Below are 54,244 nucleotides of genomic sequence, written 5' to 3'. Positions count from 1 at the left end.
CTGGCTGATTTTCCGCCTACTCACCGAATTCAACGTCAAGACGGAAGAACGTAGCGCAGCCGGTCGTTCCGATGCTGTTGTGGAAACTAAAAACTCGGTTTACTTATTCGAGTTTAAACTGGACAAGAACGGCTCTGCCGACGATGCTCTGAAACAGATTGATAACAAGGGCTACCTGATACCCTATACCGCGTCACTCGATGCGAACGGCAATCCGAAAAAGCTCTTCAAGATTGGCGTGAGTTTCGATGCCGAAAGGCGCACCCTCGGCGAATGGAAGGTCACGGAAACGTAGAACCGCCCTTGTCCCCCATTATGACCCTACAACTACTTAAATACGCCATCGCTAACAAGGGAGGCAAAGGCGGCAACACCATTTGCTCCGGCGTCATTAGCCACAAGCTCAACGGCCGGAACATTATCGCGAGGCACCTCGATGTTCACGACAAAATGACTGTCGGCTACGTAACGTGAAAAGGCGTTGCCCTTTCCCGTTATGCAGAGGCGTACATTGCCGCCTTAAAGCGACATTTAAAAACCTAAACTGATTTCTGCCATATAGATGCGGCTTTCGTCTTGGCCCGTGTAATAACCGCGTTCTTCACCCCAGGTGGCAATTTGCACCTCGATAAAGCGCAACGCTTCAAGTGCGATACCAGCCGAAGGATAGCCTCCGTGGAAACCTCCCGAAAGGCGAAGCTTCAAGGCGCGCAGGTTGTCGTTGTCGCCCGGAATCGCAAGAAGTACCTGTTCAATTTCCATACCGAAATTGATATGGCTAAGCGTCTTGTAATTGCGCGTCGTCGAAAAGGCGTTTTCGTAGTCGAAGGCAAAATTTACCTTGCGCGAAAATGCGGAATTCTTGTTCAGGAATCGGGGACTGTAAGCAAGGCCCATTGTAAAGTTCGGAACGATGCGTTCGCCTCCGAGTTCATTGAAGAAAATGTTATTGCAGGCGGCGCCCAAGCGAAGCTCTCGAGTTGCCTGGTAAAGAACGCCGAGGTCGATGCCGACACCGATGTCTTCAAATTCAAAAAAGTCCGATGTAGCGTCTTTCACGCGGTCGTTGAGCGTGTCGCCGATTGAGTTGAAGTTCGAAGCATCAACGCTAAAGGATTGGATGATCTGGCGCTTGGCAAGTTTAATGCCTGCGCCGACGGCGAATTTGTCTGTGATGCCGTAGGCACCGCCCATCTGGGCGACTGCATCGATGTAAAAAGTATCCATGCCGAAGTATGGAATAATTAGACCGCCGTCAAAATACGGAGCCATGTTGCCGTCCACCCAGAGGGCCGCTCCGAAGTTGTGGAACGCGAGTTCCGCATCCGCTTTGGCGATCATGTTAAAGAGCATGTGGTCGTACTTGTTGATCTTTTTGGTGAGCTCGGGATGCTTGGAAAGAGAGTCGGCTAACGCCTGGTCGATGCTTGCGCCTCCATTGCGGTCAACGTCATCCTTAGCGGATTCATAAAGATCTTGAATGTCGTTAAAGATTTCATAGATGTCTTGGGCATCATAAAAAGGCCCTGCACCGCCGATGTTCAAACGCATGTCGATGTCGTTGCTCGGGTAAAATCCGGTTTCTGGACGGATGTCGTAATGGCCGAGTCTTCCCATTTGGTTCAAACCGGCGTAGTTGTAGTAGATGGCTTCTTTACCGTCGACAATCGCGACGTGAGCGTTACCCATGGCGTAAGCGCGCAGAGATTTATGACGCGGACCTTGGGCTGCGAAAGCGGATATGGCACAGGCGAGAATCAGAAGGCGTGTAATTATTTTCATGGGTGAGCCTCCTATCGATTCCTAAACCATTCTTTGAAGATTTCTTGGGTGTAATTGTTCCAACATCTGCCGATGCGCAACTGTCGAGTTTTGAGCGGATATTGAATATGGGTAGAATCCGTGTCCAAGGAAATGGCGTGGCGCAGATTTACCATGGAAGTGTCATCCAAATCCAGCTGTTCAAAATCCTTGGCAAAGTAGAAACGGTTGTTGGAAAGAAGAATCCGTTCGCCCTTGTCTTCCTTGAGACCGTTCATGTCGTGGTCCAGGCTGTCAACGCCTACGCCGACGATTGTTTCTGTATCGGTGACTTCTAGCGGAACGAGTCGTAAATCTTCATCCACGTAGCCGTCGCCGTCATTATCGTAGCCGTCCAAGATTTCTTCGTCTACGCAACCATCTCCATCGTTATCGATGCCGTCTCCAAGCTTGTAGAAGGAAACGGACTTTTCGACGGTTTCAGCGTCCGACTGCAAATCGTCTCCCAAAATTTGGGCTTTCCCGGTAGAATCGTCGATTTCAAAAAGGTCGGAATTGCTCAGACTGGAGGATGCTGCCGGAAGTACTGCGTCAAACAGCTGGGTCAAGTCTCCCTTAAGAGAATCCACGCTTGCGTTGAATTGGGCTAAAACGGCCGGATCCAGCAAGGCTTGGTCGTACAGAGACTGTAGGTCAAAGGAAAGGGATCTATCCTCGTTGATAGAAATCTTGATGAACGAAGAATTCGTGTAGCGGAAGCGCAGGATCGTGTAGGCGAATTCGAGAATCGCATGGCTTGCCGAGAAGTTCGAATAGGTGACGGATCGGTCGGAAAGCTTGAGGGAAGGATCCTGCTCGGTCAGCGTGTCGCGACGGATCAGTTCACGCAGCGGAATAAGGCTGCTGTTCACCGCCTTGAAGTATTTGGCGACTTCCGAGGAATCGAGATTCATCAGAGGAATGTCGGTGTCTGCATACAGCTCGTGGATGAGATTGTACGGGTTTCCAGCATATAAGTAGAGATTTGCCTTGGAAAGCCCAAGCCAGGCTTCGGACAAGGTCGAATCCTTTTGGATTGCCTGCTTAAAAAAGTTTGCTGCATTTGCATATTCGCTGTTGCGGAAACAGTTTTGACCTTCATAGGTCATCATGGATGCGTCGCTCGTGTCCACCGAAACATCGTCCGATGGATCAAAAAGATTACATCCAAACAAAAGTAATGCGGCCCCTAATCCTAAATATGCAAATTTCATCCTGAATCTCCCGAATCCGTCAAAAGCGACTGAATTCACATCAAAAAATAGTTTCATCTTTAAAAAAAACAAAAACAAAAAGGAATTTCAGTTCATATATTTGGCTTTGTGGATGCTAATTTGGAATATTTTCCGACCCTCGCCTATAAACGCTCGGTCCTTTGGATGCGCTCGGTTCTTTCGGGCGAAAAAGAGCGTTTGGACGCCATTGCCCAAAAAATAGGGCGGGAATGTGCTTTGAACGAAGATAATTTTGCCGAAGAATTGCCGAATATCATCCATTTTTGCGAGTCTTACCAGAATGCTTTTATGCGTTACTTGGCCGCGGTCTTGCCGCAGCACAAGTCGGGCATCCAGTGCAAAGCGGGCTGCGGAAACTGCTGCCATCATTTTCCGATGTCGGTAGAACCCTTTGAATTGATTGAATTTTACGCGGCCATTCGCAAAAGCCCGAACCTTCTCTCTTACTTTGAAGAATGCCATTTTCGTACCAAGACGTATTACACTTTGCTCGAAAAAGGAATAGAGCTTGGCGAAGAAGATCCGGAAGACTATGCCCTTGTGAATTATTTTAACAAGAGCCTTGCATGTCCGTTCGTATTTCAATCAGGTAGTTGCGGCTTTTATCCGGCCCGTCCGGTGACGTGCCGCATGTATTTTAGCGAAACTCCGAGCGAATTCTGCGTGCCGGAACATTTGCTGACAGAACGGAACCGCAGCTTCATCGTCTATTTGCCGGATGATGTAGAAGAGCAGATCGCCGATGTTTCGGCGCATTATGCGGAACTTTCCCTGCCGGAAGGCCTTTATGAAGGTATCCTCGCTTTGAACGTGTTTGAACCTTCCTTTGCCAAAATGGAAAGTGTGTTGGAGAATCGGAATGAGTGAAGGCGCTTTCCAAACGGATCTCTTTGGCGGTATTAAACGTTTTTTTTCGGGAGGAGAATCGGAAAAAGTCGAAGAAGCGCCACCGCAGATTTCTGGCGATGGAACCGTTCTTTTTCGCTATGCGGATCGCTTAAAGAAAAGCATTCGCTGCCGCAAAAAGAATTTTGAAAATCTTTACGAGCTCGAACTGCCCGGTTACATGAAAACGGAAGAGTTTTACCCGGTGCGCGAACTCGCTGCGGAATGGGCCCGCGTGACTTTTAAGCGGAAAACCGCTTCCAACAAGCAAAAATCGCGCGACTTGCTCGCTCGCATTTGGAAGGCGACGGATCAAATTCTCACCGACATAGGACAAAAACCGGTTATCGGGAATACCCGTTTTCCGCCGATCCGCCCCGTGGGAAATGTGCATGATTTGAACAAGGTCTTTGCGGCTATCAATGAAACCTATTTCCAAGGGGAATTACAGGCTCGCATTACGTGGAGCAACCGCGTCGGCGGTTTGAGTTTTCATTCGAAGCGCACGGATCCTTTGACCGGGGAAGAGGTAAATCTCATCAGCATCAGCCGCGGTTACGATTTTGAGAATTGTCCGTTGTATGCGGTTTTTGGCGTCGTCTACCATGAATGCTTGCACATTGTGATTCCGCCGGTCATGGAGAATGGACGCCGTATCGTGCACGGCAAAAACTTCCGTCAGCGGGAACGCCGCTACATTTATTATGAACAGTGGATCAAATGGCATAAGGAAGTGCTTCCGAAGAATATCCGGATGATGCGCCGGACCAAAAACTTTTGGTGAGGGGACGGTGAAACTTCGCGTTCCTTCTTTTTACTCGGATTTTCATTGTATTGCAAGCGCTTGCCATGATACCTGCTGTGCTGGTTGGGAAGTCGATGTCGATGTGGATTCGCAAGCGCGTTATGCCAAGGTCTCTGGAACTTTTGGCGAAGAACTCCGCTCTAAAATCGTCGATGGACATTTTGTTTTGACGGCAAACGAACGCTGTCCGTTTTTAAATGCTCAGAATCTGTGCGAAATTTATTGCCATCTGGGCGAAAAGGCGCTCTGCGATATTTGCCGGGAACATCCACGTTTTGTCGATGTCTTTGGAGATGTCGTAGAGCAGGGCGTTGGACTTTGTTGCGAAGAGGCGGTGCGTCTGCTTTTGAATGCAAACGCTCCGCTTTCTTTCATAGAAAAAGAAATCGAAGCGGACGAAGAATTTTTGGACGCGGAATCCTTGGACGCTCGCAATTCCATGTTCGAAATTCGCACAGAAATTTTCACCCGTCTCGCAGACCGAAACCGTTCTCTCTCAAAACGACTCGCTGACATTCTGCAGTTCACGGCAAGCTTTTCCGCCGAAGAAAAGGTTTGCCCTGCCGCAGATTTACGCACCATTTGGAAGCATCAGACTGCCGTTCTCCTGCAGGGCGAAAGCCTTGGTGCGGAATGGGACTTTGCCAAATCCCAAATCGCACAAGCTTTAGAAGAAAGAGGCTTTGGAAAAGGTTCTATTCCGTGGACGGAGTCCGAGAGCGAAAAAATCGTCGCCTATCAGATTTTCCGCTACTTCGCCAAAAGCCTTTACGACGGTGACATGCTTTCAAAAGTCAAGTTCGCCGTTTACTTCTTTCTCGTTCTGCAAAACTTTGGAGGGGAGCTTTCTTCGGTGCAAAAGGAGCCTTCTTTGCAGATTTGCGCGATCAAGCTTCTTTCAAAGCAACTGGAATATTCTGACGAAAACATGGACGCCCTGGCTGATGCGTTCTTTTCGAATTCTTATTTTTCGACAGGAGCCTTTTTACGGCTTTTGGATGAAAACGCATGATTCGATGCTTGGGAATTCTTTTATGGATTGTGGGACTTGCTTTTGCGGAAACGGAGTTCTCGCCTGATTCCGTCATTACGACATTCCCGGATAAAATTTCCATTCAATTCCTTGCACGTTACAATTATGCCGCTTTTAGCGGTGCCAGTACCGATGATGAACAAATGCAGACCAACTGTCCGATCGATCTCGGTTTGGGGGGCGGGTATGGCGATTTTACCTAGAGCACTTTGTTCACGTTTTCATTCGGCACCGATAAAAGCAAACCGCGTACGCAGGCGACGAATTTACAGTTCAATTATTTCGGCGACCGCATTTTTGGGGATCTTTTCTTGAAAATCAATGACGGGTTTTATTACCATAACGATTCCCTGGATGAATACGTTCCGTACAAATTACGCGTTATCGAAATCGGCTTGGACGTGAATTACCTTTGGAACAAGGAACATTCTTTGCGATCCGTGTATTCGCTCGACCGCAGACAGTGGAAGCACAACGGCAGCTTTGTTTGGGGCTTTGGCGTCTTTTACAACGGTATTGTTTCGCGGGATTCCGTCCTTTCCTTTTACGAAGATTACCAAGGTTTTTTGCATGCAGGTCCAGACATTGGCTATTCGCATAACTGGGCCTGGAAAAACGGCTTCTTCATGAATTTGATGATCGTCGGGTCGGTTTCCCTTGGCATGAATATGACACGCAAGGAATGGATGCAGTTCTACCAGGTTTTCCCAAAATTTGCCGCGGGTTACCACAGCGATACGTGGTCGGTAAACTTCCCGTTCTTTGTCTCCGTTTTGCACTTAAATGAAAACGACGGCGAAATCGACGATACCTTTATGGAGGCGTCGGGCGGTTTTATGGTAACAAAACGTTTTTGATTGTTTGCGCCAAGGCTTGGACGTCTGTAAAAGCGTCCACTGGCAAACAGAAAACTTCTTTTGACAGTCGATAGGCGTTTGTGTTTGAACGGGCGTCTTCTTTCGTTTTTTCAAAACGGGCAAAGCACGGCTCTGCCGACAGCGGACTGTTGTAATAAATGCGCGTCGGAACGTTTGCCTTGGAAAGCTTTGGAAGGACAGCCTCCCGATCTTTACAAGTCACCGCGTACTGCGCGTAAATGCTCGTATTGCCTTCCGAAATTTTTGGAATTTCAAAGCCCGGAATCGCGCTGAACAAGGCGCTGTACGTCGCCGCGTTCTTTTGACGTCTTAAAAGCTCTTCTGCAAAGTGCGCATGCTTTACATTTAAAATCGCGGCCTGGAGAGCGTCTAAACGGCTGTTCGTTCCAATCGTCTGGTAATGGTCTTCTGGATTTCGACCGTGAGAAGCATACATGCGGACTTGAGCAGCTAGAGCTTTGTCCGAAGTCAAAATGGCGCCTGCGTCCCCGTACGCACCAAAAGGCTTGGTCGGGTAAAAACTGGTTGCGGCGATTGTCGAAAGGCTTCCGGCGCCTTTCCCATTTTGCGTCGCCCCAATGCTTTGCGCCGCATCTTCCAAAATCCAAAGGCCGTGCTTTTGGGCAATCGTCTGTAATGCCTTGTAATTAGCGCACTGTCCAAAAAGATCAACCGCGATAATTCCGACTGTTTTAGAAGAAATACGCTCTTCAACAGAACTCGGTGAAATCAAAAAGTCGAGGCCGATATCTGCAAAGCGGGGGATTCCTCCAAGGAGCGCTACCGCATCCGCCGTGGCGACGAAAGTGAAATCCGGAACGATCACCTCGTCTCCCGGTTCAAGTCCTAAGGCGGCAAGCGCAAGGGTCAGCGCACTTGTGCCGCTTGCGCAAGAAATCGCTTCGCTTGCTCCGGTGCTTTTGCAAAGAATATTTTCAAAATTTTGGACTTCAGGCCCGCCGATCAAAGTGCCGCTTTCCAATACGGAAAAAATGGCGGCATCGATTTCTTCTTTATAGGCTTTGTATTGGGCTCTCAAGTTCACAAACGGAATCATGCCGTAAAGTTACAAAATCTATTTTACTAGGCATGCAAAATCCAATTCCTTATGGAGATCTCTTCCCTGCGGTACGTGAGGCGAGTGCCGCGGAACTCCGCTATTTTAGCGAAGGCTACGACGTCCAGATCAAAAAGGACCGTACTCCCGTCACCTCGGCCGATCTCGCGGCGAACAAAATCCTCGTGGACGCTTTGCAAAAGCTCTATCCCGAAATCCCGGTCGTCTCGGAAGAATTCGACAAGCCCAGTCCGGAAACCTTGAAAAAGGCTTTTTTCTTGGTGGATCCGCTCGACGGTACAACCGACTTTATCTCGGGACGCAAGGAATTCACCGTGAACGTTGCCCTCGTGGAACAGGGAAAAGTCGTGCTTGGAATTGTCGCCGTTCCCGCTTTGAACGAACTGTATTACGGCTACCGTGGCGAGGCTTTCTTCGCTCCCTTAGATGACGCAGGTTTGCTGAACAAGCGCACTTTGCATGTCCAAGACCGATACCGCCCGTTCATGCCCGGGCGCAAACCTCGGGTGCTCGTCAGCGTGACTCATTCCGATTCTTGCACCTTGGACCACCTTCGAAAGATCGCGGGAGTCGAGCTCCCGGTTGGATCGAGCCTCAAGTTTTTGCGGATTGCAGACGGCTTTGCCAATTACTATCCCCGAAACTTTTCCCTGCATGAATGGGATATTGCAGCAGGGCATGGAGTACTGAAAGCCGCAGGGGGGAATGTTTACTGTTTTGGGACGGAAAATGAGGTCGGATATGGGCAAAAAGACTTCGTTTGTCCCCCTTTTGAAGCGTATTGACCCCCAAAAACGGCTCTTTTGAGCACTTCATCTTGACTAATTGCTCGTTTTTTATTAATATTGTCGCAACATTTTAAGGTTTTCACCCGGAGATATAAAGGTGCCAAATCATCAGTCTTGCAAAAAGCGTATTCGTCAGACCAAGAAGCTGACCGAAATCAACCGTTCTGTCCGTTCCGCTATCCGCACGAGTCTTAAGACCATCCGTACGGCTAGCGATAAGGACGCTGCCCTCAAGGAAATGCCGAACCTCTTCAGCATGCTCGATAAGGCTGCTGCAAAGCATCGTGCAGGTTTCAACGCTAACCGCGCTGCAAACTACAAGGCTAAGGTGGCTCAGGTGATTAACGGCTTGGCCGCTAAAGCCTAATTAAACGCTTGCTTTAATGTGAGACCGCTGACATTTTGTCTGCGGTCTTTGCTTTTTTTGCGGCTTTTCGCTTTTTTGATTATATTTTTGTTAGATTATTTGAAAACTTCAAGGAAGAAGAATGTCATCTATTAACTTCGCTACTCGTGAAATTAGCTGTAAGGTCGTTTACTACGGCCCTGGGTTGAGCGGCAAGACGACAAATCTTCAAGTGATCCATCAAAAGATGCCTCAGGACAAGAGAACCGATATGGTTTCCTTGGAAACTGAAGGTGACCGCACTTTGTTCTTCGATTTTCTCCCGCTGAATTTAGGCGATATCAAGGGCTTCAAGACAAAGTTCCAACTTTATACGGTTCCTGGTCAGGTTTACTACAACTCGACACGTAAGATTGTGTTGCGTGGTGTGGATGGTATTGTTTTCGTCGCGGATTCTCAGCGTTCTCGCGAAGCGGAAAATTTGGAAAGCTTGCAAAATTTGCGTCAGAACTTGGAAGATTACGGGGTAAATCTCGATGAAATTCCGCTGGTTTTGCAGTACAACAAGCGTGACATGGAAAATGTGTTCACTCTTGATGAAATGAACCAGATGCTGAATCCGAAGTCCATTCCGTTCTTTCCGGCTACGGCGCATAATGGTAAGGGTGTTGTGACGACGTTGAAAGCGATTGCGATGCTCGTGATCCAGCGCTTCAACTTGAAGCAGGGATTCCTCCGCAAGGCGGCAGACAGTGCCCATAATACCGGCGTTCATAACGTGACCGTGGGGAAGGAAGGCGTGTCTGTGGCTCCTGCAGTGGCTCCGGCTCCGAAGCCTGTAGAAGCTCCTGCAGCTCCGTTCCCGGCCGGTTCGATGCCGGACCTCGGCTCGTCGTTAGGTTCTTCTGCGGCGTCCCCGTTCCGCATGCCGAACTTTGTTTCTCGTGCGGCGGCGAACGAATCAGCCAATCGCGGAGGCTTGTTCCAAAAGAGCGCATCTCCGTTTGGACGTCCTGTTGCTCCGACCCCGAAGCCCAGTCCTTTCGGAAAGTCTGCACTCGATTCGGGTGACAAGGGCATATCCGATGATGACATTGAACTTCGCCCGTACATCCCTAAGAAGAAGTAATTGAGGAGCTATTGAATGAGCGATTTTACTGTATATACGGATGATGCGGACCGCGTTCGCCGCCTGATGCAGGCCTATTTGACGAATGTCAAGGCGGACTATATCATGCTCGTGCATCGCGACGGTTCCGTGATTTCGGAAGTCGGTTCCATTGGAATGGATACGACTCCTCTTGCTGTTTTGAGTACCGCTTCATTTGGCAGTGCCCGTCAGATCGGAGCTATGCTCGGCGAAGGGGAATTCAAGTCGGTTTCCTATACGGGTGAAAAACGCTCCATTTATATCGCCCCGGTCGAAGACACGCTGTTGCTTGTGCAGATTTTTTCTGGCAACAAGCTTCCGAATCGTATTGAGGATTACAACAAACTGTTGGTAGAGAAATTGGTGGAGGCTGTGCCCGCGTTCACGCAGAATACGAGCAAGATCCGCCGCTAGGAGTTCCTGGTGCAAGGCTTGCCTCCCATTCGCTACATTCGAAAGACGACCTTGTTTTTTTTGGTCGTCTTTTTGTGTTTTATCGCCCATCGCATTTTTGTTTCGGTGAATGATCTCGAAGCGAAAAAGGCGCATCAGACAGATAAAGATTCCAAGGCTGCTTACAGTGTGGTCTGCCGTAATATTGTCGGCGGTCTTCCGTTTGGCGTGGATTCTGTGTTTCAGGTCCATACGCGTTTGCACTATTATTCGGCGGTTCCCAAACTTTTGTGGGATGTTCCGGTGGAACGCAAGATCAAGCATATCTGGTTCAACGGGGCGGATACCGTCCAGCAGGTTTTTTGCGTGATGGCGGATACGACTTGCGAAAGTTCCATCGCCCCTGTTTTGCTTGCTCCTGGCGAATGGAGCGTCGATGCGGTAGAAGGGCGTCGTCTTTTGTCCAGCCGCCAGTTCAAGGTTGAGCCTGCAAGGGAATAATCCTTGCCACTGTTATTTCTTTTCATTTGTGTGTTGTGGATTCCGGGCCTTGTAGGGGCGGCGGATGGGGAGTACGCAAAGCTTTCCCTAGATTCCGTTCCGGTATTTCGAGGCGTTCCTTTTTTGAGGAATGATTCGGCGAAGGCTCTCTCTGTGAACGAAGAGGGCGAACGGGATTCCTTAAAACTTCGAACGACTGGTTCCAAGACAATCCAAGTGATTGTGGGCGATGGCGGTACAGAAGTCAATCAGGAATTGCATCTTTCTGTTCAAGGCGAGGCGACTCCGGGCGTTTTTATCGATGCCCTTCTTTCGGATGTGGGCCGTGAAGCCGGGGAAGAACGCACCGCGACATTACAAGAAGTCGATGAAGTGCATTTTCGTGTAGAAACGGAAAATCTCTTTTTGCATTTGGGCAATATGACCTGGCGTGAAAATACGCTTGGGCTTTCGGGACTCGAACGCACGACTTTAGGCGTGGCGGCGGGCGCAAAGATTGCACACTCCCAGGTGCGTGGTGCCTACGGTTTTGACGAGCTCCAACACGTGAATTCCACGTTCAACGGGGTTGACGGCCAGCAGAGAGGCTATCTGCTTTCGACGGGAACCGTGGAAACCTATGTCGCGGTTGTTCCGAATTCAGAAACGGTTTACTTGAACGGTGTGCTGCTGACACGCAATGAAGATTATGTGGTCAACTATGCGGGTGGCGTTTTGGATTTTAAGGGAACGCTTATTCCGGGTTCGCAAGATGAAATCCGAGTGGAATTCGATGCGTACAATTCTCGCGGATTGCAAATCTTAAAGGCTGCGGACGGGAATTACCGTGGCAAAAATCTGTGGCTTGATGTCGTCGGTTTTGAAGTCTCAAGCGATACGGCTCGTTTGCGCCGCAACACGTGGACTGAGAACGATATAAAACTGTTGAAGCAGGATGACGGTTCGACATTTGACCGTGCCGATTCTTTGGAAGAACTTCAGCGCCCTTGGATGCTGCGCCGTGTTGGAGCGAGGGCGCGTGGGCAGTTGTGGAATCATCTGTATGCGGACGGGGAAATCGGTTACAGCGAAACGGACACGAATACGCTTTCTTCTCATGTGGGCGGACCTTCTGGCCGAGCCTTTCGCTGGTTCATTTCGAGCGATAGCACGTGGAATCAACGTTATACGCCTGTGCGCTTGACCATTGCCGGGGATTATCTGCAAGAAGGTTTTCTTCTGTCGAGCTTCCAAGGAACGGAGCGAAACTGGGATTCTTACACGCTGCGGGAAAACTGGAATTTGGACAGTTCGACGATTTCGGGATCTCTCCGATCCGATGAGATTTCGCTTAGACTCCGCTTGCCGGCATCGTTCTTTTTAGGCTCGGAATGGGGCTACCGTCGAAGCCTTTCACCAGGGGAAAATTGGAATTCATCGCGGGCGAGAGCTTTCTTGCTGCATCATACAAACGATGTAACGGGTGAAATTTCCTTGATTCGGATTGTTTCCGAAAATGAGTATGGCGTGGAGCGTTACCAGGGTAGAATGCAGGCGGAAACGAAAACGGGATTTGTCCGCCCGTTCGGTTATGCTTCTTATGGAATTTGGCTCAAAGATTCCGATTTTGTGGAAAAGGATCGCTCCGAAAAGGCGGATGCAAAAAGCGGTTTGAAATTTGTCGGTGATGGTTGGAGTTCGCAAGGCTCTTTGTTTGGAACGCGTGCTCGCACGGGAACTTCGATGAAAACCCTTGAAGATTCTTTGAAGATGGCAGGCTTTGAGCACTCGGCAGAAATCAACAGCAGATATGTCTCTTTTTCGCATATGCTTCAGTACAAACGAATGGATTTGGATACCGCGGGAGCTTCGAACTCATGGATTTCAGAAGAATCCATGCACTGGGGCACTGGAAATTCTCCCTTTGTCGGTCAGGCTAGTTACCGCTTGGGACTTACGCGTGAAGTGCCTTATGTGCCGATTTACAAAGCGGTTGCGGCGGGAACGGGTGACGTGATGTACGACAGTCTCGCCGGGGTTTTTGTCGAAGGGGTTGATAACGGTAATTACGTTTACGAGGGTATGGGACGTAGTGATTCTGCGGATGCGGTGCGGGCGAGTTCTGCCGAAATGTCGTTGAATTGGACTTTTGTTCCGCGGTATCTTGGAATCTCGCACGGCATTCTGCGGGATTTGGAATTTTCGTTCGACGGCTCCAGTGAAGGACGGGATACAACGGGCAAGACGGTTTTCCTTCCGCCGTTTTGGCGAGGAACTCTTTGCGATTTGACAAGCGGTATTTTGACGGGAGAAGCTTCTGTGCTGTGGAACGAACCGCAGAACCGCGGATCCATTGAATACAAGATCGGGGCGGAAATCGAAAAGCGCAATACGTCGCAAGGTTACTTTGAAAACCGCACCTGGCACAAGCTCGACGGCATTTATGCGGGTCGCGCCAAAGAAACCTGGGAATTGATTCCCGCTTTGGAATTTGTGGAACTTGAAACCGTGCAAGAAATGGATTGGAAAATCTATGAAGTCACCGCATCTTGGAAACGGGAACTGCCACTTCATTTGTATGTAATTTCAAAGGGATGGCTGCGCAAGGGAATTGGCCATGAAGAAAGCGGTAAAATGGAAGCCTTTTTACGCCAAGGTTCTTTGTCTTTAGGCTACGAAGATACACGTTCCGTCCGCGTATCGAATGAATTTAGCGCTACGCATGTTTCGACGGAAAAAGAAACGCTCCCGTATCAGATGGTTTCGGGTTTCGGCAAGGGCGTTACATTCCGCAATGCGCTTACAGCATCGGTCGATGCAAATGAATATCTCTCGCTTGGACTTTCGTACATTATTCGCTTTGGCAGTGCAGAAAATGGAATCTTTCAAAAACTGTCGATGGAGGCCAGAGCCTATTTTTAGGCGCACATGAAACAGTTCTTTTGGACACTCCTCTTTTTTGTCACATGGGCTTCTGCAAGCTGCGTGGTAAAGAGCCTTGCTCTAGAAGGCTTTGTGCCCGAAGTCGAAAAGGATTGGGCGTCGATGGTCGGGGAAAGTTGCGAAGACTTGGAGTACCGGTTGCAGGAAATGGTCGATGAACTTTCGGAAAATGGATTCCCATTTGCTTCCGTTTCGCATCAGGTGGATTCTTTGGGGAATGCGACGGTGAAGCTTTCTCGTGGAAGCGCTTGGGTCTGGGCCGATGCCGAAAATGTGGAAGTTTCCAAAACTCAAAAGCAAACGTTTGCCCGGCTTTCGGGACTTACATCGGGCGCGCCAGTGCGCCTTTCGGATTTGGAACGTGCAGAACGCAAATTGGTGAATTCGGGCTATTTCGAATCGACGGCAAAGCCTAAACTTTATCGGGACCCGGTGCGCAATCGAATTGTTCCGGCTTTTTCCATGCGCGATCTTTCGATCAACAGCTTTGAAGGCTTGCTTTCTTATGCAAGCGGTGAAGACGGCGGCTGGGCTGGAAACCTGAACCTTTCTCTGTACAATATGCGAGGCACGGGCCGCGACCTCCATGTTTCTGGAGAAACGGGCGAATGGGAACGCTCCATTGCGGCGTCTTACAAGGAGCCGTGGCTCTTTGGAACGGGCTGGAACGGCATCGTCCGCGGTTCGTTTGAAGAGGATTCCTCGTATCGGTCGGCGCTTTTAGAAGCGGGCCTTTCTCGGAGTGTGGGCTTTTATTTTGAATTTGCCGTCCTCGGCGGAATCGGTGACGACCGTTGGACGTACACGCTCGAAACGAGCTTCAAGAACGAAGACAGGATCGTCCTTCCGCGTCACGGCATGTCCTTGAACGGAACCTTCCGCGTTATCAAGGACCGCACGGATTCTTCGCACGCCTTTACAACGGACCTCCATGCGAATGGACGTTTTTACACGCCGCTCACGGAAACCTTTGTTCTGCAATTCTCCTTCTTTGTGGGAACGCTTTTACCGACGGACCGCAATTTTGACAGGCAAGATCTTTTTACGCTCGGCGGCATGGAAAACCTGAAAGGCTACCGCCCAGGATTCTTCCGCACTCGCGCTTACGGCATTACAGAGCTCGATCTGCAGTGGCGAGTCATCGAAATGACGGCGTTCCATCTTTTCTTGGAACCGGCACTCTACCGTGCGCAGTCGCCGGAACACGGCTGGGCAGATACCTACAGCTACGGTATCGGCATTTCGCAGAACCGCGGCTATTGGAACTTTTCGCTGTATTACGCCCTGCATTCCGGAACGGATCCGCTGGACGGGCTCTTGCACTTTGGGGTGAAGGCGCTGTTCTAAATGCCCCTGCATGGGACAATGGTAGTGGTACGAAGACTTCTATTACGGATGCACGATTGGCGTCTTGGAACCTTCGCCTGCAATTTCCCGGACAAGTCTTGGAACGAGATATCCCGGAACCGCTTGCCGGACTTCTTCTACGATCTGTAACGCTTGGGCGTCGGAAATCTCAAAATGTGCGACTCCTGTCGCATGGTCCAACTGGTGCAGGTAGTAGGGGAGAACGCCTTGGCTAAAAAGCTTAAAGGAAAGTTCGGTCAGCACAGCGCCGGAATCATTTATGCCTTTTAAGAGCGTCGATTGGTTGAGGAGCGTAGCGTTCAGCTTCTGCAGGTTCTGGAAAACCTTTGCCGAAGCGTCATCCAGTTCATTCGGGTGATCCACGTGCACGACGACTACGAGTTTCTTCTTTTCGGCGACTTTCTGCAGTGTCGGGAAAATGGAGCCTTTGAATTCGGCGTCAAAAATCTGCGGATACGTCACCGGGGTCCGCGTGTGAATGCGAACGGTCTTTACTTGCTCCTTCGAAAGGATCATGTCAAAGAGTTCGTCGAGCTTCGGCTTCGGGAGCATCATCGGGTCGCCGCCCGAAAGGATTACTTCGTGAATGTCGGCTGTCTTAGAAAGCCAAGCGTCTAGGCGGTTCGTAAAATTTTCAAGGCTCCGTTTAGGCTCGGCGCGTCTAAAGCAGAATCGGCAGTGCAGACTGCAGGTGAAGGTCGGCTCTATCAGAACGCGTCCCTTGTACTTTTGAAGGATGCCCGGTTCCTTTTCGCTTTCGCCGTCTCCTACAGGATCGTCGCAAAAACCTTCTACAATTCGATTTTCTTCTTCGGTCGGCAAAATCTCGCGCAGAAGGGGGTCATTGGGGTTGCCTTTTTCCATTTTTGAAGCAAAATGACGCGAAACGAAGAACGAAAAACGGGAGTTGGCGACCTGAGTAGACGGCTCCGGAAGCTCCAAAAATGCGAAAAGATCCTTCAAACTAGTGAAAAAGGGAGTTGATTTAGCCATATTTTTTCTATCTTATGCAAAAATCTTTTTTAAGAGGCACATATCTATGGGTACAGTCAGCACTAACGAGTTCCGCAAAAAGTTAAAAATTATCGTCGATGGCCAGCCTTGGGAAATCGTCGAAAACCAGTTTGTGAAACCCGGTAAAGGCCAGGCCTTCAACCGCGTTCGCATCAAGAACCTTGTCACCGGCCGTACGCTTGAACGTACTTGGAAGAGCGGTGACACTGTTGAAGAAGCGGATGTGACCTACACCGAAATGACTTATCTCTACAATGACGGTGCAACCTGGTTCTTCATGGACAACACTTCCATGGAAACGATGGAAATTCCGAAGGAAGCATTGAACGGCTCCGAAGTTTGGCTTCTCGACAACGCGACGGTGCAGGTGACTTGGTGGAACGGTAAGGCTATCGAAGTCATTCCGCCGACTTTCGTCGATTTGATGATCGTGGACGCTCCTCCGGCAGTTCAGGGCAACACCAGCGGCAACGTGATGCGTGAAGCGACTCTCGAAACCGGCGCAAAGGTGATGATCCCGCTCTTCATTGAAAACAACACGAAGATCCGCGTGGATACCCGTGACGGTTCTTATCTCGAACGCGCCAAGTAATTTTTAACAAATTCACTTGAAATGAAAAATCCCGAACCACCGGTTCGGGATTTTTCTGTTTCAGGTTCAAAAATTAAATGCAGAGCTTTTTGGCCCAAGAGTCTTTGGCTTTGGCGAGCTTTTCAATCGAAGCTTCGTCGGCACCGCTCGAATCCCGGAGTTCTTCTAGAGCCTTGTATTCATCGAGCATCGCCTGGGCATCGGGGTAGTCGGGGAGAAGCGCTTCGAGGGAGCCTTCGATTTTTTCGTCGGAGTAGTAGCGCAGGACTCCTTGCAGATAGGTCTGGACGAATTCTTCCTTTTTGCCTTCTTTTTTAAGCTTTAGAGCTTCGGCGAACTCAAACGGTTCAATTTTGTCCATCCAGGCTGCCTCACGGGCGTAAAGTTCATCGTCAAGGGCGATTGCGTTGTCTTCGCGGGAAATGCGCAGCTGTTCGGCGTACATCGGACGGTAAACCTCCATGTCGACTTCGATCCCTTCGCTTTTGAGGAAAGTTTCCAGGTTGCACAAAGCTTTTTCGGATGGGGTTTCCAGAACGCGTTCCTTGAGAATCGCGAGCTTGACTTCACGGGGAAGTCCGACGAATTGATCGTTATCCAGGTCGGTCGAACGCAGGTGCAAAACAAAAGCGCGGAACAAAATCAGGGCAATGATGAGTGTAAAAACGATGGCGACGGTCATATTCCGCTAATCTAAGAAAAACAGGACCGCTATCCAACTAAAAAATCGAACAAAAACGGAATGGCGAAGCTCACAAAAAATTGCAAATCGCTCCGTTTTCGTAAAAAAAGCATTGCACAACGGGGCTATTGAAACGAAAAGATTTATATTTAGGTGGAATTATTCTTACATCCTTGGTGGAGATGTGTAAATGAACTATAAAGCTTTGATGCTCGCTTCGGTGCTCTCGGCAGGATCCGCTCTGGCTGACAACCTGAATATTTCGCTTGACGTGATTGTTCGCGATTTCCAGCCGAGCCATTCCGACTTCGAAAACTTCTCGGAAGAATCGGTGAAATACCTGGACGCAATTTATGGTTATGGACTCCCTGGCTATGGCGCTGATTGGTATGGCCTTTCCGCATACCACAATTCTTGCGGTAACAAGGAATCCTATGCGAAGTATGGCGTTGGCGTCCCGCTCGGAAAAGATGGTCTTCCAATGTCGGTGAATGCCCTTTTGCCGAGCTATTTGCAACAGGTTTCCGCTTATGCAGCCCAGGGTAAAGGCGGTATTTTGACTTATGGTCAGTGCAAAAATTCTTCGATTGCAGGTGTGGTGAATCAGCGAGGCTTTGGCGAAAACACCGCGACCCAGTTTACGGGTGTCCAAAAGAATTCTTGCAAGGGCGGCATGTACTGGGAAAATGAGGTCGTTTATACTCCGGGCATGGTCAATCCGCACCTGACTTTCGATACGGACTCTTCGGGTTCTCCGCTTTATTTGGAAGGCGCTCATATTCACAAGCTCGGCGAACTTTGCGATAACGCAAACTTTGGCCAGTGGTTCGAAGATGTGAGTGGTGTTAACAAGCGTTCTAACTTAACGCTGGATATTCCGAACGCTGCGGATAATCCTAATTACAAGGAACTCGATTACAACTATAATAACGGTGGCTACTTCCCGCTCGATGTGATCGATCCCGCTTCTCAAATGTATACGGGTTCTGTGCCTGGTTCCGATCAGTGGGGCCCGCAGAGCTTCTCGATCTTCTGCCCGCCGTATGGTTATCAGTACGCAAGTACGCAGGTGGACTTTATGGACCATAACACCTACGGCCTCTGTTCTGCATGGAATGCTGCAGGTGGCGCTCGTTCTCTTGCTTCTGCGACAGCTCAGACGATTGCGAATAATTTTGGCACCCTTGGTTACCAGCACTTGCGTAACTATAACTTCACGATGATGGGTTATGCCAACTTCCGCTACTATAAGGATAACAATACAGACGAAACGAACCAGGAAATCTTTGAATTTGCTGGTGACGATGATATGTGGATCTTTGTGGACGGTGTGCTTGCGGTTGACCTCGGTGGTACCCACCTTGCCACTCCGGGTGTCGTGAACATTCGTACCTTGGCTCAAAACAACCACGGTTGCCATGACGGCGAACCTCTTGCTGCTGTTCAGCAGGGCAAGGGCGCTTGCGGTGCTGACGGACAGTGGGCTGATGGTTCTTGGCACCATTTGCACTTCTTCTATGCCGACCGTCAGTCGGATGGTTCTAACCTTTACATCCGTGCAAACCTCTCTGAAGTCGCTGCTTCTGCTTACGGTCAGCCGCGCATTCAGGAAGCGGAACTCGTAAAGAACGAAGAAGGCAACTTCGATACTTATATTTATCTGAACACTCAGCTTTCTCAGGAAACGATTGAAAAAATCAATTCTGCAAACGGTAACTACTTCCCGATTTTGGATAAGCGTGGCTCTGATACCTTGGCTTACCAGGTGACTGGTTTCAAGTATGTGCAGAAGACTTCGAAGGGTTATTCTTACGAAATCAAGGGTAAGCTTTGCGAAGATGCGACTTGCGCTTCTTTGAAGAACCCGGCTTTCGGCGACTCTCTTGCTTTCAACTATATCCCGAGCCCGGATTTTCCGGATGCCTATAATAACCAGTTCCACACAGACTTTACGGTTTTCTCTGCTACCGGTAAACTGGTGGATCACTATAGCTGGGGTCCGGTGACGACGGTGACGATGTCTACTTCTACGACGATTGTTCCGGCTGATACGACGATTGTCCGTCCGCCGTTCGATGTGGATCAGTTGCCGAATGGCGAACTCTCGGATAGAGAAACGGGTGAAATTATAATTTCCAAGCTTCCGGAAAGCTATTCGAATTCGGAAGATCCGGCTGCTTGGATTGCAGACTCCCTAGTGTATTACACGACTGCAAGTCCGGATAACCCACATGCAACGGTGCTGAACTCCAAGACTTCGAATTCGCCGGGATCTATGTCTGAGGCACGTTGCTCGGCGACGAATGGCGTTGAAAATTGCGTGAGCTTTAACTTTGTGACCGATGAAGCTTTCCGCGTGAACATTCGCATTTTTGACCATTTGGGTCACTTTGTGAACCAGTACAACCAGGAAGTTTCTCAGGAAGAATTCAACAAGCTTACCGGTTCCTACACTCCGAATGAAATTTGCTCGGACAAGACCGGTACGGGTACGATCGCGGCTAGCGTCAAGATGTATCCGGTTTCGAAGGATGGTCGTAAGCTCGGTACCGGCGCTTACATCTACCAGATTTCTCTTGTTGAATATCCACAGCCGCACTGCGTGAACGTCGGTGGCGAACAGAGCTTTATGCCGGGCGAATATCGCCGTACGGAATACAAGCAGACTCGTGGCTTCCGTCGCGTGGAATAATTGGCTAGGCGCATTTTGAAATTTGAATCCCGGGCTTTGGCTCGGGATTTTTTGTTGCCGATTGAATTATTAGATTTAATGACATGTCCCTTTTACTGATTCTGTATCTTTTTGCGCTTGTTATCATTGCATTGAACAGCGCCTCCCAGGTGAAAAGTGTCTCGGACTTTTTTGTGGCGCATCGTGGCGGTTCCGTGCTGATGATTACAGGAAGTCTTCTCGCGACGATTTTCGGCGGTTCGGCGATTATCGGTGCGGTGGATGCTGGTCCTTCGATGGGCGGTGCAGCGACATGGTTTATGCTTTCAGGGGCAATCGGTTTACTCGCGTTGTTACCTTTTTTGCCGAAGATTATGCAGGTGCGCCGTTTTACGCTCCCGGATATGATCGAAGATTTTTACGGAAAAGGGGCAAAGACCGTCGCTTCGATCGTGATTCCTGTGGCGTGGACGGGCGTGGTTGCGGCACAGATCATTGCGGCGGCGAAGCTTTTGCAGAGTTTTGTCGGCATGAATTATTCGGTCGCTGCGGTGCTCTGCGCTGTTGTCTTTATCGGCTATACGGCTTTGGGTGGGCAGGTTTCCATTTTGCGAACCGATTTTTTGCAGGCGGGATTTATTCTGCTTGGGATTCTTGCGCTTGCCTTCTTTACGGGGCAGACTCCGATTTTACATCCGGGTGTGGAAGCTCCGCAGTTTCCGTTTAATGCAAACTTTTCGGGACTCGATCTTTTTTTGCTGCTTTTGACCTACGCGACGACATATACTTCTGGCCCGGATATGTTCTCTCGGCTGTTTTGTGCAAGGGACGAAAAGACCGCGCAGAAGTCTGTGCTGATCGTCGCCTTTGTGATGGCGATTGTCGGCGCCTGCATTGGTTTTTTGGCGGAGTATGCGGCGATAATTCCTTCGGTGAATGGGGAAGGGGCGAAAATCATTGAAATCGGAAAAATGGTCTTGCCGGGATTCTGGATGACGCTCCTCGGTCTTTGCCTGTTGAGCGTGGTGCTTTCTTCGGCAGATACGACGCTCTTGAGTTCTTCGATTATTTTAACGCGGTTGATTTCGAAGTCGAAGTTAGATGATCGTGCGGAAATCAATCGGACGCGCTGGGTCATTGTGCTCGACGGAGTTGTTGCACTTTTGATCGCTCTTCAGTTTACAAATATTATCGGGATGCTGCTCCTTGCGCTTGCGGTTTATGCGGGGGCATTTACGCTGCCGATTTTGTTTGGCCTTGTGGGGCTGCGTTCAAAGCCTCAGTTTGTTTCTGCGGCGATTGTCTGCGGTGGTGTTCTCGCTATTTTGGGGAAGCTTTTGCCGCAGACTTCCATTCCGCATTTGGGAGACTTCCTTTTGATTTTTGCTTTTGTCGTGAACGGTGGATTATTGCTGCTTGGGCGCATTCGAAAGGCTCCGTAATTTCTATCTTTAACACATCGTTTTAATCCGAGGTGATTATGTCTGAAGAACTGAATCTTAAATTTGTCGATCCGCAGCCGCTCCGCTACGGTGAAAACTCTCACCAGTCTGCTGTTTTCTACAAGGATCCGACTTGCACGGAAGCGAGCCTCGCTACGGCGAAGCAACTTTGGGGTAAGGAACTTTCTTACAACAACATCGTGGATGCGGATGCCGCTCTCGAAATGGCTCGTGAATTCATCGATGGCAATGCTGTTGTGATCGTGAAGCACATGAACCCGTGCGGTCTTGCAACGGGCGAAACTCTTCGCGAAGCGATGGAAGCGGCTTGGGCAGGTGATCCGGTGTCGGCGTTCGGTTCCGTAATCGCTGTGACCCGCAAGGTCGATCTGCAGACTGCAGAATTCCTCAAGGGTAAGTTTGTGGAAATCCTTCTTGCTCCGGCATTCGATGACGACGCTCTCGAATTCCTCAAGAACAAGTCCAAGGATATCCGTCTTTTGGAAGTGGGCGAAATCAAGAAGGCTACCCACTGCAAGGTTTACAAGCACGTGATCGGCGGTATGCTCGTTCAGGACCGCGACGTGGACACCTACGAAAAGTTCGAAACGGTGACCAAGGCTCAGTTCCCGAAGAACAAGGAAGACCTCGCTCGCTTCACTTGGCTCGTGACCAAGCACACGAAGTCCAACGCAATCGTGATGGGTTACGAATACAAGCCGGGCTTCTTCCAGGTGATGGGTCTTGGTCCGGGTCAGCCGAACCGTATCGACTCGAACCTCCGTCTTTGCCAGCCGCGCGTGCGTGACAACGTCGCTCGTCTTCCGGAAGCTAAGGGCTTCTTCAATGCTGAAGGCAAGCTCGTGGACGAAGCCGGTCTTAAGGCTCTTGAAAAGAAGGTCTTCGGTGAAGTGGTGATGGGCTCTGACGCCTTCTTCCCGTTCCCGGATAACGTTGAAGCGGCTCACGATGCTGGCGTTCGTTATATCGTCCAACCGGGAGGTTCCAAGAAGGATGACCTCTCCATTGAAGTGGCTGACAAGTTCGGCATCGCAATGGTCTTCACCGGTATGCGTCACTTCCGCCACTAATCGGATTCCAATGACTTCGAAGAACGCACAGGATATGAATTCACGCGAGATCTATCTCACGGTTTTGAATTTTTTGAAGAACGCTTACAAGAAGGGTCCTGCTAAAGTCAATGCCAAGGAATGGAAATCGTTTCGGGACAAGTTAAAAGATTCGTCGCTTTCTGCGGAACAGGCGAAGGCGGTGAGCTTTTGGACCATGGAAAATCTGGCTTGCCACAAACCGTCCCGTGTTCAGCCTCGTGCGCTTCAGGAGTTTGAAGAACGCATTTTCCCAGGCCCTGTCCACAGTGAATTTGTGGAAGCGGTTCAATTTGGCATGGTCAGCGAAATGCAGGGCGAAAAAATTCTGGATGAATTTCTGGAAACGTCTTCGCAGTCTGTGCTTCCTGACCGAATGCTCTCTTCGCTTTCCCGTATGTGGGCCCGAAATATTCAGGGCTATCAATCTGTTAAGGTTAGCTGATGCAGGTTCGTGTTATCGGCGGTGGACTCGCTGGCTGTGAAGCGGCTTTGCAACTTGCTTGCCGCGGTTTTGATGTAGAACTTTACGAGATGCGTCCAAATCAGATGACGCCGGCGCATCGTGACGGAAGCCTTGCTCAATTAGTTTGTTCGAATAGTTTCAAGGGCATGGAGCCGACTTCGGCGCATGGCCTTTTAAAACGTGAACTTCGCATGCTCGGAAGCTTCCTTTTGAAGTGTGCAGAGGAAGCTCGCGTTCCGGCAGGGGAATCCTTGACGGTGAACCGTGAACTGTTCAGCCAGTCCGTTGAAAAGGCGATTGCTTCGGCAAGCCGTATTCATTTGCACCGTGAAGAAGTCAAGACGATCGAAGGGAATCTTCCGACGATTGTCGCAGCAGGACCTTTGGCAAGTGATGCTCTCGCCGATGACATCTTTGCGCATCTCGGTGGCTCACGCTTGCATTTTTTTGATGCCATCGCTCCGGTCGTAGAAACGGATTCCATCGACTTCGATTACGCCTTTTACCGCAACCGTTGGGAAAAGGGTGAAACAGCTGACTTTATCAACTGCCCGCTCGACAAGGAAACGTACGATGAATTTGTGCGTCGCCTGCGTGAAGCGGAATCCATTGAACCGCGCCCGTTCGAAAAGAAGGAACTCTTTGAAGGTTGCCTTCCGGTAGAAGAAATGGCGCGTCGCGGCGAAGATACGCTGCGCTTTGGCCCGATGCGCCCTGTGGGACTTGGCCTAGGCAACAATGGAAAGAAATGGTACTCGGTGATTCAGCTGCGTGCCGAAAATAAAGAAAAAACTTTGTTCAACATGGTTGGATTCCAAACGCGTCTTCGCTACGGTACGCAGAAGGAAATCTTTACCTTGGTGCCGGCTTTGAAGAATGCGCGCTTTGCACGTCTCGGTGCCATGCACCGCAACACGTTCATCGAAAGTCCAAAACTTCTCGACGAAACGCTCCGCTTAAAGCCCGAAGTCGAAAAGGCTTCGAATCTTCCGCCGACATGGTTTGCGGGCCAGATTACAGGCGCAGAGGGTTATACCGAAGCGGTCGCAACAGGTTGGTATTCCGCTTGGAATATGGCGAACACTCTCTTGCACGGCAAAACGCGTGAACTTCCGCCGGAAAGCTGCATCCGTTCGTTGCTGCATCAGCTCGTGACGCCGAATGAAGACTTCCAGCCGATGAACTTTAACTTTGGCTTGCTTCCGCATAAGCAGGATTACAAAAAGAAGGATAAAAAGCGTCTCCTTGCTGAGCAAGAAGAAATGGCTTTGCGAGAATGGATCGCTGCAACGCCGGAAATTCATTCGGACGAAACGGTTTAACGAAAAATTTTCAAACAAAAAAGGCTGGTTTCAAAACCAGCCTTTTTTGTTTTAATCGCAGACTCTTTGCAATTTGATGATCTGCTCGTGAGCCCAATCTTCAAAGGTGTCGTTTGCAATGTGTTCCTTCGCATCGCGCATGAGCTTTAAGTAGAAATGCACGTTGTGAATGGATGCAAGCGTCATTGCAAGGATTTCTCCTGAGTGGAACAGATGACGCAGATAGGCGCGGCTGAAGTTGCGGCAAGTGTAACAGTCGCAGTTCGGATCCGGTGCCTTGTCTAGGCATTTGGCGTAGCGGCCTGCCTTGTAATGCAGAACGCCTTCGCTGGTAAAGAGCATGCCGTTGCGGGCGTTGCGGGTCGGCATGACGCAGTCGCACATGTCGACGCCGCGCAAAATCAGTTCAAGCAGGTTCCACGGAGTTCCGACGCCCATCACGTAGCGCGGTTTTTCAACCGGCATGTAGTTCGTGCAGTAATCCGCAATCTGGTACATCAGTTCTGTAGGTTCGCCGACAGAGAGTCCGCCGAGAGCGTATCCGTCCGGGTCCACCTTTTTGATTTCTTCAATCGCCTTGGCGCGTAAATCCAAGTGCATGCCGCCTTGGATAATGCCAAAGAAACTCTGGTCATAGCCGAACAGGGGAGCGTTTTCTTCGAGCCAAACCTTGGCGCGACGCGTCCAGTCGAGCGTAAAGTTCAAAGACTTGAGCGCTTCTTGCTGGGTGCTCGGGTACGGCGTGCATTCGTCGAGAGCCATGATGATATCTGCACCGATTTCGCGCTGGGCCTTCATCACGCTTTCCGGGGAGAAGAAATGCTTGGACCCGTCGAGATTGCTGCGAAACTCGATGCCGTCTTTTTTGATCTTGCGAAGATCCTTTAAGCTCCAGACCTGGAATCCGCCGCTGTCGGTGAGCATGGGGCCGTGCCAATGCATGAACTTGTGCAGACCGCCGGCGTCTTTAATGAGCGCGGTACCTGGGCGCAAGTACAGATGGTACGTGTTGCCGAGGATGATTTCCGCTTTGGCTTCATCGAGGTCGCGGGGCGTTAAGCCTTTGACGGTCGCCTGTGTGCCGACCGGCATAAAGATCGGAGTCGTGATGACGCCGTGGCCTGTGTAAATCTTGCCGAGTCGAGCTTTCGACTTGGAAGAGGTTTTGAGAAGTTCAAAGCGGTTCTTTTCCATGCAGCAGTATCTATAGATTTAGCGGGTCTTGACGATGGTCCAAGCTTCGTCGAAAAGTCGGGCTGCGTCGCCCGGGTCCTTTAAGAAGACCATGCGTTTGATTTCTTCTTCGGTCGGGTTGATGACGCGGTTTTCGGTGAATTCCGTTTCAAGTACTTCGAGGGAAGCTTTGTTCGGCGTTGCGTAGTTGATGTACCTTGCAAGCTGTGCGCCGATCTGAGCGTCGAGAATGTAGTTCATAAAGGCGTATGCACCGTCAACGTTCGGAGCCTTGCTGCTGAGCGTCATTGCATCGACCCACATAAAGGAGCCTTCGATCGGAATGGCAAACTGGAGAGTCGAGTCTTCGTCGATGGCGGCCATGGCTTCGCCGTTGAAGACGATTGCGGCCCAGTCCATTTTCGAAAGCACCTTGTCCTTGCCGCCGACAGAACCGTCGAAGCCGAGGAAGTGCGGGTCCTTTTTGGCCTGGAGAATGTAATCCACAGCCTGGTTGATTTCCGTTTTGCTTGTGCTGTTCGCATCAAAGCCCTTTGCCTGGAGCGCCATGGAGAGCATGGAACGGCTTTCTTCGAGAAGGCTGAAGTTACCCTTCGTATTGTTGGCGTCGAAGAGGAGGCTGTAGCTGACGTTCATCGGATCAATGGACGGATCTCGGTAAAGGATACCGGTCGTTCCCCATAGATACGGGAGCGTGTAATCGTTCGTCGGATCGTAGCTCGGATTTTTGAACTGACTTGCAACGTTAACACGGTTCGGAATCTTGTTCGTATCGATCTTTCCGATAAGTCCGAGGTGAATCATCTGCTGGATCACCACGTCACTAGCGATGACGACGTCGTATTGCGCGGTACCGACGGTCTGCAACTTGCTGATCATTTCTTCTTGGGCTTCATAGAGTTCGAGCTGGAGCTTGTAACCTGTTTTTGCTTCGAAATCCTGGAGCATGGCCGGGTCGATGTATTCACTGTAAATCATGACAGTGACTTTCGTCGGCTTGTCGGAAGATTTTTTTTCGCTTTTGCAGCCTACGAAGAGGCTAGCGATTGCCAAAAATGAAAGAGCAAAGAGAACCTTTTTCATTTTATCCTTTGGATGATTGTGACTTTTTCAAACTTAAATTTAGAAATCACTTGGACTTTGCCAGTTTGTGTTCCTTGCGAATGCCTTTCAAAACAAGCAGAAGCATGACAAACAGGGTCAGAGAGAAGATGATTGAGGAAAGGGCGTGAATCTGCGGAGAAATTCCGCGTTTGAGGGAACCATAAATGTATAGAGGCAGCGTTTGGGATTCCGGGCCGCTGGTAAAGAAACTCAAAATGAAATCATCCAGGGAAAGCGTGAATGCAAGAAGCGCACCGGAAATGATCGCCGTTGAAAGCTGCGGCAAAATAACGCGGCACCAGGCCCCAGCCGTTGAAGCGTAAAGGTCTCTAGCGGCTTCGATCTGCTCCTTGCCAATACTTACGAGCCGGCTCTGTACAACAAGAACGACAAAGCTGATTTCAAGCGTTACATGGGCGATGATCATCGTGAGCATTCCCGGCTCAAAAAAAGACGTCCAGGAACGGAACAAGGCAAAGACGACCGCAAGGGCGATGGCCATCAAAATATCCGGCGTCACCACGGGAACGTTAATGGACATGTCGTAGAAGTATCGCATCTTTTTGCCCCAAGGCGTTCGATGAATACCGATTGCGAGAAGCGTGCCGAGAAAGGTTGCTACGAGCGTGCTCACGACCGCGAGAATCAGCGTGTTTACAGTCGTCGTCTGCACCATGGCATTGTCGAAGAGGCCCGTGTACCAGTCGAGTGTAAAACCGCCCCACGAAAGTCCGTGCTTGCTTGCGTTAAAGCTCTGCTGCACCACGAGGAACATCGGCAGATACAGAAGCAAAAAGCCGATGAAGGTAAGGACCGTTGCAAAAATCGGAAGTTTGCGCTTAGACAAAATTCTTACCTCCGACGCGTTGGAAAATTACAAGGCTGATGACGCTTGTTAAAATGAGCACGACGCCGAGCATGGCGCCAAATGGCCAGTCGCTTGCGGAACCGAACTGCTGCTGGATCAGGTTACCGATCAGCATGTACTTGCTTCCGCCCAAAAGGTCACTGATCACATACATACCAAAGCTCGGCACGAGCGTTAAGATGACGCTTGCAATAATACCTTGCATCATCTGCGAAAGGATTCCGTGGTAGAACGTGCGAACAGGTCCTGCGTAAAGGTCGCGGGCCGCTTCGACGATTCCCCAGTCCAAGCGTTCCACGCTGGTGTAGAGCGGTAAAACGGCAAAGGGGAGCATGGAACTGACCATGCCGACGTAAACGGCAAAGCTTCCCGGGTAAAGGGATTCTCCTTCGGCGATCAGTCCGAGGAAGCGGGCGATGCTCGCGGGGAACATGTCCGGTCCAAGTAAGATCATCCAGGCTGCGGTACGGATGACGAGGTTCGTGCAGCTTGGCACCATGATGAGGGCAAATAAAAACGCCCGCATGCTCTTGCCGTGATTGGCAATCCAGAACGCCATCGGGAGTCCAAAGAGAATGCAGAGAACCGTGGTGAACGTTGCGATTTTGACGCTGCGCCAAAGGATGAGCAAATTGTCGGGGGACCAGCCGAACGAGCTGAACCCGAGAAGACGCTCCAAATTCAGAAGCGAAAAATTCCAATCGATGCTGCCGTAGGAACCGCGCTGTGCAAACGCAAGAACTATCAGGAATACGGTCGGAATCAACAGAAAAACGAGAAGCCACAGAATGCCGGGGCCTGTGAGAAGAACCCCGAATTTACGCATGCGGCTGCGCGTGGTGAGCTTGCCTTCAAAAACTTCGGTTTGCTGCATAGGCTTAATCACTCAACACTTGCAAGTATTGCGGCTCGATGTAAAGATTCACCTGGTCGCCCGGATTGTAGATTTCGTCCGGGTCCGTCATGACGCGGAGCTTTAAGCTTTCGCATGCATCGACGCCCGGAAGCTCCGCGATCAGTTCCCAATAATCTCCGCGGAAAATACGTTCGAGAATCTTTGCCGGGAAAACGTTTTCTGCAAACGATTCGTTCGGCGTGCAAACGTGAATGTCTTCCATGCGAATGGCGATGCCGCCCTTTTCCCAGGTTGGATCTTTTTCGAGAACGAGATTTCCGAAGTTTGTCTTGGCGAGCTTTTCAGAGACACGTTCGCATTCGAGAATGTTCGCTTCGCCGATGAACGTGGCGACGAAACGGTTGACCGGATGTTCGTAAATGTCTTCTGGGGAGCCGTCCTGGATGATTTGACCCTTGTACATCACAAGGATGCGGTCGCTGACGGCAATCGCTTCGTCTTGGTCGTGCGTCACGAGGATGAATGTCGTGTCGGTCTTGCGTTGCAGTTCGCGCAGTTCTACCTGGAGCTTTTTGCGCAGGTTTGCGTCCAAGGCGGAAAGCGGTTCGTCGAGTAGCAAGATGTCCGGCTCGTTCACCAGGGCGCGGGCGAGTGCGACGCGCTGTTTTTGTCCGCCGGAAAGTGTTGCAGGCATTTCCTTGGCGAGATCCGTGATGTTCACGATTTCCATCATTTTGTTCACACGGCGTTCGATTTCGTCTTTCGGAACTTTATGGCTCTTGAGTCCGAATGCGATGTTGTTGAAAATGTTCAGATGCGGAAAGAGTGCGTAACTCTGGAAAACCGTGTTGATGGGGCGTTTGGATGGGGATCGGTTCGAGATGACTTTTCCGCTTAGAACGACTTCGCCCTCGTCTGCCTTTTCAAAGCCTGCAATGATGCGGAGAAGGGTCGTTTTGCCGCAGCCCGAAGGACCGAGCAGCGTGACAAATTCACCATCTTTGATGAACACGTTGATGCCGTTGAGAACGACTTTTTTGCCGAAACTCTTATGCACGTTGCGGATGTCCAAATCAAAATTTTGACTTGACGAAGGCAATGGATCCATGGCGAATCTCCGAGAAAAGACACGGTTGAATATTTCGCCCTAAAAATAGCAAGTTTGTTTGAAACGCTAAATGCCCGACCCGAAAATTCAGGGATTTACCGGAGGATACTTGGGGAGAGAGGAAAGGCGCGTGTAGCTTTTTTTCGCAGAATCGAGCCCGAGGAAAATGGCGGAGTCGCCGAGGGAAAGCATAATGAATTTAGGCTTGAGAATGCGCAGGTATTTGTTGACTTGGACCTGAAGCGCGGCAGGAGATTCGACGCCCGGCCTTTTACATTCGACAAGAAGCCAAGGTTCGTTGGCTTTTGCCCCTTCCCGAAAATCGTGGACGATGATATCCACACGGTCAGCGTTTTTTGAATCAAAGGTGCGCAGAGCGAATTCCGTTTCGACCAGATGACCGGGAACGTTTACCACATCCTTGAGCCAAGAAACCACGTTTTGGCGCACGGCTTCTTCTGGAGTCGCCGCGACAAACTTCTTTCGGGAAGAGTCAAAGTAGGAATCCATCTAGACTATTTGCCCTTGCGGAGTGGATACGGCGTGAATGGAGGAACGTGGAATTCTTCCTTCAGGTCGTCCCAACGGATCAGACGGTTCTTCCAAATATACTTGCGATAAAGGCGACGGGCCACGCGGCTCGTGATTTCGTAAGGAATCGTATGATGCGCTTCCGCAACGGATTCCATGGAAATGCGGGCGTCGGCCGTACCGTTTACGACTTCGACCGTTTCACCGATTTGCACATCCGGAATACGGCTCACGTCCACCATCGTCGCATCCATGCAGACGCGTCCGAGAATCGGGCAGAGCTGATCGCGAATTAAAACATAACCGTTGTTGTATTCACCGCGGAGGTAACCGTCACCGTAACCGATCGCGATGGTCGCCACCTTGGTCGGCTGCTGGGCAACCCAGTACTGGCCATAGGAAACGCCTTCGCCCGTCGGCACTTCGTGAATCGTGCGGATAGTGGACTTGATCGTCATCACCGGTTTCAATTCCGGATATTCAAAGCCTTCCGGCGGTGTGGCTCCCATCGGATTGTAGCCGTAAAGGACAAGGCCCGGGCGGACCATGTCGAAGTGACTTTCCGGATGGCGCAGCGTGCCTGCGGAACTCGAGCAGTGGCAAATCTGCGGACGGACGCCTTCGTTTGTCAAAAGTTCGACGAGGTTCGAGAAGCGGTCAATCTGGCGTTGCGTGCTCACGTTCGAAGTCTTGTCGAGCATGTCGGCGGTGGCGAGATGGGTGAACATTCCTTCGACTTCCAGATGCTTCAGGGTGAGGATCCGGCGGATCGTATCGAAGTCGTCAAAGCGTACACCGTAGCGGTGCATCCCCGTGTTGATCGCAAGGTGAGCCTTGCAGTGCAAATTGTTTTCTTCGAGGTACTTGTCGAAGGCGACGGCGGTCTTCAAGTCGGAAAGAGCCGAGGTCAATTGAAATTCGACAAGGTAAGGGAAGTCAGCCGGAATGCAAGGTCCGAGAATCAGAATCGGAAGGTCCATGCCGTACTGGCGAAGGAGCATACCTTCGGAAAGATGGGCGACACCCAAAAAATCCGCTCCGCTGTTCTTTGCCGCATAAGCGCAGGCGAGGGAGCCGTGGCCGTAGCTGTCCGCTTTCACGGGAAGGAGAATTTTCGTCTTCTTCGGAATGGACTTTCGGACAAATTGAATGTTGCTCGCGAGAGCGTCCAAGTTGATTTCGATCCAATTCGGGCGCGTGATACTGTTCAAATCAGGAGGAAGCTGTGCCAAATTCATAGTATTCAAAATATAGATTAGAAAGCGCGTCTTGGATTCAAAAATCGTGAGTTTTTGCAATGTTTTGGGCGTGTAAGTCCTTGTCTTTCAATAAGATACGGTAATTGAAATCGTTTGGGGCGAAATTCGTCTTTTTGGATCATTTTCGGCGCAAAACATTAGTATTTTTTCGTCGAAACAAAAGAGGCTCAACATGGATCCTAGAATTACTCAGCTCGCGGAAATGCTTGTCCGCGATGCGATCGCCTTGAAAAAAGACGAAAATATTTTGATCGAAACGACCGATACCCCGGCGGATCTTTCGGTTGCCCTGATTCGCGCCGTATCGAAGGCGGGCGGAAGACCTTTCTTAACACATCATCGCAGTGCTGTCAACCGCGTTCTGTTGCAAAACGCGTCCGATGCGCAGTTGAAAATTGCCGCGGAACACGATCTCGCCTTTATGAAGAATATGCAGGCGTATCTCTCGATTCGCGGAAGTGACAATTTTGTAGAACTTTCCGACGTTCCTGAAGATCGCACTTTTGCGAACCGCACGATTCGCCATCCGGTGCTCGACTGGCGTGTGAACAAGACGCGTTGGTGCGTTTTGCGCTGGCCGACTCCTTCGATGGCTCAGGGGGCAGGCATGAGCACGGAAGCTTTTGAAGACTTCTATTTTAAGGCTTGCCTTGCAGACTACCCGGCGATGCAGAAGGCGGCGAAAGCGCTCGTCGATCTGATGAACAAGACGAACAAGGTGCGCCTTGTAGCTCCGGATACGGATCTTTCCTTTAGCATTCAGAACATTCCGGCAGTCCCGTGCTGTGGCACGATGAACATTCCGGATGGCGAAGTCTATACGGCTCCGGTCCGCGAAAGCGTGAACGGTGTAATCCATTACAATACGCCGACTTTGTACGAAGGCAAAAAATTCGAAAATACTCGCCTCGTTTTCAAGGATGGAAAAATTGTCGAAGCGACATCCTCGAATACGGAAGCGATGAACGCCATCTTCGATACCGACAAGGGGGCGCGTTACATCGGCGAATTCGCGATTGGCTTCAATCCGTTCGTCCTGCATCCGATGTGTGACATTCTCTTTGACGAAAAGATCGCGGGAAGCATTCATTTTACTCCGGGACGTTGCTACGAAGATGCTTACAACGGAAACCAGTCGGCTATCCACTGGGACTTGGTTCTGATCATGCGTCCGGAATACGGGGGCGGTGAAATCTATTTCGACGACCGTCTGATTCGCAAGGATGGAATCTTTGTGATTCCGGAATTGGATGCTTTGAATCCCGACAAACTTGGCGCGGCAAAATAACAAAACGACATTTTTGCTATCTTTTGCTACCGAAAGCGACAAAACGGTAACTTTCTTTGGCTGGACTTATGTTAAAATCGGTGAAAAACGCCAAAAATCTTCTTGGCACGGTTTTTGCAAAAAGTAGGGCACAAACCATAAGGAGTACACTGTGAGTATTCAGGAAGAATTTGGAAGTCTCGTCTTCAATACCAAGACGATGAGCAAGTATCTCTCGCATAAGACCTATGAAAGCCTTCTTGCGACGATGGAAAACGGCACCGCTCTCGACGCAACGATCGCTGACGAAGTTGCTTCGGGCATGAAGACGTGGGCAATGGAACATGGAGCGACGCACTTCACTCACTGGTTCCAGCCGTTGAATGGAACGACTGCAGAAAAGCACGACGCTTTCTACAATCCGGACTTCAAGGGTGGCATCGTTGCCTCCTTCAGTGGTAAGGAACTCATCCAGGGCGAACCGGATGCTTCGAGCTTCCCGTCTGGCGGTCTCCGTGCAACATTCGAAGCCCGCGGTTACACCGCTTGGGATCCGACGAGCCCGGCATTCATCAAGGTGAACAACGACGGCGTTGCCGTTCTTTGCATCCCGACCATGTTCTATGGTTACCATGGCGAAGCCCTCGATAAGAAAATCCCGCTTCTTCGCGCGCAGGTCGCCCTCGCAAAACAGATTAACCGCGTTGCTAAGCTTTTCGGCGTACCGGGCGACAAGCGTCCGTTCGCAACCCTCGGTCCTGAGCAGGAATATTTCCTCGTCGATGCTGAAGTCTACCGTCAGCGTCCGGACTTGGTGCAGACTGGTCGTACCCTCTTCGGTGTTCGTCCGGCTCGTCATCAGCAGCTTGAAGACCACTACTTCGGCAAGATTAAGAATCGTGTTCTCTCCTTCATGGCAGAAGTCGACAAGGAACTCTGGAAACTCGGCGTTCCGGCTAAGACTCGCCACAACGAAGTGAGCCCGGCCCAGTTCGAACTCGCTCCGGTCTTCGAAGAACAGAACCTTTCCTCTGACCACAACATGCTCACGATGGAAGTCCTCCAGACCGTTGCAGAACGTTATGGTCTCGTTTGCCTGCTCCACGAAAAGCCGTTCGACGGCGTGAACGGTTCCGGCAAGCACAACAACTGGTCTATCACCGGTCCAGATGGCAAGAACTGGCTCTCTCCAGGTAAGACTCCGCACGAAAATGCACAGTTCCTCACGGTCCTTGTTTCCATCATCAAGGGTGTCGACACCTACGCTCCGCTTCTCCGTGCAACGGTCGCAAGCGCTGGTAACGATCACCGTCTCGGTGCAAACGAAGCACCTCCGGCAATCATCTCGATCTTCCTCGGCGAACAGCTCACCGATATCATCAACCAGCTCGAAAAGGGCAAGCCGACTTCGACGAAGAGCGGCTCCACGATGGAAATCGGTGTGTCCATGCTTCCGCCGCTCCCGAAGGATGCAACGGACCGTAACCGTACAAGCCCGTTCGCCTTCACCGGCAACAAGTTCGAATTCCGCGCTGTCGGTAGCGAACAGAACTGCGCAACGACCAACACCGCTTTGAACACCATTGTGGCTTGGGCTCTCGACGATGTTCTGAATCAGATCGAAGCTTTGACTTCGAAGGGCACGGACTTCAATTCTGCTGTGCAGAGCGTTCTCCAGAAGGAAATCAAGGATCACAAGCGTGTGCTCTTTGACGGAAACGGATACAGCGGCGATTGGGAAGCAGAAGCTGCCAAGCGCGGTCTCCCGAACCTCAAGACGACGCCGGAAGCTATCGAAGCTTACCGCGATCCGAAGGTCATTGAACTTTACAAGAAGTACAGCGTCCTTTCCGAAGTGGAACTCGAAAGCCGCTACGTGATTGAAAAGGAAAAGTACGAGACGATGATCGCTCTCGAAGCGAACTGCGCTCTCATGATGGCAAAGACCATGTACCTTCCGGAATGCATTTCCTACGCTGCAGAACTCGCAGACTCTTGCGCCTCTCTCACGGATTACGTGCACACGGGCGTTTCCGCTCTTGCAAAGTCCGCAGCAGAAAACGTGGAAAAGCTCACGCAGGAAATCGACAAGCTTGAAAAGGCTATCGATTCTGGCGATTCGGCCGCAGAACTCGCAGGCATGAAGGATGTCCGCTCCGTGGTGGATGCTCTCGAACGCATCGTTCCGGATTCTCAGTGGCCGGTTCCGGGCTACGGCGAAATGTTCTTCGTCGGCTAAGCTCGAATCCTTTTTAGAAAAATGGAACAGAAGCCTCCGCGTTAGCGGGGGCTTCTGTTTTGCTTTGCGATTTCATTACGATAACTACGCCTTCGGCTCGTTATGAAACAGCGGAACAAACGCCTAGGCGAAAATCGCGAGAATCCAGAAGGCGACCGCTGTAATAACCCAAAGGCTTGCCAGTTTTTTACGGTGAGGCTTTCCGACCGCGGCAATGGAAATCGCCGAAGTAAAAGTCAGATACAACGCAAAGAAGTAACAGAGGATCGTGACGATTTCGTGCGGAATAAAGTAAGGGAGAATTCTTCCGCGTATAAGGGCTAGGCTTGCCGCAAAAAGTTGGATGAGTCCAGGGATGACAAAAGCCCTGCGCTTTTCGGGGGCGGTATTCCAAATGGAGTGGATGAGCAGAAAAATCAAGGCGATTGCGGCAAGAGTGCTAAAAATGGAGTATGCGGTCATGGAATGGAATATATTTTTATTTTGAATTTAGGTGGTGAAAAGGGAAGTCAAATGATTCAAAAATTGATTCAGGCGCTGAACTCGGTTCTGCTCGGAAAAGAAGATTCGGTGGAATTGCTCGTGGCGGCGATTCTTGCGAATGGACATGTGTTGATTGAAGATGTTCCGGGAACCGGAAAAACGACGCTTGCGAGAGCGCTTTCGAAAGCGGTTTCTGCGGACTATGCAAGAATTCAGTTTACACCGGATTTGCTTCCGGCGGATGTGACCGGTGGAGCCATTTTTAGACCGGGAACTTCCGAATTTGAAATCAAGAAAGGACCTGTTTTTACGCAGGTACTTTTGGCGGATGAAATCAACCGTGCAAGTCCGCGTACGCAGAGCGCCCTTTTGGAAGCGATGGAAGAACGTTCGGTTTCGCTCGAAGGCAAGACTTATGCACTCTCGAACTTTTTTGTTGTCCTTGCGACGGAAAACCCGGTGGAATTCCGCGGCGTTTATCCGCTGCCCGAGGCGCAGATGGACCGTTTCATGGTGCGCCTTTCCCTAGGCTATCCTTCCGAGGAAACGGAACTCGGCATTATCCGCGGTCACCGTTTTGAAGTTCCTGTGGAAAAACTCAAACCGGTGATGACTCCGGAAGATGTTTTGCGGATCCGTGAAGAAGTGAAGAAGATACATGTGGACGAATCGCTTGAACTTTATGCGGTAAAACTTGTGCAGGCGACGCGCCATCGCTCGGATTTGCGGCTTGGAGCGAGTCCGCGTGCTGGCATGGCTCTGGTGGCGATATCGCAAGCCTTTGCCTATATGGACAATCGAAATTATGTGACACCAGACGATTTGCAACGGTCCATTTTACCGGTGCTTGCGCACCGCATCTTTGCGAAAGATTCTGCTTTTGATGCGACAAAGAAAATTCTCGAAGATATTCGCAAAAACGTTTCCGTTCCCAGGTAGCTTTTGAAAAAAATTTGGGAAGAAATCGTTTGGCTGTGGAAAGCTTATCCGCGAGCTCCGGAAAAGCCCGGTCTTTTGATGCGCCTGTATTACTTTTGGGATGAAGTCATCACGCCTGCGGGGCATGTGTTCTCTGCCTTGTTGCTCTTTTGTTCCATGTTCCTTTTTTTGCCGGGTTTTCAGTGGGTCAAAGTTTTTGAGTTTTCCGCTTTCTGTTTGATGGTCTTTTCGATCATCGTGCGCCGTAAACCGGATAATCGGATTTTACATGTGGAAGTCCCGATGGCGACGGAAGGCGAACCTGTGCAACTCGTGGCGACGTTCGAAAAACCTTTGTCGGAAGGCGCGTATTTGGATTCTTTTCGCATGGATCCGAGCGTCGTCCGTTTGGAAAACGGACTTTTGCTGCCCAAGCGTCGTGGCGCTTTTCCGCTTTCGAAAATCGCCCTGGTGGAAACACGTCTTCTTGGACTTTCGCAGAGCTTTCAAAAGTATGACGGCCAGGCGGAACTCTTGGTATTGCCTAAAATCCAGAACATTTCCCAGTTTCGCTTTTTGACTCTCGGCATCAGCGGGGCCAAGTTCGAACGTTTGCTTCGCCCCGAAAATTCCCGCAGCATGGAATTTATCGGAGTCCGCGAATACCGCGAAGGGGACAGCCTTCGCGATTTGCACCACAAAGCCTTTGCTCGCTACGGCAGGCCTTTTACCAAGGAATTTGCTACAGAAGTCGGAGGCGGCGTTACGCTCCTCTTAGATGTTTCCGCAAAGCATTTTCGTGAAAAAATGTGCGTAGAATATGCGATTCGTTTGTTCGGAAGCATCGCCTTTTGGCTATTGGAACGGAACCTTTTAGGGCGGGTTTTTATCGGTAATGAAGAAGTGCGCTTGGATAATGCGAAAAACGCTCAGGAGAAAATCCTCGCTGTTCTTGCGCGAGTTCCGTATGCGGACCTGCATACAACGTATAACTTGGACAAGTGGCATGTAAGACCGGATAATGAAATTCCGGTGCTCGCCGTGGCGGTCCATGAAGTGAATTGGCCTGCGGTCGATAAGCAAATCGTAGTGGTGAATCGAGAAGGGAATCGTCAGGAATCGGATGCACTCAAGTTTGTTTTGCGCGGATCGGAGGCTTCGCTATGAAGAAGAACGGTTCGAACGAAGCGGCTTTGGTAATCCTTGTCGCTGCGATTTTTGCGTTGTGGAGCGCTTCTCAGATCATGCAGCTTGCCGTTCTCTCGTTGCTTTTTTGCCTTTGGACGTATCGGCGTTTAAGGCTCGGGAAAGCGGTGAAGTTGCATCGCATTTGGCTTTATCTGGGAATGATTCCGTTTGCGATTTGGTTTGCCGCATTTCGCAGTACGCCGGGCGGTTTTTCGCCGCTCTTCTTTTACATTCCGGCGTGGTATTTTTTGTATTTGGCGCTTGTGGAGTGGCTGTGCGTGGGGCGTGGCGGTCGCATGGTCTTTGTCTGGTTCGATGCCTTTGTGGTTTTTACTCTCAGCTCCTTTGAGGCAAGTGCGGCAATTGGCGTTGCGTTTGGCGTGGCGACGCTTGCACTCCTTTGGGACGTGCGTTCCAAAAAGAATTTTGCGCTTTGGCTCCTCTTTTGGATCGGATTCTTTTTGCTTCTGCTAGCGGCAAAAAACTTGAATTTGGATAAACGCTCGGATTATGCAACCCGGGCGGCTCGTTATGAAAATGATTACCACAAGCGCACTTTGATGGGATTTTCAAGTATCGGCGCATTAACCGCTTTCTCAAAAAACTATTCGGGAGAATTTGAAGACGATGTCGTCTTTCGCGTTTATTCCAAACGAATGCCACTCTTTTTGAAAGGGATTGCTTACGAGCGTTACCTGCCCAAGGTAGGACTTTGGAAACAGTCAAAGCAGCACCGCTTTCTGCAGACAGGGCGTTTTGTCGGCGACTATGGAGGCTTTGAAGTCCGCGAACCATTCGATTCGACTGCGGTCTGGGTTCAGTCGAACCTTTCCGTCGAAAAGGCGCTGTTTGCTCCTCCCGGAGCCGCTGGAGTCGCGCTGAAGAATATAGACTCCCTTCCGCACTTCGCAGGAGACTTTTTCCAGACTCCGGAAAGATCTCCGCGGAACTGGTACTACTGGGACGGCATTCGGACTCGGGATACGCTGACCCAGAACGATTCCGCATGGCTTCAGGTTCCGAATTCGCTTTTACCGTTGCTCGATTCCGCTGTTCTTCAAATGGAACTTTCCCTGTCGAAGGATTCGCTGAAAAGCAACTTGAAAAAGATCCGCACCTATTTTGATGAAAATTTTAAATACCAGCTTTCCTTTGAACGCTCCGAGGAAGATCCGTTGGAAGACTTTTACCGCAAACGGAGAGGCTTCTGCTCGTATTTCGCCTCGTTCAGCACACTTTTACTGCGTCATATAGGAATTCCTGCTCGGTATGCAAGTGGTTTTGCGTACCCGGAAATCGGGGAAGGCTATTGGATTTTCCGCCGCAGGACTGCGCACGGTTGGGTGGAATTTTTGGACGCAGACGGGTATTGGAACACCTTTGACCCGACACCGGTCTCTGCTCGGTTGCAAAACGGCGAACCTTCTCGGTTTGAACGTTTGATCGAACGCCTGCGCAGCATGCTTTCCCTTGCCTGGCACGAACTGACGGAAGGGCGTTGGCGCACTTCGCTCGATTCTTTTACCAATTGGATATCCAATGTCTTTGAATCCTTGACGTTTAAACTGTTTTTAGGAGTGTTGCTTATCGGATCCTTGGCTTGGTGGGTTGTTAGGTGTATTCGAATTCGTCAAAACGAACGGGAGAATGTTTCCAAGCGGATTCTAGAATTGCGTCAAATGCTCGAAAAAGCGGAATCCAAACTTTCGGGCATGGGTTACGTTCGAAATCAGGGCGAAACCGCCTGGATTTTTTTGCAAAGGATTCCTTCGACGCCTAAAACGGAGCCTTTCCGCCAAATGCTAGTGTCCTATTGTCTGAATCGTTGGAGATCTTTGTGATTTTCTTATATTTTACTCATCTTTTGTTAATCAGAGGAATTTTTATATGAGAAGTTGGATCTTGGGAATCCTTTCGACCGCCGCTCTTGTTCTTTCGGGATGCTTCGCTTCCCCGGGTATGGTGTTGAACGAATCGTCCAACGAAGATGGCTCCATTGATACGTTGGCTGATTTTCAGGGTGCAAAGGTGCATCTGCAGAGCATTAGTCCGCTTACGCTTTCCAGACTTTCGGGTGTTTCTTCGAATTCGGCCTCACCGGCAACCTTCGCTGCGCTTCCAGAAGAACTTTTGACTTATACGCCGGAAGCTTACAAACTCGGACCTTTTGACATTGTCCAGGTCGTCATTTGGGAACATCCGGAACTCACGAGCCCGCTCGGTTCTTACCGTAGTGATAATGCGACAGGTCAGCTTGTTAGTGAATCCGGTGTGATGTTCTACCCGTATGTCGGTGAAATTAACGTGGTGGGCAAGACCATTGCGGAATTGCGTGCAGAAATCGTGTCGAACCTTTCCAAGGTTTTGAACAATCCTCAGATTGACGTCCGTCTGCTCCAGAGCCAGCGTCACAAGGTTTATGTCCAGGGTTCCATCAAGAATCCGGGCGTTGTGACCTTGAACGATGTGCCGGTGACTTTCCTCGAAGCGATCAACCGCTGCGGAGGTGCAACTGCTGATGCAGATCTTTCGACGGTGGAATTTACGCGTGATGGTAAGACCTACGTTTTGAATATGCTGGCGCCTTATGCGGCCGGTAAGGGCCCAAGCGATGTCGTGCTGAAGGATAACGATGTAATCCGTGTTCCGGATTCCGAAGAATCCAAGGTTTACATGATGGGTGAAGTGCGTAACCAGCAAGCTCTCTCGTTCAAGAACGGCAAGCTTTCCTTGGCCCAGGCTCTTGCTGAAGCGGGCGGTCTTCGCTTGGAATCGGCAAAGGCAGAAAATATCTATGTGTTCCGCGCTTCTGCAGCGGATGCGATTGATGTTTATCATTTGAATGCCCGCAACCCGATGGCTCTTGTCTTCGGCGACCAGTTCGCGTTGAAACCGGGTGATATCGTCTATGTCGATGCGACGAATCTCTCGCGTTGGAACCGTGTCGTTCAGCTCGTCTATCCGACGGCTCAGTTGATCTACTACGGTTCCCAGACGGTGAATACGACGCATAATGCGTATAAGGCTATCCAAAACTGGTAAGCTTGTCAAAATATTTAGAAACCTACTTGTTTTTTCTAACACTGTGAGTATATTTTCGCTATGAGTGCTAAAAACGCGAATCAGTCGGAAAGACCTTTTTGGAGTCGAAAGAACCAAAAGGCTTACCGGATTAGTCGAGCGCTCATCTACGCTACGATGATCTTGTCGTTAATTGCGGCAGGGCTTATCTGGTTCGGCGTGAATAACGCTCTGGGAAAATAAAATAGAGAGGTGTATTCTTATATGAATATTAAGAATATGGGAATGAGCAATCCGCAGCCGATGCATTGCGGTCGTCGTCCTAAGAACGACAACATCGAACCTTCCGTGCCGCTGGCAAACGAAGAAGAACAGGAAGAGCTCGAAGAGGAAGAAGAAGAGGAAAGCCTCGATGAAGAGGTGAACTTCGACAAACCGACGTTCAAGCGCGACCAGATCTGGAACGACTACGCGGAAGATTTGGACTACGACCAGTGACCAGATCCCTGGAGAGGGGCGTTTTTTTCATAATCGCCTCGGCTTTCGTTTGTATATTCACTTCCTGTGCAGGAAGCAGACAGGAAGTCTATACTCCCGAAGCTGAGGAATCTTTTGTATCCCGCGCGATGAGCGATTGGGTGTCTCCCGAAGAAGAGTTGCGGGAGTCTTGGCAACAGTATCAGTTTGCCTTGCAGGCGATGGAAGATGAGGACTGGCTTGTCGCTCGACATCATCTGGATTTAGCCTTAAAAAAATTAGTGGAAGAAAACTACGACCCCGTCTATTCGATTCAGGCGCGGCCGCAGGATTCTTTGTACCGTCGGGATATGCCGCATAAGTTGATCGCGGCGTTGGACGAGGTTTACCCCCAGATCCTGGCCATGGGCGAGGACGCTTCTGTCTATGTGCGCTATGAGTTTGATGATGCGGGTCTTGAAAATTTGGACGAACCGCCCCTCGACAGTGCGGAACGCGAAGAAATCGAAAGTTTCCTCGATACGTTGAATCGTGCCGAGTTTACGCTCCCGATTGAATTCAACGAACGCGTGATGCAGGAAATTCAGTACATGTCGACGCGTGCACATGATTTTACGGAAGCTTCTCTTTCTCGAAAGACCGCATTTGAAGAAATGATTTACGCAAAGATCGATTCCATGGGAATGCCGCGCGATTTGATTTTCCTTTCGCTTGTGGAATCCGGTTACAAGATCAAGGCTTATAGCCGTGCCAAGGCGGCGGGGCTTTGGCAGTTTATACCGTCTACGGGAAAGCGTTACGGGCTGTATCAAGATTTTTGGATGGACATGCGCCGTAATCCGGAACTTTCGACGGTTGCCGCCATGCGTTATTTAAAACGTTTGCATGATGAATTTGGTGACTGGCTAATGGCGATGGCTGCTTACAACTGCGGCGAAGGTTGCGTGCGTCGTCGAATCCGCGAACTCAAAGAAGATACGCTTTGGGATTCGACGAAGACGATCACCTATTGGGACTTGAATCTTCCGAAAGAAACGATGCATTACGTGCCGCGTATTCTTGCCGCGATGACGATCGGACATTATCCGGAACATTACGGTATGGATGTGGAAAAGCGTGAACCCGTTGCATTCGATACGGTGACTGTCGTGGAATTTATGCCGCTTGATCAGGTGGCGAAAGCGGCTGGAGTCGATACCAAGACGATTCAGGAACTAAACTTGGAACTGAATCGTTGGTGCACGCCACCGAAGGAAAGCGGCTACGTGATGCGCATCCCGGAAGGGACGCGGGATTCCTTCCTTGTCGCTTACGAAAAAATGGATAAAAAGTCCTGGTCGCGCTGGCAGTATCACAAGGTGATGTCTGGCGAAAATTTGGGCAAGATCAGCCGAAAGTATGGTGTTTCTGTGAAGGATATCCAGTCTGCGAATCATTTGAAGAATACGCGCATCCGCTGCGGTCAAACGCTCATGATTCCGTTGCCGTCCAGCGCCTATAATTCGAATTCCTCCAAGAATTCCACACAAACAAACTCGTCGCAATCTTCAAAAAAATCCTCGGTGCGCACGTATAAGGTAAAGCCGGGCGATAACCTCGGCTCGATCGCTCGCAAGTTCGGCGTTTCCGTTTCGCAACTTCAAAAGTGGAACGGCGTCGATGGTTCCGCCATTCGTGCGGGTCAGGTCCTTTACGTCGAAAAGCCTGTGGAAAAGCCTGTCGAAAAGGCGATAGCAAAGCCTGTGGAAAAGAAGTCCGAAGGGAATTTCATTAAACATACGGTCCAATCGGGAGAATCCCTGTGGGATATTTCCCGTACATACGGCGTGACCATTGAACAGATTGTCGAGTGGAATAAGAAAAAGTCCACGAAAGTCAAAGCGGGCGAAGTTTTAAGAATCCAGCCAAATCGTTGAAATTCTTCTTATATCGCAAAAAATCTCTCTAATTTGGTTATATTCTAAAGGTAACCTAAGGAGATTTTTTATGTCGAATCATATCTTATTTCTGTTGGCAGATGGTTTTGAAGAAACGGAATGCGTGGTTCCGTATGATATTTTGATTCGCGGAGGGGTAAAGGTTTCCCTTGCGAGCATTCACACCGATCCATTTGTGGAAGGCGCTCATGGTTTGACGATCAGGGCGGACGCCCTTCTTTCGGAACTTGACCCATCCCTTTATTCGGGAATCTTTTTGCCGGGCGGCGGCCGTGGCGTGGAAAATCTGCGAAACTCCCAGGCGGTGCAGGAAACGGTTCGAAGCTTTATGGGCGCAGGCAAGTGGGTGACGGCAATTTGTGCGGCTCCGATTGTTCTTGCCGCGGCGGGTGTTTTGCACGACAAACGTGTGACGAGTTATCCTTCGACGGAACCGGATATCCGTTCCTATTGCAAGAGCTATTCTCAGGACCGCGTCGTGGTGGACGGTAAACTGGTGACAAGCCGCGGTCCGGGTTCTGCAGAAGAGTTCGGATTGCAACTGCTTGCGCTTCTCGAAGGCAAGGATAAGTCAGAAGATGTCCGTAAGGGCATGGTTGCTCGCTAAACCCTAAAAGCGGGCTGGATGTTTTATTAAATTTGGACCATTATGGCAGACGTTTTTCTCTATGATACCACTTTGCGCGATGGCAATCAGGACCGCAAGATTTCCCTTTCCTTAGGAGACAAGTTGCAGGCAGCCAAGCTGCTAGACTCTTTCGGCTTTGACTACATTGAAGGGGGCTGGCCCAATCCCAGCAATCCCATCGATGTGGAGTTCTTCAAGCATATTGGAGAAATGCATCTGACCCATGCGAAGGTTACCGCTTTCGGTAGCACGCGGCGTCCGAATATTCTTCCGGAAGACGATCCGCTGTTAAAGGCTTTGGTCGCAAGCCAAGCGCCTGTCAAAACGATTTTTGGCAAGAGCTGGGATTTGCATGTGACCGATGTCATTCGCACGACCCTCGAAGAAAATCTCGACATGATCGAGTCCTCGGTTCGCTACCTCAAGGAAAATTCAGAATCCGTCATTTATGATGCGGAACATTTCTTTGACGGTTACAAGGCGAATCCGCAATATGCGCTCGATACATTAAAGTCGGCGGAACTCGGCGGTGCTGATTTCATTGTGCTTTGCGATACGAACGGCGGAACGATGCCGTGGGAACTTGCACAAATCATCCAGGCGGTAAAGGAAAAGGTTTCGACTCCGCTCGGCATTCATGCGCATAACGACAGCGGAATGGCGGTGGCGAATTCTCTCATCGCGGTTCAGAACGGCATCACGATGGTGCAGGGTGTTTTGAACGGCTACGGCGAACGCTGCGGTAATGCGAACTTGACGACGATCTGCGCGGATCTTGTCCTGAAGCTGAAAAAGGATCCGTTCTGCGCAAAGAACTTGCAGGATCTGCGCAAGGTGAGTCTTGCTTACGATCAGATTGTAAACATCCCGAGCAATGTCAACGCTCCGTACGTCGGGGATGCCGCTTTTGCACATAAGGGTGGCGCTCACATCGATGGCGTGATGAAGGTCTCCCGCAGCTTTGAGCACGTGGACCCGCAGCTCGTGGGCAACAAGCGTGTGTTCGTTGCAAGCGATCAGGCGGGTGGCTCTCTGGTCGTGGAAAAGGTCAAGGAACTGCTCCATGTGGACGTGGACAAGAAAGACCCGAAGATCCGTGAACTTTTGCTTTTGATCAAAAAACGTGAAAACGACGGTTGGCATTTTGACAGTGCGGAAGCGAGCTTTGAAATGCTCGTGTACAGAACACTAGGTCACTTTACGACGCCGTTCTCGCTTGAAAATTACCGTTTGATTGAAGACCGTACCATGCAGGGCGTGAGCGTTTCCCAAGCGACGGTCAAGCTTCATATCAACGATGAAATCAGTCTACAGGTAGCAGAAGGCGATGGCCCGGTGAACGCTCTTGATGCGGCACTGCGCAAGGCCTTGACCCCGTACTTCCCGTACATGAAGAACGTTCGTTTGGACGACTTCAAGGTGCGCGTCCTTGGATCGAATGTCGGTTCCGATGCGCACGTGCGAGTGTGGTCTACCTTCGGCGACGAAACGGATACCTGGCATGTGGCAGGCGTTTCTTCGAACATCATCGAGGCGTCTTGGTTCGCCTTGATAGACGGTCTCACCTACAAGATTTATAAAGAACAAAAAAACGGACACTAGATTATGAAAATCATTAAAGTCAAGCAGAAGTCGAAGGAAGTCGAACGCATCTGCGCACGCGGTGTCGCACCGACGGAAGAAATTCACCAAAAGGTCAAGCAGATTCTGGAAGATGTTCGCAAGGGCGGTCTTTCGAAGGCGGTCGAATACGCTCAGAAGTTCGACGGTCTCAAGGGCAAATCTCTCGCGGTGAGCGAAAAGACGATCGAAAAGCTTGCGGACAAGGTTCCGGAAACTCTCGCCAAGGGTCTTCGCCAGGCGATTAAGAATGCGATGGAATTCCACAAGCATGAACTCAAGGACCTGAACGGATTCTCTTTCAAGGGCAAGGACGGTGAAGTCCTCGGCCAGCGTATTCGTCCGATGCACCGCGTGGGTCTTTATGTGCCGGGTGGTGCTGCCGTGTATCCGAGTACGGTCATTATGAATGCGGTGCCGGCTCTGGTGGCGGGTGTTGATGAAGTCGTGGTGACGACTCCGGCGAAGGACGGTATCCATCCGTCTGTCGCATTCGTTCTGCGCGAACTCGGCATTACGGAAGTTTATCACATCGGCGGAGCTCAGGCTGTGGCGCTCCTCGCTTACGGCGCAAAGGGAATTGAACCGGTCGACAAGATCGTGGGCCCGGGTAACGTCTTTGCCGCCATCGCAAAGAAGGAAGTCTTCGGTACAGTGGATATCGACATGATCGCCGGTCCGTCTGAAATTCTCGTGATGGCAGATAAGACGGCGGATCCGGACTTTGTGGCTGCAGACTTGATGAGCCAGGCTGAACACGGTTCAGGCTTTGAAGCTGCTATCTGCATTACCGACAACATGGATACGGCGAAGATGATTTCTGCTTGCGTCGATGAACAGGTGGAAAATTCTCCGAAGCGCGAACTCCTGGAAAAGGTTCTCGATCACTTTGGTCGTATTCTCGTAGTGGACAACTGGTTCGACGGTGTTGCGATTGCAAACCGCATCGCTCCGGAACACTTGGAAATCATGACATGCGAAGCGGAAGAACTTTCGAAGAGCATTCTGAACGCCGGCGCTGTGTTCATTGGCCCGTGGTCGAGCGAACCGGTCGGTGATTACTTCGCAGGTCCGGACCACGTGCTTCCGACGAACGGGACGGCTCGCTTCTCGAGCCCGCTTGGCGTCTATGATTTTGTGAAGCGCATGAGCGTCATCCACTATTCGCAGAAGGCGATTCAGAAGCACGGAAAGGCGATTGCCGAAATGGCGACGACGGAAGGTTTCTATCACCACGCTCAGGCTGTGTTGAAGCGCCTCTAAGCTTTTCTTTCAAACGGAATGTTTGTAAAAAAGTTCCTCGCAAAGCGGGGAACTTTTTGATTTTAAAACTATAAAAAAGTTAAAACTTGTACCCGGTGCGGATCGCGTAAGAGAGAACGGCGAAGGCGCCTGCTACGTTCATGCTCGCCTTTCGACCCGCCATCGGAATTTCCACTTTGAGGGAACATTTTTCAAGCAAATCCGGGGCGATACCGAGTTCTTCGTTGCCGAGAATGATCAGGCCTTTTTTCGGCCATTCCACGGTAGAAATGGGAACGGATCCCTCGCCGGTTTCAAGCGCGATAATGCTGTAGCCGTTTGCTAAATGCGCCTGGATGCAGTCGAACGGAGTTTCCCAGCGTTTGTGCGGAATCCAGCGTTCTGTGCCACGGGCTGCGCTCTTGAGCATCGCATGGTCAATGTCTGGCGTGTAACCGGAAAGGTGTACCGCTTCAAGACCAAAACAGTCCGAGGTGCGGAAGACCGATCCGATGTTAAATCCGCTGCGTAGATTGTGCGCAAGCACGGCGTAGGGGAGCGTCTGCATGACCGCTTCAGAACGGTCGCCTGGTTCGTTTTCTAGGTAGACATCGCGTTCAAAGCCGAGACCCGCCTCGGTGCGGAAGTCTTTATAAAGATCAATTAGCTCGGCTTGATTTTTTCCGTTCAAGCGTTTGGAAGCGGGGAAGTTTTCCCATTCGGCATAATGCTCATATTCGTTACGAATCTGGGCCATGTCGTTGCCGAGCTGAAGAATGAGAATTCGCAAAAGTTCCGCGAAGCGCTTGGCTTTTGTCTTTGGCGCTAGCGCGGAAAATTTTTGAATCGAGTACATGGGCTTTAGTGAACCTTCTTGCCGTCGAGAACGTCACAGGTCACCGGCTTGTCGCCGATTTCGAGAGCGTTTTCGCCACAGAATACAACTTTGCCGCGTACTTCGAGAGAAATCTTTTCGAAGTCCTTTACTTTGAGAATACGACCGTCGGTTGCCGGAGCGATTCCGTGGAAGGTGGCGCGGTCACCCGGCTTTGCATCTTCTGGCGGAGCGATGAGCACGCAGACGTGCTCTTCGTCGGTGTCGCCGGCAAAGAGCATACCGTTGCTCATGATGCCGCGGAGCGGAGCCGGTTTCAGGTTTGCAAAGAGGACGATCATGCGGTCCTTGAGTTCTTCTGCCTTGTAACTTGCACGAAGGCCCGAGCAAATGGTGCGCGGTTCGCCTTCGCCGGCATCGACCTGAAGAACGTAGAGGGAATCTGCGTCCGGATGGTTCTGCACGTCGATGATTTTGGCTGCGCGAATGTCCATTTCAGCAGGCACCTCTTCTGCGGTGAGAGGCTTGTTCTGCTTCGGCTTCTGTACCGGCTTTGCCTGTTCCTGCTTCTTTTCTTCTTCGATACGCGGGAAGAGAGGCTTGCCTTCGCCGAAGGTTTCGCCGCTCTGGAGAACGCCCCAGGAAAGATCTTCTGCGCTCTGGAACTTGGAACCGAGCATGGCAAGACCTTCTTCTGCCTTGGACGGAATGACCGGCCAGAGGAGGCAAAGAGAAAGACGCACGGCTTCTGCGGAAATGTAAAGAACCGTGGCGAGTTCGTCCTTTTTGGATTCGTCCTTCGCGAGCTTCCATGGAGCCTTGACTTCGAGATAACGGTTGATGCTGCGCACGAGCTGCATAATGGTTTCGATCGACTGCGAAAGTCGAGCCTTTGGAAGGCCTTCCTTGATTTCGGCAATCACCTTACCGGCGAGATCGATGACTTCCTTTTCGGCTTCGCCGATCTGCGCTGCCTTCGGGAGCTTGCCTTCGAAGTTATTGAGCACCAGGCGGTGCACGCGGTTCAGCACGTTGCCGAGGTCGTTGGCGAGGTCGCTGTTGATGCGACGGACAAAGCCTTCGTGCGTGAAGTTTGCATCCTGTCCTACGACCATTTCACGGGCGAGGAAGTAGCGGAACGCGTCGATACCGTATTTTTCCATGTAATCCATCGGATTCACGACGTTGCCTGCGGACTTGCTCATCTTTTCGCCGCCGTTCACGAGCCACCAACCGTGGGCAAGAACGTGTTCCGGAAGCGGAATGTCAAGTGCCATGAGCATTGTCGGCCAATAGACGCAGTGGGTCGTCAAAATGTCCTTGCCGATTAGGTGGTAAGTGGCCGGCCAAATCGGAGTGCCGTCCGCATAAGTCTTGTGGAAGGCGGTCGAGGCGCTTACATAGTTTAACAAGGCGTCGAACCAGACATAGGTCACATAGTCTGTATCGAACGGAAGTGGAATGCCCCAGCTGAGGCGAGCCTTTGGACGGCTAATGCAAAGATCGTTCAGAGGCTGTTTCAAGAAGCCGCGGATTTCGTTCCAGCGGTAATCTGGAACGATCCAATCTTTGTGGCTTTCGAGGAAGTCAATCAGCTTCTGCTGATAGGAACCCATCTTAAAGAAGTAGTTCTTTTCCTTGAGCCATTCCACCGGGCGGTGGCTGATCGGGTCGCACTTGTTTTCGTCAAGTTCGTCTTCGGTAAAGAAACGTTCTTCGCCGACGGAGTACCAGCCTTCGTATTCCTTGGAATAAATTTCGCCCTTGTCCCAGAGCTTCTGGAGGCATTCTTGCACGTAAGCTTTGTGTTCCGGCATGGTCGTGCGGATAAAGAAGTCGTTGCCGATATCCATCTTTTTCCACAGGTCTTCAAAACGGTGGTAGTATTCGTCCACGTGTTCCTGCGGGGTGACGCCACGCTTTTCGGCGGCACGCTGTACTTTTTGACCGTGTTCATCGGTACCGGTCAAGAAGTAGGTCTGATATCCCAGAATCTTGTGAAATCGGGTGAGAATGTCTGCAAGAACGGTTGTATAGGAGTGACCGATATGCGGCGCGTCGTTAACGTAGTAAATCGGGGTAGTAACGTAAAAGTTCTTCATATGCGCAAAGATAACAAAAAAGCGCCTCCGAATGGAGGCGCTTCAATTCGAACTGTCGAAAAAGGATTAGTTGATTCGCCCGATCAAGTTGCCACTGAACTGATAGTCACGGGAAGAACCGTAGCTATGAGCACCGAAGGAAAGGGTGAAGCGCTTGGTGAGCGGCTTTTCGATGTAGAATGCACCGAGAACATCCTTCACATGCTTCTTGTCCGTATCCGCGTATTTGGTTTCTGCGCGGTCGTGAATGTATTCTGCTTCGAGAATGATGCGGTAGTCACCCGGAGTGAAGAGAAGACCGCCGGTAATCGGAGCGACCATGTCGATTGTGCGGGTGCGTTTCTTGCCGAAACGATCGGTATAGGTTTCTTCTGCATCGAGCCCCATCAAAGCGCCTTCGAGGAAGAAGTAAGCGATGTTATCGACAATCGGGGTCTTGCCCTGGAGAGCGATTGTGTGACGGACGTCAACGTCATTGTCATGGATGAGGTCGAAGACATTTGTACGGTAGCCGAGGTCGAGGTTCAGGAATTCAATGCCGCTGAGGTCATGGAAGTTGAACATCAAACGAAGGTCACCCGTGTTGAGGTTCGGAGTCGTGCTGATGAAAGCGACGCTCATCGTCATTGTTTCCGTTGGGGTGAGCGTGAACTGCAAAGCGTTTTCGCTCGAAGCTCCAGACTTGAAGCCGTTGTAGTAGCCATCGACGTAGTTACCGAAGTAGTCGCCGTTCTTCTGCGTGAATTCCCAACGACCGAGCTTGATAGAGGCGTATTTGGTGTGCTGTTCAGCCCATGCTTCGTGGATTTCAAAGAGATCGCGGTATTCATAAGAATCCGAAGTATCGCCGTCAGCGGTGTGATGGGCGTGATACTGGTTGTCTATCAAGTCGCCCGGATACATATAGAGCAAGATACGACCGTTGAAGTCATCGGAATGGGTTTCCATGCCGAGGTTGGCGCGGCCCCACCATTCTTCGAAGTTATCGCCGTTGTCGTCGTCTTCGCTTGTCCAGAGAACCTTGCTTGCCTGGATTTCGAAGCTTGCGTCGATATCAAAGACAAATTCGCCAGCCTTGAAAAGCGGTTTTTTCTGAGCTTTTTTCGGAGCTGAAATAGACTTGGGAGAAGCCATGGACATGTCCAGAGCAGGAGCCGCATTGGCTGTATCAGCGGGTGCAGCGGCCGGGGCTTCTGCGACCTTGGCTGTATCGGTGGGTGCAGCGGCCTGGGCTACCTTTGCAGAATCGGCAGGCTGTGCGAACAGGGCAGTTGCCATTGCAATTGATGCAAATAGAACTTTGTTCATGATCATCTCCTTATCCAATAGTTTTCATTAAAATTATAACAAAAAAAATAGAGAATTGTTAAATTTTGTTTATGATTCGAATAGAAAATTCCAGAGTCCTTTTTTTGGGCGAATTACCGATTCGGCGCTTGCTCGAATTCCGTTCTGAATTTTATCCGATCATGCTCCGCATATTAGACATAGTGTACGAGCGAAAAATTCAGATGGTCGCTTCGCCGATTACTCTTGCGAACATCTCGTTTAAGGCACACGAAAAGGCGCAGCCGGTTTTGGCTCGGGAATTCAAGGAATTCTTTACCAAGAGTTCTCAGTTCATGCTGCGGGAAATCGATGCGGAAATCGCCGCGGTTTCTGCAGAGTTCCGTTCCAAGTACAAGCTTTCCCTGGAAGATTCTTTGCAACTCGCGACCGCTTACGTCTGTGGGGCGGATCTTGTACTTACGGAAAACGAAGAGTGGAAAGAGGTTTCCGACATGAATGTCGTGACACTTTCCGAATTCGCTTAAAATATTCCTTCAAATTTTTTCAAACTTGTTTTGCCGAGCTTCGGATTTAATTAAATTTTATGCGAAAACAAAGTTTTTGGAGTTTTTGCTATGTCCAAGTATTATCCAGTGATCGGTCTTGAAATCCACTGCCAGCTTGCTACCAAAACGAAGATGTTCTGCGGTTGCGAAGTCGAAGTGAACACAAGCCCGAATAAGCATGTTTGCCCTGTTTGCCTTGGTATGCCTGGTGCAATGCCTGTGCCGAACAAGAAGGCTGTGGAATACGCTATTCGTCTCGGCCTCGCCCTGAACTGCGAAATTGATCTGAACGCCATGTGGACTCGTAAGAACTACTTCTATCCGGACCTTCCGAAGGGGTATCAGATTACTCAGACCGGTGGACTTCCGATCTACGACCATCCGATTTGCCGTAACGGCTGGCTTGAAATTAAGCGTGCCGACGGCGTTGTGCGTCGCATCGGTATTACGCGAATTCATATGGAAGAAGATGCCGGTAAGCTTGTGCACGACATGAGCCCGACAGGCAGCCACTTTGACGCGAACCGTTGCGGTACTCCGCTTTGTGAAATCGTGACGGAACCGGATATTCGCAGTCCGGAAGAAGCCGTCCTCACCTTCAAGAAGATCAAGCAGATTCTCGAATACACGGGTGTTTCTCACGCCAACATGGAAAACGGTAACATCCGTTGCGATGGAAACATTTCTATTCGTCCGAGCGAAGACGCTCCGTATGGAACTCGCGCCGAAATCAAAAATTTGAACAGCTTCACGAACCTCGAAAAGGCTCTCACGGCGGAATATCTCCTTCAAACCGTGACCCTCGATGCCGGCAAGGAAGTTCAGCAGTGCACCAAGCGCTATGACCCGAACGCCGACAAGACGTCCGTCATTCGCTCCAAGGAAGACGCTCCGGACTACAAGTACTTCCCGGAACCGGATATGGTGCGCCTCGTGACCGATCCTGCATTCGTGGAAGAAATCCGTCGTACACTTCCGGAACTCCCGGATGCCCGTTACGCTCGATTCCTCAACGACTTTAAGCTCACCGAATACGATGCTCAGGTTTTGACCGATGACATCAAGGTTAGCAACTGGTTCGACGCAGCTGCAAAGACTTGCAAGAACCCGAAGATCCTTGCTAACTGGGTCATTACGGAACTTCTCCGCGAGGTGAAGGAACTCGAAGGCGGCTTTGACGCGATCAAGGTTGTGCCGGAACAGCTCTCTCGTTTGGTGAACTTGATCGAAGAAGGCACGATCAACGGTAAGATTGCAAAGCAGGTCTTTGCCGACATGTTCGAAACCGGTAAGGATCCGGACACGATTGTGAAGGAAAAGGGTCTTGTGCAGATTACCGATACGGCTGCAATCGAAAAGACGGTGATGGAAGTCGTCGAAAAGAATGCGGCTCAGTTTGCGGAATTCAAGGCGGGTAAGGTCGCACTTAAGGGCTTCTTCGTCGGTCAGGTGATGAAGTGCTCGGGCGGCAAGGCCAACCCGAAAATCGTGAACCAGATTCTCGACAAGCTCGCACAGGGTTAATCTTACCTTGAAACGCTTATGCAAAAGCCCTTTCCGAGGGCCCTCTTTCGGAGGGGCTTTTGTGGTTGTGTTCTGGATGCTTCTAGCGTCGAGTTCTTCTTTTGCGGCGATGGATGCTTACGATTCGATGTATGTGAATACGTTGAATATGTCGGATGCGGAAGCGGCTGCCGTTTACGGTGTGGATTCTTCAAAGATTGAAGTCAAACCGACACGCCAGGAATTGCAGGAAGAAAAGGAGCCTGAGTACGTGATGCGCGATTACAATCACAGGGAACAGGTGATTGTCGGGGTGTCAGTGATGCTCTGTGTTGCGCTTGCGATGGTGATGATGAACAATTATAATCCCTCGCGCTGACAAAAAACCACATAAACTCAAAAACGTCTAAATTGAGCGAACAAAACGGCAATTTTTATAAAATTGCCTCTTTCAATCACTCTTATTCAAACGCAACCCTAGTCAATCCACATAGTTGTTGGTTACCCTTCCACAACTTTCCATTCGCCGATGGTACGCTTTTCTGCATCGAACGATACGCCAATCTTGAACAACTTTTTCGGCGAGCCGTCCTTGGCCATCGTGACGGAATATGGAATCAAATACCCCTTTTCATCGATTTGTTTCAGCGCATCGTCTGCGGTGCCATTCTTGTCCAACTTGAACTCGAACATATAGACTGCATCGGCGGTCTCGACAACGGCATCGGCGCGGCCCGCGGCACTGCATTCTTCGGTACGCACGACGTATGGCGTACACAGTTTGAATATCAGGAACAGCACCGTCTTGTAGTGGTTTTCGTCCTTGCGTTCCGCATTGTACGGGATGCCGCTCATGAACGCGCGGATGTGCGCCAGTGCCTTTTCAATCTCCTTTTCTTCCAAGGCATCGACAAAGCGCAATAGGAACGAATCGTTATCGACAACATCGTCCATGGCGTAGTAGGGCATCAGCGCCTTCAGGAATCCGAGGCGGACTTCGTCATTTGGAAAACCGAGCAGATAGCGGTTGCCGGCTTTTGTCGACTTGATGGTCAGGTAGCCGCTCTGGTAAAGCATCGGGATAGGGTTCTTGGCAGTCTCCGTCGGCGCGTCAAACATGTCCTGCGTAGCCTCGAACCCGGTATCGAAAGGAGTCGGGTCCACCTTGTACTTGCGCATGAGCCTGGTCAGAATCGTCGGCGTACCGGTCGCAAACCAGTAGTTGGCAAGTTCTCCATCACTTAGCGAATTGATAAGGCTGAACGGATTGAACACGTCCGGCGAGTTCTTGCTGAAGTGGTAGCCGTCATACTGGCGCGTTAGCGCCTCGCATGCACCGTCATAGGTCAAGCCGTTCTTGTCTGCGAGGGCCTGGATCTCGGGCTGCATCTGGGTCAGCACTTCTTCCTTCGTAATTCCGCAGATGGCCGCGTAGTCATCGTTCATCGTGATGACCTTCAAATTGTTGAGTTCGCTGAAAATCGAGAGCTGGCTGAACTTGCTGATGCCCGTGAGGAACACGAAGCGGAGGATGCCGCCCAAGGCCTTC

The 54,244-nt window shown here is 50.5% G+C and carries 49 protein-coding genes and 1 pseudogene; 33 read left to right on the top strand and 17 right to left on the bottom strand.

Annotation, left to right across the window (positions count from 1 at the left end; all coding sequences use genetic code 11):
• The coding region (locus MR847_RS09030; RefSeq protein ID WP_287723576.1) for a PD-(D/E)XK nuclease domain-containing protein at positions 1-295 on the top strand (295 nt) is incomplete at its 5' end.
• 236 nt (positions 296-531) lie between these two features.
• Here MR847_RS09030 and MR847_RS09025 read toward each other — a convergent pair.
• Positions 532-1,782 (bottom strand): outer membrane protein transport protein, encoded by a 1,251-nt coding sequence (locus tag MR847_RS09025; RefSeq protein WP_100426356.1) that lies wholly within the window; start codon positions 1,780-1,782, stop codon positions 532-534.
• 11 nt (positions 1,783-1,793) lie between these two features.
• Entirely contained in the window at positions 1,794-2,912 is a 1,119-nt protein-coding gene (locus MR847_RS09020; RefSeq protein WP_287723575.1) for a hypothetical protein, read from the bottom strand.
• Between the two features lie 210 nt (positions 2,913-3,122).
• Between MR847_RS09020 and MR847_RS09015 the strand changes: the two genes are divergently transcribed.
• From MR847_RS09015 to MR847_RS08995, 5 genes are read left to right on the top strand one after another with little or no spacing between them, the layout of a single operon-like run.
• A complete protein-coding gene (locus tag MR847_RS09015; protein ID WP_287723574.1) occupies positions 3,123-3,902 on the top strand; it encodes a YkgJ family cysteine cluster protein in 780 nt (259 codons plus the stop codon).
• Entirely contained in the window at positions 3,895-4,704 is an 810-nt protein-coding gene (locus tag MR847_RS09010) for a hypothetical protein (RefSeq protein WP_106519679.1), read from the top strand. The genes MR847_RS09015 and MR847_RS09010 overlap by 8 nt, the downstream gene beginning before the upstream one ends.
• Before the next feature lie 7 nt (positions 4,705-4,711).
• Positions 4,712-5,737: a flagellin lysine-N-methylase gene (gene fliB / locus MR847_RS09005; RefSeq protein WP_287723573.1), complete on the top strand. Its 1,026-nt coding sequence runs from the start codon at positions 4,712-4,714 to the stop codon at positions 5,735-5,737.
• On the top strand, positions 5,734-5,961 hold the full coding sequence (locus tag MR847_RS09000) for a hypothetical protein (RefSeq protein ID WP_287723572.1): 228 nt from the start codon (positions 5,734-5,736) through the stop codon (positions 5,959-5,961). The genes fliB and MR847_RS09000 overlap by 4 nt, the downstream gene beginning before the upstream one ends.
• Before the next feature lie 6 nt (positions 5,962-5,967).
• A complete protein-coding gene (locus tag MR847_RS08995; RefSeq protein ID WP_287723571.1) occupies positions 5,968-6,615 on the top strand; it encodes a DUF4421 family protein in 648 nt (215 codons plus the stop codon).
• On the opposite strand, the gene MR847_RS08990 is transcribed toward MR847_RS08995, so the two are convergent.
• Positions 6,593-7,693 carry a DegT/DnrJ/EryC1/StrS family aminotransferase gene (locus MR847_RS08990; protein ID WP_287723570.1) on the bottom strand — a complete coding sequence of 367 codons (1,101 nt, stop codon included), beginning with the start codon at positions 7,691-7,693 and terminating at the stop codon, positions 6,593-6,595. The two genes, MR847_RS08995 and MR847_RS08990, sit on opposite strands and share 23 nt — an antisense overlap.
• Before the next feature lie 32 nt (positions 7,694-7,725).
• Between MR847_RS08990 and MR847_RS08985 the strand changes: the two genes are divergently transcribed.
• The 7 genes and pseudogenes from MR847_RS08985 (at position 7,726) to MR847_RS08955 (ending at position 15,161) form a co-directional block, all read left to right on the top strand.
• Positions 7,726-8,499 (top strand): 3'(2'),5'-bisphosphate nucleotidase CysQ family protein, encoded by a 774-nt coding sequence (locus MR847_RS08985; protein WP_287723569.1) that lies wholly within the window; start codon positions 7,726-7,728, stop codon positions 8,497-8,499.
• A gap of 100 nt (positions 8,500-8,599) precedes the next feature.
• Complete coding sequence (gene rpsT, locus MR847_RS08980; protein WP_100426364.1) at positions 8,600-8,869, top strand: 30S ribosomal protein S20; 270 nt, start codon at positions 8,600-8,602, stop codon at positions 8,867-8,869.
• A gap of 121 nt (positions 8,870-8,990) precedes the next feature.
• Positions 8,991-9,578 (top strand): annotated as a pseudogene (locus tag MR847_RS11060) (GTP-binding protein); the annotation flags it as partial.
• A 414-nt stretch (positions 9,579-9,992) separates the two neighbouring features.
• Positions 9,993-10,412: a roadblock/LC7 domain-containing protein gene (locus MR847_RS08970; protein WP_100426366.1), complete on the top strand. Its 420-nt coding sequence runs from the start codon at positions 9,993-9,995 to the stop codon at positions 10,410-10,412.
• A gap of 9 nt (positions 10,413-10,421) precedes the next feature.
• Positions 10,422-10,892: a hypothetical protein gene (locus MR847_RS08965; protein WP_106519684.1), complete on the top strand. Its 471-nt coding sequence runs from the start codon at positions 10,422-10,424 to the stop codon at positions 10,890-10,892.
• 3 nt (positions 10,893-10,895) lie between these two features.
• Positions 10,896-13,793 (top strand): DUF8818 domain-containing protein, encoded by a 2,898-nt coding sequence (locus MR847_RS08960; protein ID WP_287723567.1) that lies wholly within the window; start codon positions 10,896-10,898, stop codon positions 13,791-13,793.
• Between the two features lie 6 nt (positions 13,794-13,799).
• The gene (locus MR847_RS08955; protein ID WP_287723566.1) at positions 13,800-15,161 is read left to right on the top strand and encodes a BamA/TamA family outer membrane protein; all 1,362 of its coding nucleotides are present in this window, start codon (positions 13,800-13,802) and stop codon (positions 15,159-15,161) included.
• A gap of 42 nt (positions 15,162-15,203) precedes the next feature.
• Here MR847_RS08955 and MR847_RS08950 read toward each other — a convergent pair whose 3' ends face one another.
• Positions 15,204-16,175, bottom strand: coding sequence for a KamA family radical SAM protein (locus MR847_RS08950; protein WP_287723565.1), 972 nt, complete (start codon positions 16,173-16,175; stop codon positions 15,204-15,206).
• A gap of 46 nt (positions 16,176-16,221) precedes the next feature.
• Here MR847_RS08950 and efp point away from each other — a divergent pair, with 46 nt between their 5' ends.
• The gene (gene efp, locus MR847_RS08945) at positions 16,222-16,788 is read left to right on the top strand and encodes an elongation factor P (protein WP_100426371.1); all 567 of its coding nucleotides are present in this window, start codon (positions 16,222-16,224) and stop codon (positions 16,786-16,788) included.
• Between the two features lie 73 nt (positions 16,789-16,861).
• On the opposite strand, the gene MR847_RS08940 is transcribed toward efp, so the two are convergent.
• A complete protein-coding gene (locus MR847_RS08940; RefSeq protein ID WP_287723564.1) occupies positions 16,862-17,470 on the bottom strand; it encodes a hypothetical protein in 609 nt (202 codons plus the stop codon).
• A 190-nt stretch (positions 17,471-17,660) separates the two neighbouring features.
• Between MR847_RS08940 and MR847_RS08935 the strand changes: the two genes are divergently transcribed.
• The 5 genes from MR847_RS08935 (at position 17,661) to trmFO (ending at position 24,480) form a co-directional block, all read left to right on the top strand.
• Positions 17,661-20,162, top strand: coding sequence for a fibro-slime domain-containing protein (locus MR847_RS08935; RefSeq protein ID WP_287723563.1), 2,502 nt, complete (start codon positions 17,661-17,663; stop codon positions 20,160-20,162).
• A gap of 83 nt (positions 20,163-20,245) precedes the next feature.
• Entirely contained in the window at positions 20,246-21,583 is a 1,338-nt protein-coding gene (locus tag MR847_RS08930) for a sodium:solute symporter family protein (RefSeq protein WP_287723562.1), read from the top strand.
• A 38-nt stretch (positions 21,584-21,621) separates the two neighbouring features.
• Positions 21,622-22,674: an IMP cyclohydrolase gene (locus MR847_RS08925; RefSeq protein WP_287723561.1), complete on the top strand. Its 1,053-nt coding sequence runs from the start codon at positions 21,622-21,624 to the stop codon at positions 22,672-22,674.
• Between the two features lie 34 nt (positions 22,675-22,708).
• Complete coding sequence (locus MR847_RS08920) at positions 22,709-23,137, top strand: hypothetical protein (RefSeq protein WP_100426376.1); 429 nt, start codon at positions 22,709-22,711, stop codon at positions 23,135-23,137.
• Entirely contained in the window at positions 23,137-24,480 is a 1,344-nt protein-coding gene (gene trmFO, locus MR847_RS08915) for a methylenetetrahydrofolate--tRNA-(uracil(54)-C(5))-methyltransferase (FADH(2)-oxidizing) TrmFO (protein ID WP_106519693.1), read from the top strand. The genes MR847_RS08920 and trmFO overlap by 1 nt, the downstream gene beginning before the upstream one ends.
• A gap of 51 nt (positions 24,481-24,531) precedes the next feature.
• Here trmFO and tgt read toward each other — a convergent pair whose 3' ends face one another.
• The 7 genes from tgt to alr all read right to left on the bottom strand — a co-directional run bounded on the left by tgt (position 24,532) and on the right by alr (position 31,379).
• On the bottom strand, positions 24,532-25,674 hold the full coding sequence (gene tgt / locus MR847_RS08910; protein WP_100426378.1) for a tRNA guanosine(34) transglycosylase Tgt: 1,143 nt from the start codon (positions 25,672-25,674) through the stop codon (positions 24,532-24,534).
• Positions 25,675-25,692: 18 nt separating this feature from the next.
• A complete protein-coding gene (locus tag MR847_RS08905; protein ID WP_100426379.1) occupies positions 25,693-26,757 on the bottom strand; it encodes a polyamine ABC transporter substrate-binding protein in 1,065 nt (354 codons plus the stop codon).
• A gap of 46 nt (positions 26,758-26,803) precedes the next feature.
• Positions 26,804-27,625, bottom strand: a complete 822-nt coding sequence (locus tag MR847_RS08900; RefSeq protein WP_287723560.1) for an ABC transporter permease — start codon at positions 27,623-27,625, stop codon at positions 26,804-26,806.
• Positions 27,618-28,520, bottom strand: coding sequence for an ABC transporter permease (locus MR847_RS08895; protein ID WP_100426380.1), 903 nt, complete (start codon positions 28,518-28,520; stop codon positions 27,618-27,620). Before MR847_RS08895 ends, MR847_RS08900 begins: the two co-directional genes overlap by 8 nt.
• 4 nt (positions 28,521-28,524) lie before the next feature.
• Positions 28,525-29,610: an ABC transporter ATP-binding protein gene (locus MR847_RS08890; protein WP_287723559.1), complete on the bottom strand. Its 1,086-nt coding sequence runs from the start codon at positions 29,608-29,610 to the stop codon at positions 28,525-28,527.
• Positions 29,611-29,697: 87 nt separating this feature from the next.
• Positions 29,698-30,120, bottom strand: a complete 423-nt coding sequence (locus MR847_RS08885) for a type I restriction enzyme HsdR N-terminal domain-containing protein (RefSeq protein WP_106519697.1) — start codon at positions 30,118-30,120, stop codon at positions 29,698-29,700.
• A 5-nt stretch (positions 30,121-30,125) separates the two neighbouring features.
• Complete coding sequence (gene alr, locus MR847_RS08880; RefSeq protein ID WP_100426857.1) at positions 30,126-31,379, bottom strand: alanine racemase; 1,254 nt, start codon at positions 31,377-31,379, stop codon at positions 30,126-30,128.
• Positions 31,380-31,572: 193 nt separating this feature from the next.
• Between alr and MR847_RS08875 the strand changes: the two genes are divergently transcribed.
• Positions 31,573-32,688, top strand: coding sequence for an aminopeptidase (locus MR847_RS08875; RefSeq protein WP_100426858.1), 1,116 nt, complete (start codon positions 31,573-31,575; stop codon positions 32,686-32,688).
• 151 nt (positions 32,689-32,839) lie between these two features.
• Entirely contained in the window at positions 32,840-34,906 is a 2,067-nt protein-coding gene (locus MR847_RS08870; protein ID WP_198514926.1) for a glutamine synthetase III family protein, read from the top strand.
• Positions 34,907-35,029: 123 nt separating this feature from the next.
• Here the strand turns inward: MR847_RS08870 and MR847_RS08865 are convergent, their stop codons facing one another.
• Entirely contained in the window at positions 35,030-35,368 is a 339-nt protein-coding gene (locus tag MR847_RS08865; RefSeq protein ID WP_100426383.1) for a hypothetical protein, read from the bottom strand.
• 51 nt (positions 35,369-35,419) lie between these two features.
• On the opposite strand from MR847_RS08865, the gene MR847_RS08860 reads away from it, so the two are divergent.
• The 9 genes from MR847_RS08860 (at position 35,420) to hisD (ending at position 46,441) form a co-directional block, all read left to right on the top strand.
• Positions 35,420-36,328, top strand: coding sequence for an AAA family ATPase (locus MR847_RS08860; protein WP_287723558.1), 909 nt, complete (start codon positions 35,420-35,422; stop codon positions 36,326-36,328).
• Positions 36,329-36,331: 3 nt separating this feature from the next.
• Positions 36,332-37,474, top strand: a complete 1,143-nt coding sequence (locus tag MR847_RS08855) for a DUF58 domain-containing protein (protein ID WP_287723557.1) — start codon at positions 36,332-36,334, stop codon at positions 37,472-37,474.
• On the top strand, positions 37,471-39,336 hold the full coding sequence (locus MR847_RS08850) for a transglutaminase domain-containing protein (RefSeq protein ID WP_287723556.1): 1,866 nt from the start codon (positions 37,471-37,473) through the stop codon (positions 39,334-39,336). The genes MR847_RS08855 and MR847_RS08850 overlap by 4 nt, the downstream gene beginning before the upstream one ends.
• A 46-nt stretch (positions 39,337-39,382) precedes the next feature.
• Complete coding sequence (locus MR847_RS08845; protein ID WP_287723555.1) at positions 39,383-40,537, top strand: polysaccharide biosynthesis/export family protein; 1,155 nt, start codon at positions 39,383-39,385, stop codon at positions 40,535-40,537.
• 243 nt (positions 40,538-40,780) lie between these two features.
• Complete coding sequence (locus MR847_RS08840) at positions 40,781-41,014, top strand: hypothetical protein (RefSeq protein ID WP_100426387.1); 234 nt, start codon at positions 40,781-40,783, stop codon at positions 41,012-41,014.
• Positions 41,015-41,154: 140 nt separating this feature from the next.
• Positions 41,155-42,909, top strand: a complete 1,755-nt coding sequence (locus MR847_RS08835; RefSeq protein ID WP_287723554.1) for a lytic transglycosylase — start codon at positions 41,155-41,157, stop codon at positions 42,907-42,909.
• 70 nt (positions 42,910-42,979) lie between these two features.
• Positions 42,980-43,537, top strand: coding sequence for a DJ-1 family glyoxalase III (locus MR847_RS08830; RefSeq protein WP_277001456.1), 558 nt, complete (start codon positions 42,980-42,982; stop codon positions 43,535-43,537).
• Positions 43,538-43,579: 42 nt separating this feature from the next.
• Positions 43,580-45,160 carry a citramalate synthase gene (cimA, locus tag MR847_RS08825; protein WP_100426390.1) on the top strand — a complete coding sequence of 527 codons (1,581 nt, stop codon included), beginning with the start codon at positions 43,580-43,582 and terminating at the stop codon, positions 45,158-45,160.
• 3 nt (positions 45,161-45,163) lie between these two features.
• Complete coding sequence (gene hisD / locus MR847_RS08820) at positions 45,164-46,441, top strand: histidinol dehydrogenase (protein ID WP_106519703.1); 1,278 nt, start codon at positions 45,164-45,166, stop codon at positions 46,439-46,441.
• A 79-nt stretch (positions 46,442-46,520) separates the two neighbouring features.
• Here the strand turns inward: hisD and MR847_RS08815 are convergent, their stop codons facing one another.
• The 3 genes from MR847_RS08815 to MR847_RS08805 form a co-directional block, all read right to left on the bottom strand.
• Positions 46,521-47,276, bottom strand: a complete 756-nt coding sequence (locus MR847_RS08815) for a TrmH family RNA methyltransferase (protein WP_100426392.1) — start codon at positions 47,274-47,276, stop codon at positions 46,521-46,523.
• A gap of 5 nt (positions 47,277-47,281) precedes the next feature.
• The gene (gene metG / locus MR847_RS08810; RefSeq protein ID WP_100426393.1) at positions 47,282-49,357 is read right to left on the bottom strand and encodes a methionine--tRNA ligase; all 2,076 of its coding nucleotides are present in this window, start codon (positions 49,355-49,357) and stop codon (positions 47,282-47,284) included.
• Between the two features lie 66 nt (positions 49,358-49,423).
• The gene (locus MR847_RS08805) at positions 49,424-50,665 is read right to left on the bottom strand and encodes a hypothetical protein (protein WP_287723553.1); all 1,242 of its coding nucleotides are present in this window, start codon (positions 50,663-50,665) and stop codon (positions 49,424-49,426) included.
• A 71-nt stretch (positions 50,666-50,736) separates the two neighbouring features.
• Here MR847_RS08805 and MR847_RS08800 point away from each other — a divergent pair, with 71 nt between their 5' ends.
• The 3 genes from MR847_RS08800 to MR847_RS08790 all read left to right on the top strand — a co-directional run bounded on the left by MR847_RS08800 (position 50,737) and on the right by MR847_RS08790 (position 53,074).
• Positions 50,737-51,171, top strand: a complete 435-nt coding sequence (locus MR847_RS08800) for a type II toxin-antitoxin system VapC family toxin (RefSeq protein ID WP_287723552.1) — start codon at positions 50,737-50,739, stop codon at positions 51,169-51,171.
• A 90-nt stretch (positions 51,172-51,261) separates the two neighbouring features.
• The gene (gatB, locus tag MR847_RS08795; RefSeq protein WP_277001437.1) at positions 51,262-52,716 is read left to right on the top strand and encodes an Asp-tRNA(Asn)/Glu-tRNA(Gln) amidotransferase subunit GatB; all 1,455 of its coding nucleotides are present in this window, start codon (positions 51,262-51,264) and stop codon (positions 52,714-52,716) included.
• A gap of 76 nt (positions 52,717-52,792) precedes the next feature.
• Positions 52,793-53,074: a hypothetical protein gene (locus tag MR847_RS08790; protein ID WP_100426397.1), complete on the top strand. Its 282-nt coding sequence runs from the start codon at positions 52,793-52,795 to the stop codon at positions 53,072-53,074.
• 122 nt (positions 53,075-53,196) lie between these two features.
• On the opposite strand, the gene MR847_RS08785 is transcribed toward MR847_RS08790, so the two are convergent.
• Positions 53,197-54,244: PD-(D/E)XK nuclease domain-containing ATP-binding protein (locus MR847_RS08785; RefSeq protein WP_287723551.1), on the bottom strand; the 1,048-nt coding region annotated here is incomplete at its 5' end.

It is taken from the genome of Hallerella sp., from assembly GCF_022776125.1.
In the GTDB taxonomy this organism is placed as follows: domain Bacteria; phylum Fibrobacterota; class Fibrobacteria; order Fibrobacterales; family Fibrobacteraceae; genus Hallerella; species Hallerella succinigenes.
This window is presented reverse-complemented; position numbering and strand designations above follow the sequence as displayed.

Bases quoted from the DNA above. Each gene is read 5' to 3' on its own strand.
- MR847_RS09025 (WP_100426356.1), bottom strand. From the start codon at position 1,782: ATGAAAATAATTACACGCCTTCTGATTCTCGCCTGTGCCATATCCGCT.
- MR847_RS08890 (WP_287723559.1), bottom strand. From the start codon at position 29,610: ATGGATCCATTGCCTTCGTCAAGTCAAAATTTTGATTTGGACATCCGC.
- MR847_RS08865 (WP_100426383.1), bottom strand. From the start codon at position 35,368: ATGACCGCATACTCCATTTTTAGCACTCTTGCCGCAATCGCCTTGATT.
- metG (WP_100426393.1), bottom strand. From the start codon at position 49,357: ATGAAGAACTTTTACGTTACTACCCCGATTTACTACGTTAACGACGCG.
- MR847_RS08920 (WP_100426376.1), top strand. From the start codon at position 22,709: ATGAATTCACGCGAGATCTATCTCACGGTTTTGAATTTTTTGAAGAAC.
- alr (WP_100426857.1), bottom strand. From the start codon at position 31,379: ATGAATTTGGCACAGCTTCCTCCTGATTTGAACAGTATCACGCGCCCG.
- MR847_RS08885 (WP_106519697.1), bottom strand. From the start codon at position 30,120: ATGGATTCCTACTTTGACTCTTCCCGAAAGAAGTTTGTCGCGGCGACT.
- MR847_RS08905 (WP_100426379.1), bottom strand. From the start codon at position 26,757: ATGAAAAAGGTTCTCTTTGCTCTTTCATTTTTGGCAATCGCTAGCCTC.
- MR847_RS08800 (WP_287723552.1), top strand. From the start codon at position 50,737: ATGATTCGAATAGAAAATTCCAGAGTCCTTTTTTTGGGCGAATTACCG.
- MR847_RS08895 (WP_100426380.1), bottom strand. From the start codon at position 28,520: ATGCAGCAAACCGAAGTTTTTGAAGGCAAGCTCACCACGCGCAGCCGC.
- MR847_RS08815 (WP_100426392.1), bottom strand. From the start codon at position 47,276: ATGTACTCGATTCAAAAATTTTCCGCGCTAGCGCCAAAGACAAAAGCC.
- MR847_RS08970 (WP_100426366.1), top strand. From the start codon at position 9,993: ATGAGCGATTTTACTGTATATACGGATGATGCGGACCGCGTTCGCCGC.
- hisD (WP_106519703.1), top strand. From the start codon at position 45,164: ATGAAAATCATTAAAGTCAAGCAGAAGTCGAAGGAAGTCGAACGCATC.
- efp (WP_100426371.1), top strand. From the start codon at position 16,222: ATGGGTACAGTCAGCACTAACGAGTTCCGCAAAAAGTTAAAAATTATC.
- MR847_RS08950 (WP_287723565.1), bottom strand. From the start codon at position 16,175: ATGGCTAAATCAACTCCCTTTTTCACTAGTTTGAAGGATCTTTTCGCA.
- MR847_RS08850 (WP_287723556.1), top strand. From the start codon at position 37,471: ATGAAGAAGAACGGTTCGAACGAAGCGGCTTTGGTAATCCTTGTCGCT.
- MR847_RS08990 (WP_287723570.1), bottom strand. From the start codon at position 7,693: ATGATTCCGTTTGTGAACTTGAGAGCCCAATACAAAGCCTATAAAGAA.
- MR847_RS08805 (WP_287723553.1), bottom strand. From the start codon at position 50,665: ATGAACAAAGTTCTATTTGCATCAATTGCAATGGCAACTGCCCTGTTC.
- trmFO (WP_106519693.1), top strand. From the start codon at position 23,137: ATGCAGGTTCGTGTTATCGGCGGTGGACTCGCTGGCTGTGAAGCGGCT.
- MR847_RS08940 (WP_287723564.1), bottom strand. From the start codon at position 17,470: ATGACCGTCGCCATCGTTTTTACACTCATCATTGCCCTGATTTTGTTC.
- MR847_RS08955 (WP_287723566.1), top strand. From the start codon at position 13,800: ATGAAACAGTTCTTTTGGACACTCCTCTTTTTTGTCACATGGGCTTCT.
- MR847_RS08930 (WP_287723562.1), top strand. From the start codon at position 20,246: ATGTCCCTTTTACTGATTCTGTATCTTTTTGCGCTTGTTATCATTGCA.
- MR847_RS08935 (WP_287723563.1), top strand. From the start codon at position 17,661: ATGAACTATAAAGCTTTGATGCTCGCTTCGGTGCTCTCGGCAGGATCC.
- MR847_RS08790 (WP_100426397.1), top strand. From the start codon at position 52,793: ATGCTTCTAGCGTCGAGTTCTTCTTTTGCGGCGATGGATGCTTACGAT.
- cimA (WP_100426390.1), top strand. From the start codon at position 43,580: ATGGCAGACGTTTTTCTCTATGATACCACTTTGCGCGATGGCAATCAG.
- MR847_RS08830 (WP_277001456.1), top strand. From the start codon at position 42,980: ATGTCGAATCATATCTTATTTCTGTTGGCAGATGGTTTTGAAGAAACG.
- tgt (WP_100426378.1), bottom strand. From the start codon at position 25,674: ATGGAAAAGAACCGCTTTGAACTTCTCAAAACCTCTTCCAAGTCGAAA.
- MR847_RS09000 (WP_287723572.1), top strand. From the start codon at position 5,734: ATGATTCGATGCTTGGGAATTCTTTTATGGATTGTGGGACTTGCTTTT.
- MR847_RS08985 (WP_287723569.1), top strand. From the start codon at position 7,726: ATGCAAAATCCAATTCCTTATGGAGATCTCTTCCCTGCGGTACGTGAG.
- gatB (WP_277001437.1), top strand. From the start codon at position 51,262: ATGTCCAAGTATTATCCAGTGATCGGTCTTGAAATCCACTGCCAGCTT.
- MR847_RS08860 (WP_287723558.1), top strand. From the start codon at position 35,420: ATGATTCAAAAATTGATTCAGGCGCTGAACTCGGTTCTGCTCGGAAAA.
- MR847_RS09020 (WP_287723575.1), bottom strand. From the start codon at position 2,912: ATGATGACCTATGAAGGTCAAAACTGTTTCCGCAACAGCGAATATGCA.
- MR847_RS08925 (WP_287723561.1), top strand. From the start codon at position 21,622: ATGTCTGAAGAACTGAATCTTAAATTTGTCGATCCGCAGCCGCTCCGC.
- MR847_RS08875 (WP_100426858.1), top strand. From the start codon at position 31,573: ATGGATCCTAGAATTACTCAGCTCGCGGAAATGCTTGTCCGCGATGCG.
- MR847_RS09010 (WP_106519679.1), top strand. From the start codon at position 3,895: ATGAGTGAAGGCGCTTTCCAAACGGATCTCTTTGGCGGTATTAAACGT.
- MR847_RS08840 (WP_100426387.1), top strand. From the start codon at position 40,781: ATGAATATTAAGAATATGGGAATGAGCAATCCGCAGCCGATGCATTGC.
- MR847_RS08845 (WP_287723555.1), top strand. From the start codon at position 39,383: ATGAGAAGTTGGATCTTGGGAATCCTTTCGACCGCCGCTCTTGTTCTT.